Here is a 57,671-nt window from a genome sequence, read left to right on the forward strand (position 1 = left end):
TGGTTAATTGGTGTCGGATCACAATTTGTATCAACTAAAGCCATTACAGGAATGCCGAGTTTGCCAGCTTCTGCTACAGCAATGCGCTCGTATCCTGGATCAATAACAACCAAAAGTCCTGGAAGGGAATTCATATGACGAACACCTTCTAGATTATTAAGCAGTTTGCGATGTCTTTTGGCTAACAAAGCGGTTTCTTTTTTCGTAAGAACAGAATTAGAAGACGCCAGGTCTATTTCAATGTTGTTCAATGTTTTTACAGAATTTCTAATGGTTGCCATGTTTGTTAACATGCCACCCAACCATCTTTCTGATGCAAAGAATTCTCCACATTCGATAGCAGCTTCTTTGATAATCTGTTTTGCTTGTTTTTTTGTTCCAACAAACAAAATAGATTTTCCCTGCTCGACAGTTTTTTGAATGCAAGAAACAGCTTTCTTCAATTGAGCCAAAGTTTTGGCTAAATCAATGATGTAAAGGCCATTCTTTTCTTCAAAAATAAAAGGCTTCATTTTTGGATTCCAGCGACTTGTCTGGTGTCCAAAATGTGCTCCGGATTCTAAAAGTTCTTTTAAAGTTAGTTCGCAAGAAAGCACCAAGCTTTGTCCCTCCTCTTAAGTGTTAACAAGGCATCCGAGCAACATCGCTCAAATTTCAGACTTGGTAGTAGTCACATATTGGGAAGCGCCCGATCAGAATCGAACTGACACCGGTAGCTTGGAAGGCTACAGCTCTACCATTGAGCTACGGGCGCGCTCAAGTAGACCGATATAGTAGTGAAAAGAGGAGTTTTTCTGCAATCTTCTTTTGCAGAATTTTTACATCTTTGTTCAGGAAGAACTTATAAGAGGGCAGTTAAAATGGAATGAATGGCGAAAAAGTTTTTGAAAGAAAAACTGGACTCGATCGAAACCGAGTCCAGAAACACAGGAGTGTTTATTGATGAAAAATAAGCTAGTTCTAATAAATTATATGCCGCTATTAGAAACGGAACTGAGCATTTACGTGAGCTGCTCTTTCATCGATCAAGCGTGTCTCAACAGTAACTGCATATTTATCAGCATCTACAATTGTTGTTCCAATTGCAAGACCGCAAGATTTTCTGGATTTCATCTTGTTGAGCTGCAAGGAAACAATTTGTAATGTATCCGTGATTTTTGTATCAACGTCTATACCAGATCCAGAGATCGTTGGGTTCCAAGTGGTCATTMTTAAGATAGAGGTCTCAAGCTMAGGCTGCGCAATGCGGATAGTGTCGGCATCAAAGCTTGCTCTAGACCACTTAACTCCAATGTAAGGAGTGAACATATTCAGTCTGTAAGACAAAGCCAAGCTTGCTTGCCACTCATGGTAATCGATGGAAGCATCTTTAGTATCTGTAGCGCTAACTGTTCCAGCTTTAATGTTAAGAGGAAACTCTTGTCCAACGTATCCTTTAGGCTTGTTAATAGTGAATTCTGCCGCATTACAGAGAACGTTTAATTCCTCTACTTTTGGCTTAGATTGAGCATATTGGAAGGAAGCTCCTAAAGTTGCACATCCGCACTCCCATAAAGCTGCTCTAGCACCGACGCTCCAAGCGAAAGCTGTGTCTGTGTAGAGTTCGACAACAGCTTGAGACAAGCTGACGTTAGGTATGTCGTCAGCTGCAACTGCAGTTTCATCTCTTCCAAACAGACCAACTAAGTTAAAGGCGGCAGAATTACCTTTAAGATATCCGCTAGTTGCTCCCAATGTACAAAATACATCGAAACGGTCCCAAATGTTTAAAGCCATGTACGCAGCATTAGTGAACATTTCTGCATCTTGCATATGCTTGCCATAAGCGGGATTCTCTCTTGATGCAGGAGTAGGTGCTGTAGTAAGGTCTGCATCTCCTGTAGGAGCTGCTCCCATTTCGAACTGTTTGTTCACGTCTGTTTTCAAAACACGATCAAAAACGAAGTCCCCATAGTAGCCGAGACGTAGGCTGATGGCATCACACCAAGTTGTGCAAGGATCGCAAGGATCTCCACCGAAACCTTCCCAAAGAATCCCGTCAATCATAAGGCTTGGTTCAGCAGGATTCCCCACAGGCAGAGCATGCAAGGAGGAAGCAGAACCCAAAACGGCAAATGCTAATACCGATTTCAAGAGTTTTTTCATTCTTACCTCTAATAAGATTGTATAATTAGCTCTCTTTGTGCCCGCTATCTTTTTCTGGCGGCACTGTGTCCTAGTTAAAGCCAGACAAGATGTCCTGTAGCAATTATGGCTCTGAGGAGTGTCTTGCAAGTAAAAGCAGCCTTAATCGAGAACATGTCGTTCAATGCTCGAGACCATAACAAAATTTTCTTATTCTCGTAAAGTTGATAAGAAAAACGTCTGTCTCAGGAAGAAGCTTTTAAGCGTCTTCTGACCTAGCAATAAAGTAGAGCTCCATTTTTGTATATCTTTTTATGCTTGGTTTTTGCAGACAAAAAAGCCGCGAAATCGAGTGTCGAGCTAAAAATGAAAGTCTGTTAATGCTTAAGAGTTAGAGAGTAGCGCGTTAATTATAAAAGGAAAAACTTAGGACTTCTCTAAATTTCTCAAACCAAAGATTTTTGCTTTTGGAATGGTCCAAAGATGAAAATTTTGGTAAAAGAAGGGACTAAAAACTCAGGATTTTTTTCGGTAGGAAACGATTTTTATTACAAACAAAGAGTTTTTAAACGTCCGTCTAATCAAACAGATTAAACTAACCATATATGAAGAGAAAACGATGTAGATCACTTTCTGTTCCAGAAAAGGCTAACAGGCTACTTGTAGGATTTATTATTGCTTTGTCTATCATTACTTTACGTATATGGCATGTAGCTGTTGTTCAGCACGAGAAAAAAAAAGAAGAGGCTTATCGTCCTCAACGTAGAAGTGTTCCAGAGCATTTTGATCGTGCTGGAGTATGCGATCGATTCGGTAAGCCTTTGGCTGAAAATGTTCTACAGTACAATGTAGGAATTTCTTATCGGGCTATAAGGGATATTCCCACTCGTGTTTGGCATACAGATGAAAACGGGAATAAAAGGCTAGTTCCTGTTCGCAAGGATTATATTAAAAAATTCGCCGATTTTTTGGCTCAAGAGCTTCATATGGATCGTGATTTTGTTGAAGATACGATTCATGCTAAAGCTTCTGTGTTAGGGTCTGTTCCGCATATCATTCAAGCAAACGTATCTGAGCGCACTTTTTTAAAGCTTAAGATGTTGGAAAAAGATTGGCCAGGATTACATGTTGAATCTTCTGTTCGTCGACATTATCCAGAGGGACGTACTGTAGCGGATTTGTTAGGATATGTAGGCCCAATTAGCGCAGAGGAACACAGAAAAATTACTAGGGAACTGGGGAACTTACGAGAATGCATTCGTGCTTATGAAGAGGGAGAAGATCCCAAATTCCCGTTAGGAATATCGAGTATCGATCAAGTTCGTAAGCTTTTGCATGAATTAGAGATGCATGCTTATGGATTGAATTCTTCGATTGGAAAGTTAGGTGTAGAGGCTTTTTGTGACCGGAAATTAAGAGGGTTAATCGGTAAGCGATCTATGCTTGTCGATCGACGGGGGAACTTTATTCAAGAGATGGAAGGTTCTTTAGTTGGAAGCCCTGGGAGGAAAATACAACTAACTATTTCTACAGAATTGCAAGCTTTTGCCCATGAACTTCTTGCGGAGCATGAGCGAGGAGAGGCTTTTCGAGATTATCGACAATGGCGTCATCAACAATATTTACCTCCTTTTTTCCCTTGGATAAAAGGAGGCGCTATTGTTGCTATGGATCCTAAGAATGGCCAAATTCTGGCTATGGCTTCTTCCCCGCGTTACGATAATAATGATTTTATCAATATGAAAGACTCCGCTAATCAAGAGGAGTGTCGTTCTTCCGTTTTACGATGGTTAGAGAATCTTGAATATATAGGAGAGGTATTCGATCGACGTGTTCCTTTGAGAAGAGAGCGATTAGATCCTTTGACAGGGAAATACTTTGATGAGGAACTCTCTTTTTCTTATCGAGCCTTTTTAGACTTTATTCTTCCTGATACTTCGAAAGTAAAGCAGCTATTGTGTGAAAAGGGCTCGGTCGGACTTTCTATCTACTTGCAAAGTAAGGTAGATCAGCTTTTGGAAATATTTGATTCGGAAGCGAAAGATTGTGGACTGGTTTTTGATGTCATTTTCCAAAAAGCAGATGGCCATGAGCCTATAGGAGAGGTCACTTCTCTTAAACGTCAGAAACAGTTTCGGAAAATTTTGGAGGAAAGAAGTGAGGAGATTCAAGAATTTCGAAAACGTTTTGAATCCCTATTTGTTGAGCTTCCAGCCAATTACGATAAAGTACTGTTTTTAGATTTGTTGCGTGCAGCTGTAGATCCAGAAAGAGTTTCGATTTCTTTGCTGTCGGCAATTGGCCATATGTCTGTGTTAGATTTTGTAGATTATCAAGGACATTTCATTGCTCTACGTAAGGCTTTTGCCAAGTTGATGGAGAATATATTTATCGATCAAGACTTTGCTGTTTGGAGGGAAGAACATTTTACGGATTTCCTTAAACAGAAAAGAGAAGAAGAGCTTGCTCGTAAACAAAGATATCCGACGCCTTATGTGGATTACTTAGTTGAAGAGAGAACGCGGCAATATGCTCTTTTTTGCCAAAGGTATATGGACTCATTTATTGCTTTTCTCTTGTCGGATACAGAAATTCCCTCTGATGATCCTTATTATCGAGAACTTGCTTGTTGGCGTCAGGAATTGCGTTCTGGAGCGCATCCAGCCTTAGAATGGCGTGAGCATTACGAGTTTTTACATAAACGTTTATTGCAAACATCCTATGATTTGTGTGAGTTGTTCGCTGCTTTTCGTGAATTCGCAGAACTCAAGCGTCCTTTGTATGGGCAATATCCTCTGACTCTTACACGCAATGTTGAACAAATTGAGCAAGATCTTATCGCCTCTTTTTATCCATTGTATGGTTACGGTTATCTATCCGCGCATGCCTTTGGTCAGGCGGCTACTTTAGGGTCTATTTTTAAATTAGTTTCTGCTTATTCCGTACTTGTGCAACATCTCTCTAGTCCAGAGGACTTATCTAAGCTATTGGTGATCGTTGATAAGCAATCATTAGGGTACCGTTGCGGGAAACCTCATGTCGGATTTTTTAAAGATGGTTCTCCTATAAACTCCTTTTTCAAAGGAGGGATCCTCCCGGGGAATGATTATTCTGGCAGAGGATACATTGATCTTATTTCTGCTTTAGAAATGTCAAGTAACCCTTATTTTTCTCTTCTTGTGAGTGAATACCTTTCTGATCCAGAAGATTTATGTGAAGCTGCTAGGCTTTTCGGATTTGGAGAAAAGACAGGGGTTGGCCTTCCTGGAGAATATGCAGGGAGAGTGCCAGTAGATGTCGCGTATAACCGTTCCGGGTTATACGCGACAGCTATAGGGCAGCATACACTTGTTGTAACTCCTTTACAGACAGCTGTCATGATGTCAACATTAGTTAATGGAGGAAGTGTATATCAACCGAGTTTAATACAGGGAGAGTGGTATGAAGGAAAGTTTTTCCCCGAGACTGTTAAAAAGAAAAGAGATATTTTCTTGCCCGATCCCATCGTGCATCTCTTTAAGAAGGGTATGCATAACGTGATTTGGGGACAGTACGGAACGACAAGATTTATGCGTCAACGATTTGCTCCTGAACAACTGTCTCGTATTATCGGTAAAACGAGTACCGCTGAGGTAATCGCTCGCGTGAGCTTAGATCGTGAACGAGGGCGTATGAAATTGAAAGATGTATGGTTTGGTGCGATTGGGTATGAAGATGAGGCGCTAACGCTCCCTGATATTGTCGTTGTTGTTTATTTGCGACTCGGAGAGTTTGGGAGGGACGCGGCTCCGATGGCGGTGCGCATGATAGAGAAATGGGAAGAAATTCGTAAAAAATCTCTCCATTAATGGAGATTGGCACGCTTTTTGCTCCTGTAGAAGTGAGGTGTTACTTTGACAGGGAACGACTATGGAAGAAGCGGAAAAGCATTTAGCGAAAGAGTTTTTGTGTTCAGGAATTAATTTATTTTTGAGTGGTGAATACGAACAAGCTGAAGAAAGGTTGAAAGAGTCTTTAGAATTAGATCCAGAAGCTGGGTTAGCCTATTGTTATTTGGGAATTATTGCTTTAGAAACAGGACGGACTGCTGAAGCTTTGGTTTGGTGTAAGAAGGGATTGGATGAGGAGCCAGGAGACAGCTATTTACGTTATTGTTATGGTGTTGCCTTAGATAAAGCAGATCGTGTAGAGGAAGCCATTGGCCATTATCAGGCATATGCAGAGCTTCATCCTGAGGACATAGAATGCCTTTTTAGTTTAGGAAGCGCCTATCATCGTGTGTTACGTTATGAAGATGCCATTGCTTGCTTTGATCGTATTGCACAACTCGATCCTTGGAATCCTCAAAGTTTATATAATAAGGCTGTGATTTTATCAGATATGGAAGATGAAGAGGGGGCGATTGATTTATTGGAATCAACTGTGAAGAGAAACCCTCTTTATTGGAAAGCTTGGGTAAAATTGGGGTACTTACTTTCCAGAAATAAGATGTGGGATCGAGCAACGGAAGCTTATGAGCGAGTTGTTCAATTACGACCCGATCTATCTGATGGGCATTATAACCTGGGACTATGCTATTTAACGCTTGATAAAACAAGATTGGCGTTAAAAGCTTTTCAAGAGTCTTTGCAATTGAATTCTGAAGATGCAGATGCACATTTTTATATAGGGTTGGCGCATATGGATCTTAAGCAGAATGAGCTGGCTTATGATGCATTTTATCGGGCATTGGGAATTAATTTAGATCACGAACGATCGCACTATTTATTGGGCTATTTGCACCATATACAAGGAGAATCTGACAAAGCAGAGAAGGAGCTTTCTTTCTTAATGTCTAAGGAATCGGTGTTCGCTCCATTGTTGCAAAAAACTGTGAGTAGTTCAGGATTTATTCGTGAGAAAGAGACGCTATTTTGAAAGTAGCCAACTTTTAATGATGGTGATTTTCTTCTCAACAAAACGACTTGGTTTTTGAATTTTTATTTGTTTGTGTTGTAGAAAAATTCCATTTTTTTTACGATCCGTGGCCAACAAGTTTTTTTCTTAAGGACTGGTTAACAGTCCTTTCCTTGGGTCTAGGGAAAGATCACTTCTTTCCCTAGGCTGTCTTTTTCTCTAAAAAATTTAAAAAAGCTTTTAGAAAGGCGGCGTCTAGAATTGCAGCTAAGGATTTGTTTTGTTTTTTTTAGAATAGAGGCAATAATAGGCTCTTTTCTCGGGAACTTCGCTCAAGCTAGAGTAGCATTCTGATAAAAGAGGAGGATCATGGACGCACCGGTAGATAAATTTCTGCAGCAGCAGGAATATCCTTATGGATTTGTTACTCCTGTAGAATCTGAGGGATTAGCACCAGGTATTAGTGAAGAACATATAGAACGATTGGTGCATTTACGGGGAGAGCCAAAATTTTTGTTAGATTTTCGTTTAAAAGCTTTTCGTCTGTGGCAAAAGATGGAGGAACCGAAATGGGCTCGCCTTCATTATGCTCCGATTTCCTATGATGAAATGGTGTATTTTTCGGCGCCTAAATCTAAAAAACCCTTAGGGAAATTAGAAGATGCCGATCCAGAGCTTCTCGAGACGTTTAAAAGATTAGGCATTCCTATTGATGAGCAAAAAAGATTGCTTAATGTGCAAGATGTCGCGATGGATTTAGTTTTTGATTCCGTGTCCATAGGAACGACCTTCAAAAAAACTTTAGAGGAAGCTGGCGTAATTTTTTGTTCATTGCGTGAGGCTATTCATAACTATCCCGATTTAGTGAAACGTTATTTGGGATCTGTGGTTCCTGCTCGAGACAATTTTTTTGCGGCATTAAATTCTGCGGTCTTCAGCGATGGCTCATTTGTTTATATTCCTAAGGGCGTACGATGCCCAATGGAAATATCTACCTATTTTAGAATCAATGATAAAGAATCTGGCCAATTTGAGAGGACCCTGATCATTGCTGAGGATGATGCTTATGTAAGTTATCTGGAAGGTTGTACTGCTCCTGCTTTTTCTTCTCACCAATTACATGCAGCTGTTGTTGAGTTAATAGCGAATAATCGTTCCACTATCCGCTATTCAACAGTTCAGAATTGGTATCCTGGGGATCGCAACACAGGAGAAGGTGGGATTTATAATTTTGTTACGAAACGAGGGCTTTGTGCAGGAAAGCAATCTAAAATTTCCTGGTCACAAGTTGAAGTGGGTGCAGCGATCACTTGGAAATACCCGAGCTGTATTTTAAGGGGAGAGAATAGTGTAGGGGAATTCTATTCCATAGCCTTGACTAATGGGAAGATGCAAGCAGATACAGGAACAAAAATGTTACATATTGGCAAGGGTTCTTCTTCAACTATAGTTTCGAAGGGAATTTCCGCTGACGAATCGCATAATACTTTTAGAAGTTTAGTTTCTATTTCTCCACAAGCTGTGGGAAGTTGTAACTATACGCAATGCGATTCTATGCTTGTTGGAGAGCTTTGTGGAGCTTACACAGATCCTCAAATTCTAGTTCACAATGGAGAAAGTTGCGTAGAGCATGAAGCAGCAACTTCTAAATTACGGGAAGAACAACTTTTCTATTTGCGTAGTCGGGGATTCGATACAGAAGAGGCTGTGAGTTTAGTCGTACATGGTTTCTGTAAAGAAGTTATAGAGTTATTGCCTTTGGAATTTGCTCGAGAAGCAACAAAGTTATTAATGATTAAATTAGAAAATAGTGTGGGCTAGAAATGCTTCATCTATACGATTTACACGTGTGTTGTGAAGAAAAAAAGATTTTGGAAGGGTTGTCTTTGTCTATTCGCCCAGGAGAACTCCATATCATTATGGGGCCTAATGGAGCAGGGAAATCCACGTTAGCTAAAGTTCTGTCTGGGGATGACAGTGTAGAGGTAGCTTCAGGGAGGATGACTTTATCGGGAAGCGACTTAATTGAGATGTCTCCGGAGAAAAGGGCTCATGCAGGGATGTTCATTAGTTTTCAACATCCTCCAGAAATTCCCGGAGTCAATAATCGTCTTTTTTTAAAAGAGGCTTGTAATGCTTGTAGAAAAGCTCGTAATCAAGAGGTGTTGGAAGATTCTGCTTTCAATGAGTTGCTTGCGAGTTTAGAAGAAACTTATGGATTCCCAGGATTTCATTTTTTCCCTGATAGAAATGTCAATGAAGGGTTTTCAGGGGGAGAGAAAAAAAAGAACGAACTTTGGCAAATGTTGATCTTGGAACCCAAAATGGTTGTGCTAGATGAACCCGACTCAGGGCTTGATGTAGATGCCCTGAAGGGCATTTGCTCTGTTGTACAAACCTATCGACGTAAACATCCTGAAACTGCCTTTTGCATTGTGACTCATAATCCGAGACTCGGGGATCTTCTTCACCCTGATCATGTACACATCCTTTTGAATGGGAGAGTTGTTTTTTCCGGGGATATGCATCTCATGGAGGAGCTAGAAAGAAAGAGTTATCAAGAATTGTTGGATGTTGTTACCCGGGAGTAAGCTATGAGGGGAACTTATCAGCAAAGGCTAATTCATCCTAATGAGCGATTACTAGAAGCGCTCAGTTCTTTATGGGGCAAATATCAACGTGATCATGTATTTCGAGATGCCTGTTCTTGGCTACGCGAGATTCCTCAGGGAACAAACCCATGGATCTATTGTCTAGGAGGGAGTGAGTTTTTTACTCCTTTTTCTGATCAGAAATCAGCCGATTGCGTATTTGTGAATGGGTATTTTGTGCCCTCTTTGTCTAAGCTGCCTTCGGGTATTCTTGTGGCGCCTTTATGTGAGGCACGAGCTTTTTTTCAGAAGAAACAAGATAAAGATCCATTAGAAAAAGCACACTCTTTGCTTCGCGGAGAAGAGGGGACAGTCATTTACATCCCTGAGGGGCAAAAGTTTGAAGCTCCTCTTGTCGTGCATCACCACTACGTAGGTAGTGAAGAAAACGATTATAAAAAAATGAGTGCGCCTTACTTTGTTTTTATTTTAGGGAAAGGAGCGTCTATATCCATAGAAATGGAAACCATGACAATTCCGCAGAATTTCCATCTCTTTGGGCAAACGCTTGGTTTCCTTGGGGAGGAGGCAGAGCTTATTTTGACTGTAAAATCTTTCCCTAAAGGGACTGAGAGAGTGGTTTGGTCTCATCATGTAGAGGTGGAACGCAAAGGAGCTTGTGCTGTTGTCCAAGAAATGCGTTCTATGGGGAAGGGATGGTTTCGAAATGCTTTTTCTCTTAGAGGAGAATCTGCACATGGAGAATCTTTAGTTAAGGTTTTGGGTGGAGATTGTTTGGGAGTGCATAACACGATGTATCATGATGCACGAGCAACTTCTTCTCGCCAAAACATTCGTTCCATATTAGATGAGGGATATTTTGCTTTTGAAGGAGGAATCCATATTAGCCCTCAAGGCACTTTGTCTAATGCTTATCAGAAGCACGATACTTTGTTATTAAGTAATCGTGCTTCTGCAGCAACTTTTCCTCGATTAGAAATTTTAACCGATGATGTGAAAGCCTCTCATGGGGCAACAGTAGGCTCTTTGAATGCGCATCTTCTTACTTATCTTCGCTCTAGAGGTTTTAGCTTGATGGATGCTAAGCAAACTTTGCAGAAAAGTTTTTTAGCATTGGATATAGAGAAAACGTATTTCCCAAAACTGAAAGACTTGGATCTTTAACGATGTACAATGTGAAAGAAGACTTCCCCATTTTTAGGAATCAGAAAGATCCGTATATTTATTTAGATTCTGCAGCCACTACACATAAGCCTCAGTGTGTGATTGATGCTGTGACAGATTATTATAGCTTTTCATATGCGACTGTAAATCGTGCGATTTACAGTGCATCGCACGATATATCTTCTGCATATTGGCGAGTACGTTCAAAAGTAGCTGCTTGGATTGGAGCACGATATGACCAGGAAATTGTTTTTACGAGAGGGACGACCTCTTCACTCAATTTACTAGCTATTGCAGCTAATGATAGTTGGTTGGCCGGAGGGACTGTTGTGGTTTCGGAAGCCGAGCATCATGCTAATATTTTGTCCTGGGAAATCGCTTGCCGACGTTCTGGAGCTACAGTAAAAAAGGTCCGAGTGAATGATGAGGGAATCATAGATCTAAGCCATTTGGAAAAATTATTAAAACAAGGTGTGCAACTTGTTAGTTTAGCTCATGTGAGTAATGTATCGGGAGCAGTTCTACCTGTGCAAGAGGTAGCTTTTTTAGTTCACCGTTACGGAGCTTTACTTGCCATAGATGGGGCCCAAGGAGTTGGAAGTGGACCTTTAAATCTTTCGGGATGGGATGTAGATTTTTATGCTTTTTCTGGACATAAACTTTATGCTCCCACTGGTATTGGAGTATTATACGGGAAGAGGGAACTTTTAGAATCTTTGCCACCAGTGGAAGGCGGAGGAGATATGGTGGTTGTATATGATTCAGAATCTTCTCGCTATCAAGAGCCGCCTTTACGCTTCGAAGCCGGGACCCCTCATATCGCAGGAGTGTTAGGATTAGGTGCGGCTATTGATTATTTACAAGCGTTACCTTTTTCTGTGTCAGACCATTTAACAGCGCTTACCCGCTTTTTATATAACCGGTTGCTTACTATACCTGATATTCAAATTGTGGGACCTCAACAAGGAACTCCCCGCGGCTGCTTATGTAGTATCATTATTCCTGGAGTGCAAGCTTCCGATTTAGGTTTTTTGCTAGATGGGAAAGGTATCGCTGTGCGCTCTGGGCATCAATGCTCGCAACCTGCAATGGCACGTTGGGATTTAGGCCATGTTTTACGTGCATCATTGGGGGTATATAATGACCAGCAAGATGTTATTTCATTTGTGGAAGCTTTAGAAGATATTTTACGTTCGTATCGTTAATGATTCCCATTTTAATCCGAATACACGGCATATGTCTCTAGCTTGATTTGGATTGTAAGATTTTGTATCTTGAGTTTTTGTATTCTTGACGTGTCTGTAGAAGACGACTTATTAGGCTATGAATTAGGAAAATATTGTGAGCAAATTACCTGGCGAAGATACGCTTTTAGAAGTGAATATAGATGATATTCGGGTTAGCCCTTTTCAGCCTAGACGCATATTTTTTGAGGAAGATTTAAAAGAGTTAATCCTTTCGATAAAAGCTGTGGGGCTTATTCATCCTCCGGTAGTTAGGGAGATCCGGAATGGAGATAAGGTTTTGTATTATGAGTTGATAGCGGGAGAGCGCCGTTGGCGCGCTTTGCAGTCAGCGGGATACAAAACGATACCAGTTGTTTTGAAGCAAGTATTGGCTGATGATCTTGCAGCGGAGGCTACCTTAATCGAGAATATTCAACGGGTGAATTTAAATCCTTTGGAAATGGCAGAAGCTTTTAGGCGATTGATCGTTGTTTTTGGCCTTACTCAAGATAAGGTAGCCAAAAAAGTTGGGAAGAAGCGTTCAACGGTTGCTAACTATCTACGGTTGTTTTCGCTTTCTAATGAGATTCAAGAGAAGATCAATTCGGGAGAATTGACTTTAGGGCATGCCAAAGTGATTTTGTCGTTAGAAGATGAAAGTCTTCGACAGATTCTCAGTGAAAAAATTATTTCTTCTAAATTAGCTGTTCGTGAGGCAGAAATAGAAGCCAAACGTTTGCTGAAAGGTAAAGAAGACGCTTCTAAAAAGGAAGCTTCCTTACAAAAGACTTCTTGTTTAGTTTCCTATCAAGAACGGTTAGCAACGACTTTTGGGTATCCTGTAACGGTAAAGCCTCAAGGGAAACGCATATGTGTATCGTTCTTTGTAGAAGGAGAGGAAGCTCTGGAATCCCTGGAAAAGGCCTTAACAGCAGGTTCTTTTGAAGTTACAGTGTAGGATGATCTTTAGGATTCTGGAAAAGCTCTTCAGTTATTAGGGGAGTGCGTAGATCTCGGCGATGCTCGGGGAATTCTGGTAACTGTGAGTGAAGCAGCATTCGTGTGTACGGATGCTGTGGATGGCAAAATATTTGTTCTGTAGGACCGCTTTCTACGAGTTGCCCTTTATACATGATAATCAGTTCTGAGCAAAATGATCGGACGACGGCAAGGTCGTGCGAAATGAACAAATAAGTAAGTTGCGCTTGTTGTTGTAGCGAGGTTAGCGTATTAAGAATCTGAGCTTGCATGGAGAGATCTAAAGCGGAGACAACTTCATCACAAATGATAAGCTGAGGGGCGCCTAATAAAGCTCTAGCGATCGAGATTCGTTGTAACTGTCCTCCAGACAGTTGATGAGGGTAAGCATAGAGATAGTCTGTAGAAATACCAACCAAAGACAAGGCTCTTTCCACTGTAGCTCCCAAATCGGTTTTAGCGACTAAACGATGATAGAGTAGAGAATGGCTTAGGGTGTCAAAAATTGTTTTGCGTGGATTTAAAGACGAACGGGGATTTTGAAACACCATACGTACTTGTGAGCTCAAGTATTGACGGCCTTGCTTACTATGTAGTGGAACTGCTTTATCATTGAGAGTAAGATGTCCAGAGGTCAATGGGATAAGCCCTGCTAACCCTAAAGCTAAAGTGGTTTTCCCTGAACCAGATTCTCCTATAAGACCAACAATCTTATGTTTTGGAATGGTGAAAGAAACATTATTCAAAGGTGTTGTAGCGATCTTTTTTTGCTGAAACCAGAAAGACCTTTTGTAGTAATGCTTCGTTAATCGGCTTGCTTGGATCAAGGGAGGATTACTCATATAACCAACACCTCACGTGATGATGATCGTTTAAAGATATGGCATGTGGTGATTGCTTGTAGCAGATAGGTAAGGCCTTTTGGCAACGAGGAGAATAACAACAGCCTTTTGGAAGGTTCGTATAATGAGGTGGATGCCCTGAAATAGGAACAAAGGTCTGCTTTTTATATTGTGAAGGGCGGGAAGCTAATAAATCTTTTGTATAAGGGTGAGCAGGTGAATGGAAGATATCTTGTACAGAAGAGTACTCTGCCATGCGGCCTGCGTACAAGACGAAAACATCATCAGCCATTTCTGCAACAACTCCCATGTCATGAGTAATGACCAGTAAGCTCATCCCTGTCTTTTTCTGTAAAGTTTTTAGGAGTTGTAAAATTTGATATTGTACTGAGACATCTAAAGCTGTCGTGGGCTCATCTGCTATCAACAAATCTGGTGAAGTGAGCAAGGTCATGGCAATGGCCATGCGCTGAAGCATTCCTCCAGATAGCTCATGGGGATAGAGTTTAATGCAGCGCTCAGGATCTTGGAAGCCAGTTTCTCGCAATACGGTTACAATTTGTTCATGCGCAACTTTTTTTGTTAAATCTAAATGGGTGCGGATGACTTCGTGAAACTGTTGCTCAATTGTGAATACAGGGTCAAAAGATGCAAGTGGATTTTGAAAAATCATAGCCATCTTTGATCCAAATAACGTCTTTGATAAGAGATTTTTACGATCAAGTAAGTTTTCTTTATGGAGAAAAGCTTCTCCGGAAATAGAAAAATACTCTTCTGGAAGAAGCTGCATAAGGGATTGCGCCGTAATAGACTTTCCTGAACCAGATTCTCCAATGATTGCTAACGTTTGCCCAGGGAAAACATTGAAAGAAAGATCCTCTACAACAGGAAACGACACGGTATTTCTATTAAGAGACACAGAAAGATTCTTGACTTGGAGAAGAGGTTGAGCACTCATGGCTATGGATCTCCTGCTGTTTTCTAGAAAGGTCCCTGTAGAGTGAAAGATCGCAGAAAGCCAAAAAGTTTCGGCCCCCTAGAGCATTCTAGATTGCAATTATATATACGGAGGGAATATATTACGAGGGGCATTTTCTCGAGGATAATGAAAAAGGCTCTTATGCAGGTTCTAGCAAGTTTATTTGGTCGATCTCCTTTTTCTCCATTACAAGCGCATGTAGAGCTAGTTTCTGCGAGTATTGAGGTCCTTTTCCCTCTCTTTAGCGCTATTAAAGAGGGTGATTATCAAAGAGTTGAGGCTCTGGCCCAACTAGTTTCTTCAAAAGAACGCCAAGCAGATGGCGTAAAAAATGACATAAGAAGTCATCTAGCTTCAGGAGTATTTATTCCTGTATCGCGATTGGCGATGTTGGAGATTATTTCAACGCAAGATTCCGTGGCGGATTGTGCAGAAGATATCGCAATTTTGTTGACAGTGAAAGAGCTGCGGTTTTATCCAGAATTTGAAGAGATATTCTTCCAGTTTCTGCAAAAAACGGTGCAATCTTTCGAGGTTGTTGCGAAGGCCATACGAGAAATGGATCTTCTTTTGGAATCTTCTTTCGGGGGATGTCGAGCTGAGAAAACTCGCGTTCTAGTGAATGAGGTATCTAATCTTGAACATGAGTGCGATTTATTGCAGCGGGAATTAATGAAGATATTATTCTCTGAAAATTTTTCCATCGAAACAAAAGATTTTGTTCTTTGGACACAAATTATTAAGAGGCTATCGGGAATATCTAATAATTCCGAGAAACTAGCTTATCGAGTGGGTATGACTCTAGAAGAGAAATAGGCATGTGGTGGCTGCTGGTTTGTGTGGTTATAGGCGGATTCTACACTGCTTGGAACATAGGCGCTAATGATGTAGCGAATGCTGTGGGGCCAAGTGTAGGGGCTGGCGTGTTGACTTTGCGACAGGCTGTTCTCATTGCTGCGGTTTTTGAATTCCTTGGAGCTGTGGTATTAGGGGATCGAGTTATCGGTACCATTGAAAGTGGTTTAGTGGCGCCGGCCGATCATGTTCTGTCTTCCCAAGATTATGTCTTTGGAATGACAGCAGCTCTTTTTGCTACTGGTGTTTGGTTACAGATAGCATCTTTTTTTGGGTGGCCAGTATCAACAACCCATGCTATTGTGGGAGGCGTTTTAGGCTTTGGAATCATCCTTAAAGAGGATGCTGTTATCTATTGGGATTCCTGTGCTCGAATATTTGTCAGCTGGTTAGCCTCTCCTATTATTGGGGGATATTTCGCTTTTCTTATTTTCTCTTTTATTCGAAAAGCCATTCTTTATAAAAGAGATCCAGTTTCTGCCATGGTGCGTATAGCTCCGTTTCTATCTGCTATTATTATTTTTGCTTTAGGTTTGATCCTTATCCTTAGTGGAGCAGTGGCTCGTGTAGTGGCTTTTCCTGTAGCTTTCCGCGTTGTTTGTGGATTAGTTGTTTTCGCTTTTGCCTTTACGATTTGGGGAGTGCACTTTTTTAAACTGGCCGTTCTCCCTCAAAAAGTGGGGCCAGGAACATTGTTAGATCGACTGTTATCCAAAAGTACAGATTATGGACGACAGTACCTTGTTGTTGAGCGTATTTTTGCTTACTTACAAATAGTCATTGCGTGCTTTATGTCTTTTGCCCACGGGTCTAATGATGTTGCCAATGCTATAGCTCCTGTTGCTGGTATTTATCGGGCTCTATATCCGCAAAGTTACTCTCCGAAAGTTCTCTTTATATTCATGTCTCTAGGGGGCTTAGGTTTAGTCTTTGGATTGGCAACATGGGGTTGGCGTGTAATTGATACTATTGGGAAAAAAATCACAGAGCTTACGCCATCGAGAGGGTTCTCTGTAGGAATGAGCTCGGCTATCACTATTGCAGCAGCATCTGCTTTTGGATTCCCTATATCAACTACACATGTTGTTGTGGGTGCCGTATTGGGGGTAGGGTTAGCAAGAGGGCTGCAAGCTATCAATCTACGGATTATTAAAGACATTGTACTCTCGTGGTTTGTTACAGTGCCCGCAGGAGCAGCTCTTTCCATCATGTTTTTTTTGTTATTACGCGCAGTATTTTGTTAAGCGCAGATCCTTATATTCAGGATCAAGAAGTTTTTGTCTGAACAATTCTTCTTATTTAGCTTTGATAAAGGCTTGAGTTTTCTGTTGTTTAGGCGCTATAAGAAAATTTAGGTTAAGGATCGGATAAGCATGGATAAACTATCAATAAAAGACCTTTCCCCAGAAGGGAAAAAGGTACTAGTTCGTGTAGATTTTAATGTTCCTATTAAGGACGGAAAAATTTTAGATGATGTCCGTATTCGTAGTGCTATGCCTACGATCAATTACCTATTGAAGAGAGATGCTGCGATCATTTTAGTCAGTCATTTAGGGCGTCCTAAGGGAGATATGTTCGAAGAAGCGTATTCGTTAGCTCCTATTGTGCCTGTATTAGAAGGATATTTGGGGCATCATGTGCCTCTATCTCCAGATTGTGTTGGAGAAGTTGCACGGCAGGCTGTTGCGCAGTTGTCTCCTGGAAGAGTGCTTCTTCTTGAAAATGTACGTTTTCATAGAGGGGAAGAGCATCCTGAGGAGGATCCTAGTTTTGCTGTTGAGCTTGCTGCTTACGCCGATTTTTATGTAAATGATGCCTTCGGAACCTCTCATCGGAAGCATGCTTCTGTGTATCGAGTTCCTCAAATGTTCCCCGATCGTGCTGCTGCGGGATTTCTAATGGAAAAAGAGCTTGAATTTTTGGGACAGCATTTATTAGTGGAGCCTAAGCGTCCCTTTACGGCCATCCTAGGTGGTGCTAAGGTATCTTCAAAAATAGGGGTAATCGAAGCTTTACTCTCGAGAGTTGATAATTTAGTGTTAGCTGGAGGTATGGGGTATACTTTTCTAAAAGCTATGAATCAGCAAGTTGGGAATTCATTGGTGGAAGAGACAGGCATTCCTTTAGCGAAAAGGGTTTTGGAAAAAGCTCGGACACAAGGGGTTAAGATTTATCTTCCGGTAGATGCCAAAGTTGCAAGACGTTGCGAAACTGGGGAAGATTGGCAAGAGTTGTCAATACAGGAGGGGATTCCTGAGGGTTTCTCTGGTTTCGATATTGGGTCTAAGACGATAGCTCTATTTTCTGAGGTGATCCAAGATTCCGCAACGGTATTTTGGAATGGCCCTGTTGGGGTTTATGAAGTTCCTCCTTTCGATCAAGGATCAAAAGCCATCGCTCAGTGTCTTGCAAGTCATTCTTCTGCAGTGACGGTTGTTGGTGGGGGTGATGCCGCTGCCGTAGTTGCTTTAGCAGGATGTACCTCGCAGATTTCCCATGTATCCACAGGAGGAGGAGCTTCTTTGGAATTCTTAGAGAAGGGCTATCTTCCAGGGACAGAAATTCTCTCCCCTGCTCGCAGTTAAATATACTTTATTGATTCTCATCTGGTTAAAAAAAAAGCCCTGTTAGTCAGGGCTTTTTTTTGCTTAGTTATATCCGTTTATTAATAGCCTTATGTAAAAAACACAGTCTTCTTAAGACCTCTTCTTTTAATTAATTAAAAGAAATTTATAAGCTTATTTAATAAAAACAATTGTTTTTCTTAAAAAGAAGTTTTTAAAATTTAATAAAACAGTTGATTAAAAGTTATTGTTGACGGAGGATCTATGGGTATTCGACCTACTGGTGGGAATAACGGATATCAGTCCCTTCCAATTTCTGGAGACAGTGACAGTGATAGCGTGAGTAATGTCAGCAGTGCTGGATCTCTTGGAAGTCATAGTATTTCTTCCCAAGGAAGATCTAAAGGCATATGTGCGCGAATAGCTGATGTATTTAGAAATTGTTTCTCTCGTAATAGTAAAACTGCCTCCCCATCATCTAGTAGGTCTATTACCCAAGCGGATATTCATCACCCAACTCTTTCTGGACAGGGAACCCAAGCAATTCTCTCTACCGGAGATGCAAAAGTGGACAGTGCAGTTATTCATGGAGATTTGCGTGCACAGAATACACGGACAGTAGCTACCCATATTCAGAGTAAATTAAAATCCATGGAGAAACAGTCATCTGGCAACTATAAAGCAGGGGCGTATGATGCAGTAAGATATGCCTTGTTTACCCCAGGTGGGACCTCTGTGAATAGCCAGCAAGCTCACCAGATTTGTACTCGTGGTAGAGACTTGTGGCAACAGTCAGTAGACGATCTTGGGGAGCATGAAAATACTGATGGACTTATGATGCTTTCTTGCCTCTGTTTAGGAGGGAGACAGGTGCCTACAGGTCAGTTAAGAGAGTTTATGGAAGGGGTTAGAGATACCTTTACCGATGAAGGAGAGTCTGTTGATCCGACGACAGATGATATTCTTGACTTAGCAGCCCAAATCGATGCTGCAGAACTTTCTAAACCAGGTAGTAAGAACGATATCTTAGCTTACTTAGGGAATTGTGGGAAAGCCACTTTAGATAATAGCCAAGTGAGTAATCTTGTTTTAGATAGTCAAGAAGAGACCAGTCCTCAACAAGTTCGAGACAATTCCCAAGAGATCCAACGATTATTGGATTATGCGCAACAAACAGATCCCGTTTTGTTTTTACAAACAGTAACAGCGCTAACCTCCGATATATTCTTCGAAGGCGGAGAGAGTGTAGGAGATCCTTTCGATTACTAAGGGGAAGAAGTAGTGAATAGTGTAGGTCCTATTGGGGGCAATTTTAGACCTGAAGAAACGAATGATCCTCAAAACGATGAGCGGATTGATGTGCCTGATGTTGACGAGGGGGAGCTAGAAGAGCGTGTTTCTGATCACGCAGAATCTGTGATTGCAGAAAATTCGGAAACACTGCTTCGTACCACTTCTTCGGAAGGAGCAAGTGAAAGTCTTCAGCAACATATCAGTTTGGAAGAATCTCCACGTCAACGCGGTTTTTTAGGAAGAATTCGTGAGGCTGTTGCTTCTATTTGGAAGCGGCGTATTTCGCGGCGTAGTGGGAGTTATGATCTGAGAAAAGCGGAAGAGCAGCAGGGAATTGAGCAGATGCTGCATCATTCTAAAATGCCTTCTTTAACTAAGCCTTATCACCATTGCCGTGAGTTTAGTGATTCGTGCTTAAATGCAGTCAGGAGATTTTTTGCTAAAATTTTTCATGCTTTACGAGACGCCTATGCTCGTAATTGTACACGTTCTGGCTTAAATTTTTGTGGGGCTAGAGAAGATTCTATAGAAGTGCTTGCTGCGACTGGGCTACTTTTGCGTATGGCAACGCTACATTCTTTTGAACAAGTGGGCGGAGATTATGAAGAGCGATTGGAAAATAATGATGCTCCAGTGATCGATGAAGGAAGAACGCTTATTGATGATACAGAAGAGCACATTGAAGCCATATTGAGTAGCAGAACGCAATGGTCTAGAGAGACTATGCTAGGTTTTTCTCGTGGGCTAGTTAAACTGTGCGCAACTCCGTATTACGCGAATCCTTTTTCATGTTTGAAGTCTATTACAGCTTTGGAGAAAAAGGACCCTTCCGCGGACTACACCCAGGCTTTGGTATTGGCTAGCGAAATTGATCGATTAGCGGAACAGGCTCCTCAAGCAGCAAAGTATGTTTTAGATGCTCTTCGGGTTCGGACTTCAGAATTATTAGGGGAACTCATTACTATTGATCTACTCCCTCCTTTAGGAAGAGTGGGGAGAGGAGGAGTGTTTTTCCCTGTGAACGATCAGCTGGTTGTTCAGATCGTTAATGCGAATATAAGACGTTTGTATTCTACATTTGCACAAGATCATCAGGCTTATCTACGTATGATAGATGGGTTAGTTCAGAATTTCTTCTTCATTCCTAGTGAAGAAGATCCCTCTTCAGTTGGGAACATCTAGGCATTTTCTGATGGGATGGGATAAATAACGTGAAATAATACTTATTATGTGAAGAATAGGCGAAAAGACCTAACCGCGTATGCTATTAGATTCTCGTTTTCCCACAGATTACTATTTACGTATCCTGGAATTAGCCATTCGGGATTCTTCTTGTAAACTAGTGTATAATCGTCGCATTCGAATGTTAGAGACTTTGCCTCTTGATCAAAAGCTTTCAGCTGATCAAGAAGAAGAATCGAGCATTTTACGAGAAGTGATCAGCGAGCTTCTTGTGCATTCAGGGGAGAGCTACGCGATTTCTGCACGACTTCTTGCAGTTATCGATATTTATTTGAAACAAGAGCAACCATCGAACTCCCTTTTTGCGAGGATATTTCGAAAAAAAGAAAGAGTAAGAAAACGACAGATCATTGATAAGTTACTTTTGTTGAAAAGTATCCTATTCTTTGAACGGCAACGCCCTGTGAAAAAAGTTGCGTCCGTTGCTGATTCTATCCTACGCAAGTCTAAAGGCAATTTCTCTTCTTGGGAAGATTTTACCCACGATGTCCAGTCTCAAAAATCTGGTACAGAAGAAGAGGTGCCAGATTCATTACGGGGGAGGGTAGAAGAGGATGCTGCTTCGCAAATGATTGTGGAAGTATTACTCTCTTTCTTAGACAACCAAGATATGTATCTTTCTGTAAGCTTTGAAATTCTTCGAAATTTTTTAGAAGAAAAAGTTTTATCTAAGCGGAGCTTATCACCGCGGAGTCATGATGCGGTTAAGAAGATGAAGGATTTATATTTGGTAAGTCCCGAAGATTTTCAAACTTTTGTAGGGGGAGTGATCACCGAATCTCTTTTTCAAGAGGAAGACCAACTTGTTGTGGGATGTGTCATTTTCTCTCAAGAAGGACAAGAACTCTTTGATTCTTGGAAAGGTATCACGAAGAAATATCCTCATGATATGCTATATACACAAGCATTTTTAGCAGAAGTGGTATTACACGTTGTACAGCACCATATTCATCTAAATGCAAAAGTTAAGCCGACATCACCAGAACAGGTGGGTAGTCTATACAGTATTCGAGACCATAGCCCACGAGCTTGGGCAAGAATGATGCGGGTATTACTGATGCGTTGGTTGCTTGATTATCATTTCGATGTGTATGCACATCTTAAAGAAGAGATTCTTCGCTGTCCCCCTCGACCTCCTTTTTGGCAAATGATTCCTTCAGAATCAGGGGATGGGACTTTCCATAGAGAGGCTCGTTAGTCTGTTTAAGAATTTAAGAAAGAACAAATAGGACAAGCATCTATTTTGTGATGTAGGGCCGGACAATACTCTCTTGCATAGTAGATAAGTTGTAGATGTAATTTCGGTGAATTCGTCTTCCCAAAGAATGCGACTAAATCTTTCTCTGCTGCAGAAGGGCTACGTTTTGTAGAAAGTTTCCAACGATGAGCTAGGCGAAGAATATGCGTATCTACAGGGAAAGTATTCTCTCCATAGTAGATGCTTAAAAAAACTGAGGCGGTTTTTCTTCCTACTCCGGGAAGCTTGGTCAGCTCCGAAAGGGAGCGAGGAGGCTCCTGAGCATAACGCTCTACAAGAATACAAGACAGTTCATGGATGTAAACGGATTTGCGTTCTCCCAATCCACAAGGAGCAATGAGCGAATATATTTCAGAAAGAGGAAGTTTACTCATGGATTGCGCATCAGGAGCTTTAGCAAAGAGAGCCGGTATAACAGTATTGACAACTTTGTCCGTGGAGTTCCCAGATAAAAGAATGGCGATAAGAAGCTGGAAAGGAGAATGCCATCCTTTTAAAGAAGGTTCAGGATTGGGGAACAGTTGGTTCAAGGTGTTTAAGATAAATGCTCGCTTGGATGGTACGCGTAGCTTGTTCATCCGGCTATTTCCCTATACAAAATTTACTGAAAATTTCTCCTAAAACATTTTCAGTGACTTCAGATCCAGATAGATTCCCTATAGAATGTAAAGCTTGTCTGAGATCTAATGCAAGGCATTCATTAGGGAGATGTTCTTGGAATCCTGTTAACGCATCTGTTAAGCATGTATGAACAGCATGCAGCAAGCTGTGATGCCTTGCAGAAACTAAAAAGACTTTAGAAGATTTTCCTAATTGTGTGGTGTGGAGCCATTTGTTTAATGCTTGTCGCAATTCCGAAAACCCTTTTCCAGTTTTAGCAGATACAAAAATTTGCTGAAAAGGGACCTCTAGTTGAGGGGGAGATGCAACATCGCATTTATTCCAAAGTAAAATAGTCGGCTTTTGGTATAGGATGGCAGGAAATTCTGGAACAGGTTGAGAGGCATCCATAACCCAGAGGATGCCCTCTGCTTGACTCATGGCCTGCCGAGCGCGTTCTATTCCTTCTTTTTCAACAATGTTTTCGGTTTCTCGAATACCTGCAGAATCAATCAGACGAAGATTCTTCCCTTGCAAAACCCAGTTTTCTTCTAAAATATCGCGAGTTGTTCCTGGTATGTCGGTAACAATTGCTCGATTTTTTTGAGTAAGAGCATTGAGTATAGAAGATTTCCCTGCATTGGGAAGCCCTGCTAAAACAATGCTTGTCCCTTGAGCAAGACGTTGTCCCTCATCAAAGCTAGAAAGAAGCTCTTGTGTGATAGTGAGAGCTTCTGTGATTTTTTGCACAGGAAGGGAACGTTCCGTTTCTATATCTTCTTCAGGGAAGTCTGCTAAAACTTCTATGTAGGCTAAAGCTTCTATGATTAAGGAGGAAATCGAGGAAATGGCTTGTGAGGTATGCCCTTGAAATTGATTTTGGGCAATATGAAAAGCATCAATATTTTCAGCTGAAATGAGCTGTTGTATAGCCTCTGCTTGAATTAGGTCGATTTTCCCATTCAAAAAAGCTCGTTGTGAAAATTCTCCGGGAAGTGCTGCGCGAGCCCCTTCCGCCAACAAGGCATTCAAAATTTGAGAGCAAGCGAAGTATCCTCCATGGCATTGGAATTCTACAATGTCTTCACCTGTAAAAGAACGGGGGGTTCGCATAATCAACACTAAAGCTTGATCAATACAAACTTCATTATGAACTACAGTGCCAAGGTGGGCTGTATGCGAGGCATAGCCTGCAATATTGCCAGAAAAAATACGATTAGAAATAGAAATAGCGTCAGGGCCAGAGACGCGCACAATGGCGACACTCCCTTCTCCCGGAGGAGTTGCAATGGCAGCGATTGTATCATTTTGAAGCATAAGTAGGCGCCTTTAGGCTAAACAAAGTGCTGAAAAGGAGACTATTATACTTTTGGAGGAACTTTCTAAGCAAGAAAGGTAGATTAGGGAGAGTACGAGGTCTAGTTTGCTCCTTTGTTATTATAAATTTTTGAAATAGAATATTTGGTAAATCGAGCGATGTTAGGCTGAAGGGATTTTTGAGAAAGGGGAACTTCTTTATAGTTCCTTGTGTTTCGCATGTAGCAGACCTTCGCGAGAAGAGCAAAGTATCCCCGCTAGGGTAGGAGAGAAACATGGAATCGCAAGAATTTTTATATGTGAATCGCGAAACAGGTGCTGTGGAAAAAGAGCCAGTCTGTTGTTCTTTTGCGATTAAGTTTTTTCTTGAAACCCGATTAGGGAGGGGGGTGTATTCTTTTTTATGTAAGAATAGCTTGTTTTCTCGAATCGTGGGCAGGTTTCAACGACTGCGAATGACAAGGCGCTTTATTAGGCCTTTTGTTGAAAAATATCGTATTTGCGAAGACGAGGCATTACGTCCCCTTTGTGATTTCACATCTTTTAACGATTTTTTTATACGGAAACTTAAGCCAGAAGCTCGGCCTATTTGTGGAGGGAGTGAAATATGTGTCACTCCTGCGGACGGTGCCTATCTGGTGTTTCCTTCTATAAAGGATGTTTCTTTGTTTTCTGTTAAAAACCAACTTTTTTCTTTGAACTCTTTGTTAGAAGATCAGCAATTAGCTTCCGAATATGCAGAAGGAAGTATGGCTATTGCTAGGTTGGCACCTTTTGATTACCACCGATTTCATTTTCCAGTGGAAGGTATTGCAGGTACCCCCAGACTGATTAATGGGTATCTCTTTTCCGTTCACCCGCTGATGCTTAAAAGGAATTTAAAAGTGTTCGCCGAAAATAAGCGGGAGATAACCGTTATAGAGTCTAAGGAGTTTGGCAAAGTTGTCTATATAGAAATAGGGGCTTTAAATGTCGGCTCCATCCATCAAACTTTTGCTCCTGGTAGCTATGTAGGGAAGGGAGCAGAAAAAGGTTTCTTTGCTTTTGGGGGATCGACAGTTGTGTTGTTGTTTGAGCCTCAGCGTATTATTTTTGATGCGGACTTGGTGCACCATTCTGCCCAAGGCTTAGAAACTCGATGTCGAATGGGACAATCTTTAGGAAAACGTTTCTCTTCATAAAAATAAAGACTTAAAACGTTTTTTTTGATATTGCAAGAGAGAGAAAACTCAGAAGTTGCGCATTATGTGGCTAATCGTAGCGTGGACACTCTTGGCTTGCTTAGCGATGGCTTTAATCTTTAAAGCTTATAGGCATGTCGTCTGCTTTCGCGACTACGTGAACCAGGTGATGCGAGACGTGCGGTTGAGTATGGATTTAAAGGAGTGGGCGGTTGCGGAACAGCGCCTGGTTCCTATTCTGAAAAAGCGTCACTATCGACGTAAATATTTGTTTGAGTATATCCGAATTCTTCGTGAGCAAGAGCGTTTTGAGGAGGCTGAAAAGCTTCTCGGAGAGGCCAAAAAGTTGAAGTTAGTTGGCCCTCAGTTTTTCTTAGAAGTTGCTCATAAGGCTTTTCGTCATGGTGCTTACAAAGAAGCTGCACGTGCTTTTTCGCTTCTTCCTTCAGAATTATTAGAAGAGCGTGAAGTAGCACGTTATACGATTTCTCTTGTATATCTTGGGGAAGTAGATTGTGCTTATCGGATCGTTGAACCTTGGATAGGTCCATTAGCTCACCAAGAAATCTTGATCAGCGTCGGACATATCTACTTCGTTACGAAGCATTATGCGAATGCTATAGATTTTTATCGGCGAGCGCGGGCTTTGGGATCTTGTTCCATTGATGTTTTGTATAACTTAGCACATTCTTTGCGCATTTGTGGACAGTATGTTGACGCGGGGATGCTATTTAGGGAGCTTTTAGGGGATCCTGTTTACAAAGACGAAGCTATGTTCAATGTGGGCTTATGTGAACAGAAGTTAGGGAACTCGAAAAAAGCCTTATTGATCTACCAAAATAGTGAATTATGGGTTCGTGGCGATGCTTTGATGATGCGCTATGCAGCTTTAGCTGCTGCAGATCAGCAGGATTATCAGCTTGCAGAGCATTGCTGGACATTAGCTTTCCGTTGTCAAAGTTACGCTGATGATTGGAATTGCTGTGTGCATTATGGTTTAGCGTTATGCCATTTGAAAAAATATACTGAAGCAGAAAAAGTCTATTTACGGGTAATCCAAAAGACCCCAGACTGTCTTGTTGCTTATAAAGCTCTGGCTTGGTTAGCAGGTGTTGGGCATGCAACAGTGATTACTGCTCGAGAAGGGATAGCCTATGCTAAAAGGGCGCTACAAATTAAACGTTCTCCAGAAGTGCTAGAGTTATTAAGTGCTTGTGAAGCCAGGGAAGGAAATTTCGATGTGGCTTATGATATTCAGGTAATTTTAGCCGAACGGGATAAAACTGTAGAAGAACGTGAGCGCCGATCGCAAATTCTAAAAAATTTACGCCAGAAACTTCCTATTGATCAGCAACATATAGTAGAGGTTTCTTTACTGTTGGCAGCATAGTAATTTTCTCTCTTATAAGTGAGCCCGGCATAAGGGTTTAGCTCTCGTATTGTACGAGTGCTTTTTGTTTTCTTTTTCTCGAGGAAAGTCTAGAATGTGCCTGAATGCACGGATTTCTTTTCTCTCGAGTAGGCTTTCCTAAAGAGATTTTGTGTATAAAAAGATAATTATCAAAAAGAAATAAAAGAGCTCCGTTCTTGTTGTACAGGCGCACCTAAGTAAGAATTCGAGTTTTTCAAAAGCATGTGTTGAACATATGATGGATTTCCTTAAGCGTTTTTTCGGATCTTCCCAAGAGAGAATATTAAAACGATTCCAGAAGTTGGTTGAAGAGGTTAATGCTTGCGATGAGAAATTTTCGTCTTTATCTGACGATGAGCTCCGCGAAAAAACTCCTCAATTGAAGAGAAGGTATCAAGAAGGGGAGTCTTTGGATAAACTCCTTCCCGAAGCATATGGTATTGTAAAGAATGTGTGTCGTCGCTTGGCAGGAACCCCAGTGGAGGTTTCTGGATACCACCAGCAGTGGGATATGGTTCCCTATGACGTGCAAATTCTTGGTGGTATTGCCATGCATAAAGGCTTTATTACCGAGATGCAAACAGGAGAAGGAAAAACCTTAACTGCGGTTATGCCGCTTTATTTAAACGCGTTAACAGGGAAACCGGTTCATCTCGTCACGGTAAATGATTATTTAGCTCAGCGGGATTGTGAATGGGTAGGTTCGGTTTTGCGTTGGCTGGGCTTAACAACAGGCGTTTTAGTCTCGGGGATTCCTCCAGAAAGACGTAAAGCGATCTATCAGTGTGACGTAGTTTATGGAACTGCTTCGGAATTTGGATTTGATTATCTCCGGGATAATTCGATCGCGACAAGAAAAGAAGAGCAGGTTGGTCGTGGGTTCTATTTCGCTATCATTGACGAAGTAGATTCTGTACTAATTGACGAGGCAAGAACACCGCTGATTATTTCTGGTCCGGGAGAAAAACATAATCCTGTTTATTTTGAATTAAAAGACAAGGTTGCTGAGTTAGTACATTTCCAAAGAGAGATGTGTAACCATATTGCTGCTGAAGCAAGAAAAACCTTAGATCCATTTTTAGGGATGGATGTGCTTCCTAAAGATAGAAAAATTATGGAAGGCATCTCGGAGGCTTGTCGGGCTTTATGGTTGGTAAGTAAGGGGATGCCTCTTAACAGAGTTTTACGGCGTGTGCGGGAGCACCCTGACCTTCGTGCTATGGTTGATAAATGGGATGTTTTTTATCATGCAGAACAAAACAAAGAGGAATGTTTAGAGAGACTTTCCTCCCTATATATCGTTGTTGATGAACATAATAATGATTTCGAGTTAACAGACAAAGGAATGCAGCAGTGGATCGAGAAGATCGGTGGAGCTGCAGAAGACTTTGTTATGATGGATATGGGGCATGAATATGCCTTGATCGAAGAGGATACTACTCTTTCCCCTGAAGATAAGTTGAATCGCAAAATCGCTGTTTCTGAAAAAGATACGCAAAGAAAAGCAAGAGCTCATGGATTGCGTCAGCTGTTGCGCGCCCATTTATTAATGGAAAGGGATATTGATTATATCGTTCGTGATGATCAGATTGTGATCATTGATGAGCATACAGGCCGTCCTCAAGCAGGCCGTCGTTTTTCAGAAGGTTTACATCAGGCTATTGAAGCAAAAGAACATGTAACGATTCGTAAGGAATCGCAAACTTTTGCTACAGTGACATTGCAAAACTTCTTCAGATTGTATGAGAAACTCGCAGGAATGACTGGGACTGCTATTACAGAGTCTCGGGAATTTAAAGAAATCTATAATCTGTATGTTTTACAAGTCCCGACATTTAAGCCTTGCTTGCGTATCGACCATAACGATGCCTTTTATATGACGGAACGAGAGAAATACCAGGCTATTGTTGCTGAAATCATTTCCGCACATCGTTCAGGAAAACCGATTCTGATCGGGACGGAGTCAGTAGAAGTTTCAGAGAAGCTTTCGCGTATTTTGCGACAAAATCGTATTCATCACACTGTACTCAATGCCAAAAATCATGCTCAAGAAGCTGAAATTATTGCTGGAGCTGGAAAGGTAGGAGCTGTAACGGTTGCTACAAACATGGCTGGTCGAGGAACAGATATTAAGCTGGATAAAGAAGCTGTTGCTGCTGGGGGGCTTTACGTCATAGGCACATCGCGGCATCAGTCTCGGCGTATTGATAGACAGCTACGTGGTCGTTGTGCACGGCTTGGAGATCCAGGTGCGGCTAAGTTCTTCCTTTCTTTTGAAGATCGACTTATGCGGCTTTTTGCATCTCCTAAGCTCAATACATTGATTCGACATTTTCGCCCTCCTGAGGGAGAGGCCATGTCGGATCCTATGTTTGACCGATTGATTGAAACTGCACAAAAAAGGGTAGAAGGCCGCAACTATACGATACGTAAACATACTTTAGAGTATGACGATGTGATGAATAAACAGCGGCAAACGATTTATGCGTTTCGGAATGATGTTCTGCATGCAGATGATTTGTTCATTGTTGCACGAGAACAAATCGAGCATGTATCGCTGGCTTTGGCGTTTCTAATTTTAAAAGATGCTCGTGCGGACCACTGCTCTTTACCCAAGGTTGAAGAGTGGCTGAGTTATTCATTCCCTGTAAAGCTCGATGATCAGGAAATTCGTCGTCTAGGAAATGTGGATGCCGTTGCTGATTATATAGGGGGCTTATTGATAGAGGCTTTTGATGCTAAATTCTCCTCTATGCTCACTGAGTTTACGGAAATTATTGGATCAGCGTCTGGTGCTCAGGGGGTTTGCAATGATATTCTTCGTTCAGTGATCATTTCGCATATTGATGAAGAGTGGAAAGTGCATCTCATGGATATGGATTTGCTGCGTTCCGAAGTAGGGTTGCGTTCTGTTGGACAAAAAGATCCTTTGATCGAGTTTAAGAACGAGTCCTTCCTTTTATTTGAAGGGTTAATTCGGGATATTCGTATTGCGATAGTGAAACATTTATTCGCTCTGGAGTTATCCTTAACACGAAGCGACAGACCTGATAATGCTATTCCAACTGTTGCGACGGCTTTTCATAATCACGATAATTTTCGCCCTATGGAGCTAACAATTATCGGAGAAGAGGAAAATTAGCCTTTTAGGCAATCTCTCTTATTGGGAGATTGCCTTTTCTGTATTGGAGAGAATGCTAAAATTAGAAAGCATTAAGGTTTTGTGGTTATATAAAAGTAGCCCATTCAGACCAGGCTTCTCCGTCATGGTGGCGAATCCAGAAAGAGCGATGATTGTCACTGATTAAAAATTGTACCCGATGCGCCCTGTTCAAGGTAGTCATGCAAATGATGATATTGTCTAAATTGGCGTTTTGTGCAGGAAAGTCTTTAGGAGCATTGAGCAGTTTCTCCACATTTGTAGTAATTAGCAAATCTGGATGAAGAAGTGTATTACAGTCGTATTCGGCTGTAGTAATTTTTTTGGGAGGAATATTAAACCAGCCTTCCCAACAGCCTCGATAATAGCTACGAGTATAGGCATAGTTACAATCACTAATGTAGAATTGACGAGTAACGCCATTCAATACTGATTCCCCTAGTACAATGAGCAAGTCGCCATTTTCTCGATCATCTTCCTCTATATATACCCCCGTTTCATGATAGGCATCTAAAGGTTTTGTTTTATCTGACTCACAGATGAGACAATCTAGCTCTTGTTTATCATCAGATTGGGATTCATCGTATAGTTCGTAGTGCATAGGGATTAAAATCTCCAAGAAATAACTATTTTATTTTTTATTATTTCTAATAAAAGATTTTTATTTTTTTACAAATTAATTTGATTTTCTCGCAGGTTTTGCTTTGTATTCTAAATCAAAAGGTATTCCATATAAATTAAAAGCTGCTTTTAGAGTATTTTTTAAATACAGTTCGTAAGGCTTGGTGAGCAGCGTATTGGAATTAATAAAGAGCAAGAAGGAGAATGGCGTTACCGTTTTGTGAATCGCATAGTAAATGCGTAGACGTTTACCATTAATCACTTGAGGGTGATGTCTTTGCATAGCACCCGCTAGCACCTTATTAACTAGGGAAGTCGATAGTTTTGTCGTTGCAATGGTGTAGACATCATCTACAGCAGAGAAGATTTGTGAAAGGTTACGGCGCTGTTTTGCTGAAATACAAAGTATTCGAGCTTGGCCTATATAGGGATCCATTTTTCGCAAATCCTGGACGTAGTGTTCCATCCGAACCCCAAACATTAGGTCCCATTTATTAACGAGAATAACATGAGGTTTTTTATATCTCGCAATCAGGGATAAAATGCGTTTATCTTGATAAGAGAGTTGCTGCGTAGCATCTATCACTAATAGGCAAATATCTGCTCGGGAAATCGCCTTCTCTGTTCGTGAGGAGGACATCCATTCTACAGAATTTTTAATGCTCTTGGCTTTTCGTAGTCCCGCAGTATCTATGAAGACGTATTCTTTATCGTTATACGTATAGGAGACATCTACATTGTCTCGTGTAGTTCCAGGAGAGTTATCTGTTATACAGCGCTCTTCTTTAAGAAGCGCATTAACAATGGAGGATTTTCCAACATTGGGATGTCCAATGAGAGCCACTTTCAGTGGACGATTTGAGATAGATGGTGTTGTTGTTTGTGCAACAAGTTCTTCCAAGAAAGAAGCTTCTTCTTGAGATAAAGATTCATTTTCAAAAAGAGTTTCATCTGCGAAAGTATGTAGGGCTACAGAAGATTCCTTAGAGGAGAACTCTTCTTCTTGTGTATTTTCTTGTTCTTCTGCAGATGGAAGAGGAATTTCCGCTACCTGACGAATGCGTTCTAACAGCACATCAATATGCTTGTCGTGGCTAGCGGATGTAGCAATCATATTAGAGATGCCCAATCCATAGAATTCATGAATGCGCTGGAGGTCCTGTTGAGAATCCGCTTTATTCATGACGAGAATTAATGGTTTTTTTAGAGGAAGAAGACGTTTTGCAAGCTCTTCATCTTGTTTAGTGATCCCACATCGGATATCTACAACAAGCAAAAGAACAGAAGCCTCTTCTGCGGCAGCTAACGCTTGTTTATGAATCTGCTTCTGGAATCGGTCTGTAGACTCTTGGTCTACCCCTCCTGTGTCGATAACATGGACAATAGAATCCCAAGCTCGAATTTCTCCATACAAACGATCTCGCGTAGTTCCTTCTTGAGCATTGACAATCGCTAAAGAACGTTTGCATAAGCGGTTAAAAATAGAAGACTTCCCTACATTTGGTCTTCCTAAAATAGCAATACGCATAAACAGGCTCTATTAATCCAGAATTGAATAATTAGGAAGAAATGATAAGGAGTAAAAAATTAAATCTAAAGAAATAAAATTAACTATTTAAGAGAGCCTTATCGAAAGGAGAGGTTATTTCCAAAAACCTTTATCTTTTAACAGAGATAAAATTTTTTCTTTGTCAGAGCACTCATGTTCTATGGATAAGGCTTCAGCCTCTTTGAGGAGCTCTCCTAGTAACCGACCAGGAGCAATTCCTCTTGCCATTAAGTCTGGTGCAGAAACTAGAGGAGAGCCGGTTTGAATCCTTTCTATGAATGAGGCAAGACGAGTTTTCAAGTGGTGTACTCGAGAAATAAACAACTCCTGCTCATGAGGTGTACGCTGTAGTGACAAGAAGAGCGAAAGGAGTAGGGGGGAGGTTTGTGAAGCAAAAAAATGTGCCCAAAAGATTTTATTATTCTGCTTAGCTCGAAACTGAGGCAAAGCTTCATACCAATCTTCTAGTAACCCAAGCTCTTTGTTGGAGACTTTTAAGCGAGAGAAGGCTGCTATAGCCTCTTCCTGTTTTACTTCCTGGAAGAGAGGGAGTAAAAAAGCGATCTCTGGAATGTGCGGATCCCGAATTCTTTGAGCAAAAGCAATAGTAGAACGTAAAAATCCACTAGGGGAGGCCTTTAACTCTGGGAAGATGATTGGGAGAACCTTAAGCTTAATAAGTAATTGAAGAGACTCATAAGGTGCTTTGCGAAGCATTTTTTTGAGCTCTTGCCAGATTCTTTCTGGGGAGACCGAGGTCGGTAAAGATGGAGCCTCTTTGATAATAGCGATCTCTGTTTTCGGGTCTAAAGAAAAGCCCAATGTCGCGGCAAAGCGAATAGCTCTAAGGATACGGAGCTTATCTTCTAAAAATCTTTGTTTAGGATGTCCAATTGCTCGAACAACTTTTCTTTCTAGGTCAGCCCTTCCCTCTACTAAATCAAAAAGTTTTTCTTCAAAGGGGTCATAGTACATGCCATTGATTGTGAAATCCCTTCGAATGGCATCGTCCTTCATAGAAGCAAAAATCACGCGATTGGGGTGACGACCATCTGCGTAATCTTCATCACTGCGAAAGGTTGCCACTTCGAACAGTTGTCCATTTTCTTTTACAGCAATAATACCGAAAGCAGCTCCAATGGAAAGAGTATCGGGGAAGATAGTAGTCACGATTGTCGGGGAGGCGTTAGTTGCTATATCCACCTCTTCAATGGGGCGGTCCAAGAGCATATCTCGGACACTCCCACCAACAAAATACGCCTGATACCCAGCATTGCGTAATTTTTGAACAATTTTTTTCGCAGTTTCCAAAGTGGACTGGGTCATGCAATTCCTAAAAGTTAAGCAATAGCCTCTGGAGATCTTTGAATAATTACAGGAGATTTGTTTTGCGTAATAGTGTCTTCCTCTATGCGAATAGATTCCACCGTAGGATCAGATGGTATTTCGAACATAAGATCTCGAAGAAGATTCTCTAGAATCATTCCTAAAGCACGGGCTCCTGTCTTTGCTTGCTTCGCTTTTTGCGCTATAGCATAAAGAGCTTCTTTTTCGAAAATTAACTTTACGTTTTCTTCTGCGAATAACTCTGTATATTGCTTAACAATAGCGTTAGCTGGCTCAGTAAGAATTTCAACGAGCTCATCTAGGGTAAGCTCCTCGCAATTGACAATACAGTTAAATCGGCCAATAAATTCTGGGATCATTCCAAATGCGATTAAATCTTCTGTTTCTACTTTTGCGAGAAGACGATCGCGATCAGTGACAGCAAGATCTGTTTCTTCGGAAAATCCTATGGTCGTTCTGCCTAGTCTTTTAGCAATAATTTTATCCAAATTAACGAAAGCTCCTCCCACAATGAAAAGAATATTTTCCGTATTTACACGAATATATTCCTGGTTAGGGTGCTTTCTTCCCCCTTTAGGCGGGATGTTAGCAACGGTGCCTTCTATGATTTTCAAAAGAGCCTGTTGGACTCCTTCTCCAGAAACATCTCGAGTGATAGAAACATTAGCTGTTGTGCGACCAATTTTATCGATCTCATCGATGTAAATAATTCCACGCTCTGCGCGGGCTACATCATAATCCGCTGCTTGCAGGAGGCGTAAGACAATATTTTCTACGTCTTCTCCTACATAACCAGCTTCTGTTAAGGTTGTTGCATCCGCGATCGTAAATGGGACATCCAAAATTTTTGCTAACGTTTTGGCAATCAGAGTCTTCCCTGATCCCGTTGGGCCTAGCAACAATACATTGGATTTCCCATAACTGACCTGCTTATCCTGCATGAGGGCTCGGATCCGCTTATAGTGATTATAGACAGCGACCGAAATCGTTTTTTTGGCACGTTCTTGCCCAACAACATAGGAGTCTATGTGGCGTTTGATCTCTTTAGGAGTTAACACTTTCAGACTTGTCTGAGGTGCTGTTTGAGATGTTGAGACCTCTTGTGCTGCGGGAGTTGGAGTTTTATCCAAAATCCCGGAGCACAGTTTAATACAATAGTCACAAATGTAGACCGATGGACCAGCGATGAGTTTCTCAACATCCTTCTCAGATCGCCCACAAAAAGAACAGATCGCAAGATTTTTTTTTGTCATAATACTTCTCTAAGACACAATGTTCTTATCTTTTGTCTCTTTTGCTGAAGAGACAACCTTGTCGATTAGCCCGTAAGCAATAGCCTCTTCCGCTCCCATAAAGAAGTCTCGCTCTGAGTCTTCAATAATTTTTTCTACTGGCTGACCAGTACATTCAGCTAGAATATTAGAAAGGTGTTTTTTCAATGTTAAAATCTCAGCAGCTTGTAGCTGAATATCTGCAGAGGTTCCAATGATTCCCCCAGAAGGCTGGTGGATCATCATGCGGCTGTGAGGTAAGGCATAACGTTTCCCTTTCGTCCCTGCAGAAAGCAGAAGAGCTCCCATGGAAGCTGCTTGACCGATACAGTAGGTATTTACATCACAACCCAGAAAACGAATGGTATCGTAGATCGCTAACCCTGCTGTGATATACCCTCCTGGGGAATTGATGAAAATTTGGATGTCTTTTGTAGGGTCCTCGGACATCAGAAATAGAAGCTGGGCTATGACCGTATTTGCCAAAGGCTCGGTAATTTCTTGCCCAATCATGACTATACGGTCCTTTAGCAGCCGAGAATAAATATCCATAGCTCGTTCGCCGCGACCCGTGTCTTCAACAACGTATGGTACCAACGTCATATGTGTGCTTCCTCTCAAATCATTTGGTTACAGGTGTGCGTACGTCATATCTACTCTTGACCCATAGAAGGGAGGGATCCCATCTAATTAAAAATACACCTACGCATTAAAATGATGAATTCTATGTTTAAGTGTTTCTTGGGTCAAGCGTTTTCCTGCGATCAAAACTAAGAGGGGACAACCTCTAGATCTTTTTTCTCAGCTGAAATAGCTTCAATTGCTTTATGATAAGTTAATCGATCGCGAGCAGCAAGGACTAACTCTTGGAGCATTTCATTAGAAATATCTTTAGGAGGATGAGCTCCAAAGCGTTCTCTCGAACAAACGTCCATCATACGTTGAAGTTCTTCTCTAGAGATGGATAATTCTTTCTCTGAGAAAACTTTTTGCGTTAAGAACAAAAGCTTCACAGCTTTTCTAGCATCTGCTTTTGCTTCTTCTAGTAAGGTTTGTTTTTGTTCTTCTAGTTCAGAGTCTGAGCAATACTTAACCAACCGGGCATTTAAAAGTTTTTCTCTAGAGAGAATTTCTTCGCGTTCCTGTAACAAACTTTGCGGCAGGTCAAAATCGATGAGCTGAGCTAAAGCATCTTCTGCAGCAGAAAAGCGTTTTTGATGATGCTCTTCCTTAGCCTGGTTTTCTAGCTGTATACGAAGTTTTTTCTTCAAATCTTCTAGAGATTCTGCTTGCAACTGCCGAGCTTTTTCATCATCCATTTCTGGGGACGAAATTTCAATAACAGCGTTGACTGTGAAAGTAAGAAGATCTCCGTTTAAAAAGGATTGAATATCCTCAGAAGCAATCTCTTCTTCCACACGATGGCCTGTGGACACATTTAAAAATCTAGCTTTAAAAGCGTCTGTCATATCCTCTTCGCTAATTTTGAAATATTTGTTTTCAAAAATAGCAACTGGATTTGAGTTAAGATCTCCCTTTTTAGACACATGTAGAGATAAGGAGATGAAGTCGCCTTCTTGAGAAGGTCTTGTAACAGGGGTTTTTGTTGCAAAAAAGTAAGCAACATTTTTTAAGCCATTCTCTAAATCTTCGTCGGAGATTTCTTTTACAGGCTCTGGGTCTGAAAGATTCAATTGTTCCCATGGAAGAGATGGAATAACTGGGAACGCTTCGTATAGGAAAGAAACAACGCCCCCGTCCGCAGCATTACAAGAGTCAACTGTAGAAGAACGAACTGCTTTTGGAGATAACGGCTTTCGATCACACATTTGTGAAAGAGCTTCGAAAGAAGCGCGAAGCAAAAAACGTCGAAGTTCTTGCTCAACTTGAGTCGCGTAGCGAGCTTCAATAATATTATCAGGAGCTTTCCCTTTACGAAAACCGGGCAATACTACATTCTTTTTAACAGTCTTGAGAGCTTCTTTATGACATTTTTGAGTGACCAAGGGATTGGCCTGGACTTTTGCTGATACAACGCAGCCTGCGGTTTCTTCGATATTTATAGAAAACAAATCGTTAGAAAAATCTCGTGAAGACACAGAATACCCTTTTGGTAAGTTATCCGGGAAAGAGAAGCGGGTGATGAGGCTTGAACTCACGACCTTCACGTTGGCAACGTGGCGCTCTACCACTGAGCTACACCCGCGAGAAGAAAAACATTCTAGATAATCAGAGGAGTTTTTCGCAATCCTTTGCTTTGAGGTTTTGTAAAAAAATTGGTGTGAAAATTTTTGAAGGGGAGTGGAAGGGGGTAAAAAAGAAAAAAATTGACTGTAGGCTACCATAAAAAGGGGGAAAAGCGAGAGAAGGTGAGAGCGTCAAAATTTTCATTGATTTAGCAGATGCAAACAGGTACAAGTAACAGGTCTGTGAACCCCCTATGCTTTAGAGGAGAAATGCTTAATTTTCGTAAATTAAGAAGAGATTTTACAGCTAACATATTGCAAGACGGAAAAGAGTTATTTACTCAAGGCGCTGTGGTTAGTGCAAAAATCTTGTCCATGAATAGCGAGACAGTGTGTATTAGTGCACAAATTCGAGGTTCATACGACAATGTTTACGAGTGCGAAATTGAAGTAGATCGAGCGGAATCTGATACTATAGATTCTAACTGCGATTGTTCTTACAATTATGACTGTCAGCATATCGTAGCCTTACTATTTTATTTGGAGCAGTACTTTAATGAAATGGTGGTTACCTACTCCAAGGAGGCAGGTCTTTCTTCTAATGAGGAAGTGAGCAAGGAGTTGCAAGAAACTTTTGTTGTAGCGGCGACGCGGGAAGAGGAGCGTAGAGATCGCGAACATCAAAAAGAGATCCTTCGAGAATATAATCACGCTGCTAATGTATTAAGTGAAAATCCTTTCTTCTTACCTCTAGAATATTCTGAGAAAGATAGCGCAGAGCTCGCAGTTTTGTTCGTTCCTCAAAAAAATGAAAAAGAAGTTTTTTCTCCCAATCAGCCTATAGAATTTCAGCTCGTTTTGCGTCTTCCAGGGCGTTCCAAACCTTTTTACATTTCTAATATCAAGACTTTTCTAGAAGGGGTGTTGTATCAAGAGCCCATAGTTTTCAGTGGAAGACGCTTCTTCTTTACTCTGCAATCTTTCAGTGCATCGGATAGGAAGCTCATTGATTTACTGATTCGTTATGCACGTTATGCTACGGGGAATGCAGAAGAAAAATTATTGAAATCGGCCTTTTTGACTCCAGCATCTTTAGGAATGATTTTATCTAAAATGTTGGAACATCAAATGGCGGAAAGTGGAGGGGTTAAGTTAGGAGAGCGAGAGTGTTTTCAGGGGATTTTTTGTGGTAATTTAGAAGAACCTCTGTTTTGGTCTGTATCTCCAGCTAAGATGAAGTTTCATTTGGATTATTTTGATACTCCTTACAAAGCTTTATTAATGAAACCTCTAGTTGTAGTGGATGAGGAAGAGATCCAGCCAGAGCACGCGGTGCTTTTGGAGTCGAATTGTCCCGGCATCATTCACAAGAATGTGTATCATCATTTCTTGCCCCAGATCAAGCGTGCGCACATAAGAACTTTTGCAGGATTACGTGATGTAGCCATTCCGGAAGCTCTTTTTGGTTCTTTTTGTGAAAATGCCTTGCCGGTGTTCCGAGATTACGCGGAATTGTCCAATATCGAAGCTTTAAATGTTTTCAGTACGTTACCCTACACAGAAGAATTACGAGGAGTCTGTGATATCAGCTATCTGGATGGAGAGCTCGAGGCGAAGCTCTTTTTCCTATACGATGGGCAAAGGGTGCCTGCTACCTCGTTTTCTTTGCAGTACCAAGACGTGCGTGCTTTTGTCCGACCTGATGGGATTTTAGCTCGAAACTTAGTTGAAGAGAGAAAAATTTTAGAAGAGGTGTTTGCGGGATTTATTTACGACGAACGCGATGGGGCATTCCATGTAAAAAGTGAGAAGAAGATCGTTGAATTCATGACAGAAACGATCCCTAATAATCAGCATCGAATTACGTTTAATTGCCCAGAAACTCTTTCGGATCAATTTATCTATGATGAAACCGTATTTGATCTTACTTTCAGAGCGGGAGCAGATATTAACTATTACGAAGCAGAGTTAAAAGTTCATGGGTTATTGAAAGGAATCAGCTTGGACTTGCTGTGGGATTGCATCAGTGCGAAAAAACGATTCTTAGAGTTGCCTAAGAAGGGCTGTCAGTTGAAGAAGGCTCGTCGAGGAAAAGCCCAAGCTTCGAAGCTCCCTTGTATTCTTGTCCTGGATTTAGAGAAGATTGCTCCTGTTATTCAAATTTTCAATGAAATCGGTTTCCAGGTTTTAGATGATTTTGTAGAAAAATGTCCTTTATGGAGTTTATCTGGTATTTCCTCTGCATCTTTCAAAAATCTTCCAGTTAACTTTTCTATGACGGAAGATCTTGCTGAGATACAGAAGCAGATTCGTGGGGAAGTTGATTTTGAATTCCAAGAGGTCCCTTCTCAAATTCAAGCAACTTTACGATCCTATCAGAAAGATGGGGTGCATTGGTTAGAGCGTTTGCGTAAAATGCACCTTAACGGCATCCTCGCGGATGACATGGGATTAGGGAAAACATTACAAACGATTATTGCTGTTACGCAAAGTCGATTGGAAAAAGGCGGTGGGTGTTCTTTAATCATTTGCCCAACGTCTTTGGTATATAACTGGAAAGAAGAGTTTCGAAAATTTAATCCAGAATTTAAAACGTTGGTAATTGATGGTATTCCATCACAACGACGCAAACAGTTATCTTCTTTAGAAGAATATGATGTTGCTATTACTTCTTACAATTTACTACAAAAAGATATCGATATTTATAAAGACTTCCTCTTTGATTACGTTGTACTCGATGAAGCGCATCATATTAAGAATCGCACCACGCGTAATGCTAAATCAGTAAAAATGATTCGAGCTTGTCACCGCTTGATTCTTACAGGAACTCCAATCGAAAATTCGCTAGAAGAACTATGGAGTCTGTTTGACTTCCTCATGCCAGGACTTCTTAGTAGTTATGATCGCTTTGTTGGTAAGTACATCCGTATTGGCAACTACATGGGGAACAAGGCGGACAATGTGGAGGCTTTAAGAAGAAAAGTCGCTCCATTTATTCTTCGTAGAATGAAAGAGGATGTCTTAGAAGATCTGCCTCCAGTTTCTGAAATTCTGTATCATTGTCATCTCACCGAATCTCAAAGGGAATTGTATCAGTCTTACGCGGCCTCAGCTCGGCAAGAGTTGTCTCGTTTAGTGAAACAAGAAGGATTTGAGAGAATTCATATTCATGTGTTGGCTACGCTTACACGCTTAAAACAGATTTGTTGTCATCCAGCAATTTTTGCGAAAGATACTCCAGAACCAGGAGATTCTGCAAAATACGATATGTTAATGGATCTATTAGGTTCGCTAGTAGATTCTGGACACAAGACTGTTGTGTTTAGTCAGTACACTAAGATGCTAGGGATCATAAAACAAGATTTAGAAGCAAAAGGGGTGCCTTTTGTGTATCTTGATGGTTCCACCAAGAACAGATTAGAGATAGTTCAACAGTTTAATGAAGATCCTAGTTTACTCGTTTTCTTAGTTTCTTTAAAAGCTGGTGGAACAGGATTGAACTTGGTTGGAGCTGATACAGTGATCCATTATGATATGTGGTGGAATCCAGCTGTTGAGAATCAAGCAACCGATAGGGTACATCGTATTGGCCAGAGTCGCTCGGTCTCTTCCTATAAGCTAGTTACGTTAAATACAATCGAAGAAAAGATCTTGAGTTTGCAGAACAGGAAAAAGGGTCTTGTAAAGAAAGTGATCAATTCTGATGATGAAGTCGTTTCTAAGTTAACTTGGGAAGAAGTGCTCGAACTTCTACAGATATAGTTTTATGAGCCCACACCGCAGCTTATACAAATTTAAAAACTTTTCTAATCGCCTATATAACAAGGCTTTAGGTCGTTTTGATCGTGTATTTAATTTTTTTTCCGGGAATGTTGGCATTGATCTAGGTACTGCAAATACCTTGGTTTATGTACGTGGACGAGGGATTGTTCTTAGTGAGCCTTCGGTGGTAGCGGTTGATGCTCAGACTCATGCGGTGTTGGCTGTAGGTCATAAAGCAAAGGCTATGTTAGGGAAAACTCCCCGGAAAATTGTTGCTGTTCGTCCCATGAAGGACGGAGTCATAGCTGATTTCGAAATAGCAGAAGGGATGCTCAAAGCGTTAATTAAACGGGTTACCCCTGCTCGTAGTATGTTTCGTCCAAAAATTCTGATCGCAGTGCCATCAGGTATTACCGGTGTTGAAAAACGAGCTGTTGAGGATTCTGCGTTACACGCAGGGGCGCAGGAAGTAATTTTGATTGAAGAGCCTATGGCAGCTGCTATCGGAGTCGATCTTCCGGTGCATGAACCTGCTGCCAGTATGATTATTGATATTGGTGGAGGAACAACAGAAATTGCCATCATTTCTCTAGGAGGAATTGTTGAATCTCGTTCTTTGCGTATAGCTGGGGATGAGTTCGATGAGTGCATTATTAATTATATGCGGCGCACATATAATTTGATGATAGGTCCTCGAACTGCGGAAGAAATTAAAATTACCATAGGTTCTGCGTATCCATTGGGTGATCAAGAGTTGGAAATGGAAGTGCGTGGTCGAGATCAGGTGGCTGGGCTTCCCATTACGAAGAGAATCAATTCTGTAGAGATCAGAGAGTGCTTAGCAGAACCCATTCAGCAAATTATAGAGTGTGTACGATTAACTCTAGAAAAATGTCCTCCAGAACTTTCTGCAGATTTAGTAGAGCGGGGAATGGTGCTGGCTGGAGGTGGAGCTCTTATTAAAGGGCTGGACAAAGCTTTAAGTAAAAATACAGGGCTTTCTGTTATTACTGCTCCGCATCCGCTTCTAGCGGTTTGCTTAGGCACAGGGAAAGCTTTGGAACATCTAGATCAATTGAAGAAACGTAAAGAGAGTTTGGTATGACCGGCGATTGGATGTCTAAGATAACCCATTCAGGATTAAAATCCTGGATAGAGGAGGTGATAGCTTTAGTGTCGCCTAAGGACGTGAGGTTATGCGATGGTTCGGAAGCCGAATACCAACAACTTTGCCAGCAGATGCAAGAAGCTGGGGTAATGACCCTATTGAATCCTGAGTTACATCCTAACTGTTTCTTAGTTCGCTCTTCTCCTGATGATGTTGCTCGTGTTGAACAATTTACTTTTATTTGTACTAAGACAAAGGAAGAAGCTGGTCCTACGAATAACTGGCGAGATCCTCAAGAGATGCGTGCGGAGCTACATGAACTGTTTCAAGGGTGCATGCAAGGGCGTACTCTCTATATCGTTCCATTTTGTATGGGACCTTTACATTCTCCTTTTTCTTTAGTTGGGATAGAAATAACAGATTCTCCTTATGTTGTGTGTTCTATGAAGATCATGACACGGATGGGGGCTTCTGTTTTAGAGATGTTGGGATCATCCGGGACCTTTTATAAGTGTTTGCATAGCGTTGGAAAACCCCTAGCTCCCGGAGAAAAAGATGTAGCATGGCCTTGTAATCCTGGTCACATGCGCATCGTCCATTTTCAAGATGATAGTAGCGTGATGTCTTTTGGTAGCGGATACGGGGGTAATGCGCTACTTGGTAAGAAATGCGTAGCTTTGCGCTTGGCCTCCTATTTGGGACATAAGCAAGGTTGGTTAGCTGAGCACATGCTGGTTATTGGAGTGACTAACCCTGAGGGAAGAAAGAAATATTTTGCAGCGGCTTTCCCGAGTGCTTGTGGGAAGACGAATCTTGCTATGCTGATGCCAAAACTTCCGGGATGGAAGGTAGAGTGTATTGGAGATGATATAGCATGGATTCGTCCTGGGGATGATGGAAGATTATATGCAGTGAATCCAGAGTTTGGTTTTTTTGGGGTAGCTATAGGCACTTCAGAGAAAACAAATCCCAATGCATTGGCTACGTGCCACTCTGATTCGATATTTACGAATGTTGCTTTAACATCGGATGGAGACGTGTGGTGGGAAGGAAAGACTGCTACACCTCCGCAAGGGATGATTGACTGGAAAGGAAGGAACTGGACTCCTGGGGGAGAACCTGCTGCTCATCCTAATGCGCGTTTTACAGCTCCTTTGGATCACTGTCCTTCTTTAGATCCGCAGTGGGATAGTCCTCAAGGGGTTCCGCTAGAGGCTATTATTTTTGGAGGGAGACGCACAGAAACGATTCCTTTGGTTTATGAATCATTAAGTTGGGAGCATGGGGTTATGATGGGGGCAGGGATGTCCTCAACGACTACTGCTGCGATTGCTGGGGAATTGGGAAAACTGCGGCATGATCCTTTTGCCATGCTTCCGTTTTGTGGATACAATATGGCGGCTTATTTTGAGCATTGGTTGTCTTTTGCTGGGAAAGGGTTACAGTTGCCTAGGATTTTCAGTGTGAATTGGTTCCGTAAGGATGAGAATGGCCAATTTATTTGGCCGGGATTTTCTGAAAATCTTCGTGTATTAGAGTGGATTTTCCGTCGCACGGATGGAGAGGACTCTATTGCGCGCCGTACACCAATAGGATATCTTCCTACTGAAGAGGGACTTAATACGACAGGGCTTAATTTATCTCGAGATGCTTTGCAGTCTTTGCTTGCGGTGGACACGCAAGGCTGGCGAGCAGAGGTAAATAACATTCGGGAGTATTGTTCTATTTTTGGATCGGATATGCCACGGCAAATTCTTGAAGAATTATCTAGAATAGAAAATGAATTGAAATAATTAAAACGAAACGAGTTTTAATTATTTCAATTTAGAAATTATTGTTTTTCTGTTTTAAAAAACAATTTTTATTTTTAAAATTAGAAAAATAATAGTTTCTGGATAGTCTCGTGTCAATACAACCAAAGTCCGTTTCTTTTACTAAGAATTTAGTAGCACCTTGGGCCGGAGAGCAGGTTGATTCTGCCGCGATGTATACATCGCAGGCTGTTTTTTTCTTTCAGCAATTGGACGAAAAAAGCAAAGCCCTAAAGCGGGCTTTAGGATTGCTTGAAGAACTTGATGTCGAAAAGTTTACTCCATCGCTAGAAGAAACTCCCACGATAATACAGCCGGAAATAACGGGAAGAATTTCCTATGATGATATCGAGATTATAGAGTCTCTTACCCCTGATATAATTTTAGCGGATCCTGATAGGGCTTCTGCTCAGGTTTTTGGGGAAGGGCTTGCGGATAGTTTTGATGACTGGCTAACATTATCGGAAAATGGAGGGCTTCAGGATCCTACTCCAGTAGAACAGGAAATAGTGACTAGGTATCAAACGGAGCTGAATGCTTTACGTAATAAACTCAAACAATCTGTATTAACGCCCGATGAATATGCGAGACTGTATGCAATCCCTCAAACTTTTGTAAAAGAGATAGAAAGCATAAAGGATGAAAATAATGTTAGGCTGATTCCCAAGAGTAAGGTAACGAACTTTTGGCAAAATATTATGCTGACCTACACGTCAGTGACATCGTTATCGGAGCCTGTTTCCGATGCAATGAATACCTCCATAGCAGACTATTCTCTTTATATCGAAAGAGCTACGCAAGCTGCTAGTTTAATTCGAGAGATTACTAACCTTATCAAAGATATCTTCAATCCTATTTGGGATTTAAGCACCCAAATAATAACGAATGCCTTCTCTTTAAATGGAGCAGAGTTTAACTCATTAGAAGGAGGGATCATTCAAAGCTTATTAAGCTTTGCGGGGCTTTTTCGACAGTTAATGAGCCGTACTTCAACTGTTGATGAGATTGGTGATCTCTATCCTCAAAACGTCCAAAACCAAGATGTTATTCATACAGCTATCGATGAGTATGTAAATTCTCTTACTAATTTAAAAGTTAACGATCATGTGCAACTCAATGGGCTTCTAAGCTTGGTTTATGCGTATGGAGCAAGTACTTTAGTTTTTACTCAAAAGTCTATATCCAATAGTAATCAGATCTCTTTAACAGAGTATAGCGCTGCTTTAGAAAAAGAAATTCAGTATTGGGTTCCTAGAGAAACTGCGAATTTCAAAATTTCTGATCAAGCATTAACAACTTTTAAAGACAAACCTTCAGGGACTTATAACGGGGTTGCCCTTTTCGATTTTAATGGTTCAGCGGTCAACATTTTCAATCCTACATTCTTCTTCGACGTAGTTAGTCTTATGACTACAGATCCTAAGAAAGCAATGACAAGAGAAGACTACAATAGGGTGATTGCTGCTTCAGAATCGAGTATTAGGAAAATCAATGAATCCATTGCTGCATGGGAAGCTGCTATTGCAGAATGTAATGCAAAAAAAGTACAGATGGATCCTGCAGGGCGCAACTATTTTGATGCTATGGTTTTAGCGAAGCAGACTTTCGTGAACACTTCTCCAATACAGATGGTGTATGCGTCATTGATGTTGGATAAGTATCTTCCCAATCAGCAGTACATACTGGAAACATTGGGAAGTCAGATGACTTTCTCCAATAAAGCCGCTCGGTATTTAAATGATATTATTGCTCACTCAGTAAGTTTTCAAACAGCAGACGTGTATTATGCTTTGGGGATGTATCTTCGGCAGATGAACGTTCAAGCATTTCCTGAGTCAATTTCTCGAGCTAAAAATCTTTTAAACAAAGAGATAGAGCGATGTCGTGCGGATCTATTTCACTGTCAAAGAGCTATAGAAGAGATCAACAAGCTATCTGCAAGTGTAAAAGCAGATACTGAATTGACTTCATCCCAACGATCAGAGTTATTAGAAACTTTAGCTAGTTATGCTTTTGAATTTAACAACCTTTATCACAATCTCTCTAATGTTTATGCCATGGCTTCCGTCATACAGATTTCGGGTGTAGATAAACCTGATGAAGTGGATAAAGCCTTCACTACGACTATTGGAACAAAAGATTTAGATACCTGGATTCAACAATTCACTATTTTTGAAAGTGCAGTTATTGAAGGAGGGCGTGGTGGAGTGATGCCTGGAGGAGAGCGACAGGTATTGCAAAGTCTAGAGAGTAAGCAGCAAGATTACACTTCTTTTAACCAGAATCAACAATTGGCTTTACAAATGGAGTCTGCTGCTATTCAGCAGGAGTGGACGATGGTAGCAGCAGCTTTAGCGTTGATGAATCAAATCTTCGCGAAGTTAATCCGTAGATTTAAATAAAATCGTTTTGGGGGGCAAAAAAACGATTATGAAAAACCAACCGATTCAAGCAAGACAGAAATATTTTGTTCCAATGACAGAAACTGCCGCTCCTAGAGAACGCAGAGTATCTCCTGCAGAAGTGGCTGCGGACTACACACAGTTGCATGAAGCGGCAACATATCTTCAGGTATTTCAAGATTTATTGAACGATACGCACGAGTTGGGATTCCAAGAAGAGTTTATAGAAAATTTGCGTCAAGATTTGTTAAAAATAGATTCAGAGATGTCTTTGATGCAAGTTTTGTGTGCTGAAGATAGTCAAAGAGAAGCACGTAGAAAAGAGCGGCAAGAACTTCAGCGGCAGCTAGAAGCTCGAGTATTAGGCCCTCAGGCATTGACAACTGCTGAAGAGTTGCACCCCGTAGACGGAAGCATCATTAACAAAATGCCATTTCAGGCTGCCTTTGCTTACATCCTGCTAGATAAGTATATTCCTGCTCAGGAAGAAGCTTTGTACGCATTAGCTAGAGAGCTCAACTTCTCTGGATATGCGCAGACACTATTTAGTCCTATTTTAGAATTAGTCAAAAGCTTTAATAACGCTCCGATCGTGTATAACTTAGGATCGTATATTGGGCAAACAAATGGAACGGCTAACTTTAGATATGGCTATCAGATGGTTATGGATCGTTACGAAATGGAGAATAGCCAGTTAAGAAAAGATATGAAAAATGCAGAGAATGCAAAGCTGCAATTTGCGCAGGTTATCAAAAATGTAGACGCTAATAGTTCTTTAACAACAACCCAAAAGACTAAGCTAAAAGAGATGTCAAACGGGTATATTCAGACCTTGGATGCCTGTCTTACACAGATGCAAGCGTTATCTGCGGGCTTGCGAGGGTTGGCTTTCATCCCTGGAAGGGATGAATTTAGCCCAGCTTATGAGATTATGGGTTCTTCATTTTCTGTAGTTACTTTACAAAATTTAGAAGGAAATGTGGTTGATGGAGAGCTTGATATTATTTCAGGAGAAGTAAAAGGTGGGCTGTTAAACTTTTTCACCTATTTTCTTGCTGATGTGCAAAATTTTGGAGACTTAGCTCAAACGAATCAGTTAATGCTGGAGTTACAAATGCGCGCTATGCATCAGCAGTGGAGTATAGTCTCAGCTTCTTTGAAGTTAATGCATAATGTTTATAGAACGTTAGGATCCGCTTAAAATAAAAAACTTCTCTTAATCCTTAACAATAAAGGGTTAAGAGAAGTGGGATTAGGGTTAGAATTGGAATCCTCCAGAGATATTGACGGCTCTCTGGCTGCCCCATCTTCCTTCTACATTGTAGAAAAAGTTGTCGGCAATATAGTTCGTAGCTCCGATGCAGATATTCCCACGGTGAGAGCTGGTAATTTTACGAACCTTGAACTTGAGGTTAGTGAATCGCTCTTCGAGTTTTTTGAAGCTATTGTCTGGAGCTTCACGAGAAACATTCCCTACGGAGAAAGCAACATAGGGGAGGATATAATCGTTCACATAGGTAGTAAGACCTAGGCATACGCTCCATTCTTTGAGACTCAGTTTTCCGTCAGAGTCTGCAATGAATACCTCAGGGTTGGCTTGGCTATTTGCAATGATATAGTCAATAGGACAGGACGCATGGCGATAGTCTACGCCTACACCAACGAATGAAACCCCATCTTTCCAAAGAACTTTTTTCAAGCTAACATCCCAAACAAATCCATAGTTGGACTGCACTTCAATAAGCCCATCCGTTACTTCTGATTCGGAATTCAAGGGATCGGAAGTAAAATCTCTATAAGCATTCATAGGAAGACGGTAGTATTGTTTTAGACCACCGATTTTTACTTCAAAGCTGGCATCAAAGAGAGGAATCGCACTCATTGTTCGATCAGGAAGCGAGAACGCAGCAGCTACACAGTTAGCGCTAAGAGAACAGTCAACAAGATCAAAATTGCGATTCTTAGTAGTTGAAGTAATAGTCGGAGAAGGCCCTACTCCACTTGTGGTTACAGAGGTAACAACCGGAACATCTTTTACTTGAGCTTCTTCTGAGAAGATATAATCCCCACAGAAGCAGAGTTTCAAGTTCCCGGAAAGAGCAGATAACACATCATAGGAATTACATAGATCAAAAGCACAGGCGCTTTTCTGTTCAACGTTGATTCCTGGAATGACGGGGAACGCCGGATTCCCTGCAGGCATAGCGTCTAATGATGTAGATACGATCCCTAAAAAAGATAGGAAAGTTAAACGGAGAGAGTTCACTAGCTTGCTGCTCATTTAGTCAAGGGCCTTTCTGTATGGTCTGGGACTGAATCCGTATCTTTAGCAAATGCCAAAAAATTGTACAAAGGAAAAACTTCGTCCACCAACGGGACAAAGCTTTTCAGAGATTTTTTCTTTGAAGGAAAAGCCTTATAAATATTCTTCTTTTGTATTCCGTTGAAGAAGCTGGGCAATTCCCTTTTGAATATCTAGATTTTCATAAAGAACACGATAGACACCAGTAGTGATGGGCATGTCTATCTTGTGATGTGTGGCAATTTGATGAGCGGATAGAGCTGTGTAAACTCCTTCAACCACCATGCCAATTTTTGTTTTTGCCTGTTCAGGGGTTAAGCCTTCAGCAAGCATTTTTCCAAAAAGGGTGTTTCTGCTGAAAGCGGAAAAGCAAGTGGTACAGAGATCTCCTAGACCTGCAAGTCCATTCAAGGTATCTGGACGACATCCCATAATCGTGGCAAATTTGCGGATCTCATGTAGCCCGCGAGTCACGAGTCCAGATTTAGCATTGTCTCCGAACCGGAATCCATCAGAAATTCCACAGGCAATAGCAATGACATTTTTTAATGCTCCGCCTAAAGCAACCCCTTTAAGGTCACTATTGGGATAGACCCGGAACGTAGGAGTAAGAAAAGCTTGGTGGATTTGTTTTAGGGTAGCAGGATCATACGCACTAATGACAACAGAGCATGGACAACCACGAAGAACTTCGCTAGCAATAGATGGACCGCTGAGATATCCCAAATATTTCGCGGCTGGTTTCCCAAAAATTTCTAAAGCAATTTCGCTTAGAAGCAATCCTGTATTTTGCTCAATGCCTTTTGATGTAATGACTAAAGGAATCTGCAAATCTGTGATAGATTTGAGCTGATTGAGAACTGGTCTCATTCCTGCAGAAGTGACTCCTTCAACGATCATGGTCGCCCCATCTAAAGCTTCTTCCATACTGGATGTGAAAGAAAGGTTTGAAGGGATAGTAACATGAGGAGCTGCGGGGTGCTGGCGTTGAGTAGATAGCTGTTCAATCAAAGAAGGATTCCTTGCCCATCCCACTACGCGATGTCCATTGTTAGCCAAAAGGTTGGCTAAAGAAAATCCCCACATGCCCATTCCAAGGTAGGCTATAGTCTCTTTCATGAGGCCTCAATAATTGGTTCCTGGAAAAATATTTTGTTTTCCCACTCTAAGGAAGTATGGGAGGAAGGGTAATAAAAGTCCGCTTCTAATTCAAATATTGTATTTGGGGAAAGCTTTCTTTCTGTAACTGCAGTAAATAGAGCTTGCTCTCGTTTGCGCATTGCTTCACGAACGGTCGCGGGGCTGTGGTTCCCTTCATAGTTTTTAAGGGGGGCAAAGCACTCGTACCGGGGGTACACAATGGCTTGACTTCGATTACTGTAACGAAATAGATCAAAAATAAATTCTTCAAACTTCCAAGCATTTTTTTCAATTAGAGAGGGGTATAATTGCTTGGCATGCTTATTCGCTTTATAGATAGGTAGAGGTTTCTGTGCCGTCTGGGCTAAAAAGTCCATGGATAAACAGTACAGACCAATGTTAGCGAGTTTATAAGTGAGGTCTCCAGTCGAAGTGACGGCAAAGCGTTCTTTATCTGGAAGAGCTGAATACTCAACGACTGAGATTTTTTTTTCTGCTAACTCAACAAGAACGCCAACATCTTCTTTTGCATTTTGGCGTAAGGTGGTTTTAATTGTTACATCATTATGTTCTGCTGCATGAAACCCAAATAATTCTCTATCAAATGGTAAGGCTAAAGGATTATCTATAGGGATCACGCTAACCATATCAATTCCCGCTTGATGCCATTTATCCCAAATGCCTGAAGATTTGAGTAGAGAAGCTACACAACCATTACCGGTAGGACCCAGTGCTAAGCTATCTACTGATTCTAGGAAAAGGTCTCCGGATAGGGATAAAAGAGGCCAAAGGGGTTGGCAAAAGAAATCCACTTGAGAGGGATCCAAATTAAAATAGCGATTAGCAGTAAAGTAGGACAGGGTTTGTTGATGGTTGAGTGGGGAAGTCATGAATGCTACAGGTAAAGGCCTTCCTACTAGTTTACTAGCTGCCACTACTTTCTCTGCAACAAGTTGGTACAAAGGTTTTTTCTTTACGGAAGAGACGGGATAGAGACCTTTTGGTCCATCAAATTTTAAGCGAGATCCTTGTCCTCCAGCTAATACGATACAGCCTACTTTCCCTGCTTGAGAAAGTTGTAATCCTAGTTGAGCATAATCCGGAGTCTCCCCCGCATAGTATGTAGGCGATAGGGGGGTGTATGAGGGATGGGAATAGGGCGATGCTTGTAATAATTCCTGCTGGCGAAAGAAAAAGGGAATATTGATTTGAGATATTTGTCTCCCTAAGCATCGCTTTTGTTGAAGGGAGAGAGAGGGCCAGTAGTCTAGTAAATGCTCTTGTCGAATCGGAAGAAGCTTATCCAATAAACATGATAAGTCTACATAGGAAGAATCGGTCATTATAGGCGGCCTTAAGTTATTCGCGCTCTTTGTTAGAATATTTATTAGTGTGGATCTTTTCGATAATTTTTCTCTGATCTATTTGTTTTTGTATAGCGGCATAAGAATCTTGCAAACGGGTTTTGAGTAACATACGTTGTTTATATAGAGAAGTTTGTTCTCTTTGTAAATGTTCTAAATGCTTGTCGTACTCTTTGGTATACGAACGACAAAGGAAACGCTGATGTCTTGTTAAGGAAATTTGAGTAATTTGTTCTTGGATTTGTTGTATGCGATTATCGATATTCGAGAGCTCCTTTTTTAACGTGTCCAGAAGAACGCGCTTTTTGAACAGAGAGATTTTAAGGAGGGTAGATAAATCTTGGAGTTTTTTATTCATGTTTTAACAACAAGCAGAGTTGTTCGATTGTGTCGTGAATATCAGAGTAGTTAGAAAGAGGTTGGGATAAAAATTCTCGTAATGATGGAAGAAGGCGAATCGCTCGATCAAGTTTAGCATCCTGTCCGGAGACATATGCTCCTAACTGAATGATATCAATAGCTTCATGGTAAGCTTTTAGCAGAGAAAGGAGTTCTTGAGCAGCGGCATAGTGGTGAGGAAGCGCTAGTTGACAAGCTGATCTAGAAAGACTCGTTAACAGATTAATAGGAGGAGAAAAGAAGCTTTTTTCCACAGGGGAGAGGAAGAAATGTCCATCTAGAAGAGATTTAACATAATCATTAAAAATGTCGGGGTGGTTTGCATAATGCAACATAGCATAAAAAGATGTGATAGATCCTTTATCATTGTTCCCTGCTCGCTCTAAGAATTCTGAAACATGGTGAAAAACTGATGCTGCGTAATGATGTGTAGAAAGTGTTTCTCCTCTAGCAAGAGCTACCTCTTGAAGAGACTCTATCCACCTAGATAAAGAATCCATAATAAATAATACCCGGGCTCCTTGATCCCGGAAATATTCTGCAATGGTTATAGCAGCCCGACCTGCAATGACTTTGCTAGCGGCTGTTTCATGGGCAGTGGAAACAACAATAATTGTACGTTGAGCTGCTAGGCCTTCTTTGTGTTGGTTGACATAATCTCGGACTTCTCTGCCACGTTCTCCTATAAGAGCAATCACATTAATGGTTTGTTGAGAACCCTTTGCTATCGTAGATAAGAGAGAGGATTTACCTCCGCCAGGTTCTGAAAAGATTCCTACGCGTTGTCCTTCCCCTATGGTGAGTAGAGCGTCAATCGCTCGGATTCCTGTAGGGAATATTTCTTGTATAGGGGTGCGCGACATAGGAGAAGGAGGGGGGGAGAATAGCGGAGAGAGATGAGATTTAGGTAGGGGAGGATTCCCATCCAGAGGGTTACCGAATCCATCAATGACTCTTCCAAGAAGGTGGTGGGAAAGAGGGAGCGAAGCTGGTCTACGTAAGGGAACAACTTCTGCTCCAAGAGAGAGAGAGTAAATCGGAGTAAGTGCTAGTAATAGTGTTGTTTGATTATGAATGCCAATAACTTCTGCAAGAATAGGGGAAGAGCGGGGGAGAGAAATTTGACAGAGCTCTCCCAAGCATGCAGATAGTCCTTGAGCTTCCAGAAGATCCCCTGATATGCGTGATAAAATCCCACACTCTCGATAAGGACGCCATTGATGGATCAATAAAGTTTCTTGTTGAAGATGAATCATACAATGTGTTGGTTAAGCTTTCTTCTTAGTATAGAGCGCTTGTATAAGGTATCTGTTTGTTATGGAGTGAGAACGCTCAAAAGATGCGAAAGTTCTTCCCCAATATCTTGTCTCAAAATTCCTGAGGGAAGTTCTATCTTATAACTAGCCCTTTTACATAGAGGATCTGCAATAAACTCTACGTTTTTTAATAGGGGGACGTCATTAAGGATTAACCATTTGGAAAGGTTAGAAAAATCTTCGGGATGAAGACCAATTTTTATAGGAGAAACAGCATAAGTTGCTAAATGATGTTGGAGAGCAGCAGAGATCAGCAGGGCAAGCTCTTCCGTACAGGCCAATTTTCTATATAAAAACTTTTCGCAAACGAGCACAGCAATTTCAAGAAGCTCTGGCTTAAGTTTCTGCGATAGTTTTTCGACTTCAGAGAGTAAATGAACGGATAGTTTGCGAAAAACTTGAATTAACGAATGCAGATCATGAGAAAGCGCTTCCTGCTCCAAAAGAGGAGTTTCTTTGGAGAATTGCGGGGTTTCAGAAGAGGTTTGGGAATGAAGATGAGGAGAAACCACGCAATCCTCCAAATTTTTAGGCTTTTAACTTTAGCACAGCGCTTCTCATTTCTTCAGGAAGTTTATTAAGAAGTTCTTCTGCTTTTGTTGAGTCTAGATACGAGAGAATCAAAGCGACTTTCTCTGGAGACTCTCTGTTCATCATCTCTATCAGCTTTGGTATATTTATGCTTTGTATTTTTTCTTTCTGTTGGGAGACATGATCATAAGTATGGAAAGCAAGATAGAAGGTTGCTGCTCCTAAAATGCTGAGACCAAGTAAAACAATCCCGATACTTAGAACAATAGAAGGGATGGGGGAATGCTTTTGTACTGTGGGTTTCAGGAAAGGAACAATATCTACGGAAGTATGCTTTTCAGGAAATACGGAGAGGATCTCTTGCATATGAGAAAGCAATTTGGTGCGAGAGCTTTTAGAAAGTGTATTGAGATAGTCTTCGTCAATAAGAAGTTGTAGATGCCCTTCATTAGCTAGAGGGAGATAGTTAATGGTGAAATGTTTCTGAGGAAGAATCGTTTGCAACGAGCGCTCTAGGGAGGTTACAAGTAGGGTGTCACTTTGCTCAAGAAGGGGAGAGTAAAGATTGCCTTGCTGGTCGGATAAGGTGATATGTTCTTTAGTTAATCCGGGAACACTGCGCATAAGGTAATCAGTAATAGAATGGACAAGCGATGGGGATAAGGTTAGCGCATGAGGAAGAGAGAGTATAACAGATATTTCTGCTGGAGCGTCTTCTTCTTGGGATAAAGCGACGGTAGCTTGGAGAATAGGATCGAACATAGTTAGATCGTTTTCCAGCTGCTCCTTTTTTGCTTGTATTTCCATTGACTGGAGATTCCCTAGATGGGTGAGTTTAAGCCAGTTTGAAGGCTGTTTCTCAGTAGATACTGTGGTAGGAGTAGATTGTGGAGAGGAAGGTTTATACAAGACGATGAACCCAATCAGGATAGCTGCAAGAAGGGACCCCAAAGACTTAGTGGAGGTGATCTTATTTTTCAGAAAGTGAGGTAGCACCAGTGTTCTCCATGAAGCAAATTCTTACAAAAGCTCTACGCATAATTCGGGGAATAGAGCAAAGGTAGAGCCTGTTAAGTATTCTGCAGAGAAAATGGAAAAGAAGAAATCTTCTCCTTATTGCCAAGAAGAAGATTTTGCAGCCGGAATGACCAAGAGGCTCAAAAGGGCTTTTATGTTAAAAGAGCCCTTTTGTCTTCTGTAACAAAAGGGCGTCATTAAAAACAATATATTGTCTAAAAATTGTTTTTTAGGGGGTTAAAGGGATTAAAATAAAAGAGACTGTTCATCTACTTTTATTTCTAATAAAGGGTAAACGTGTGCTCGGAAGAGCTGCCCTATTGAATTTAGGGTGGATCCTACAGCAGATAAGCAGGAGGAGCAATTTCCAGAGTAGGCAATAGTTACAGTAAGTCCTTCGAAATGAACGATACGTACAGAGCCTTCATCCATAGCAACCAGGGGAGCTATCTTTTCTTTCATCATGATGTTTAATGTAGAAAGTTGTTCATCGTAGGAAAGATTCTCCCACTCTTCTTTAGAATAGGGATCCCCATCGTTTAATTGTAGGAGGGCATCTTTGAAGGGGAAAGGGCTGTCATTTACGGGAATATCGACACATTGTTCAATCGCAATATCAAGAGCATCCATCACCAAGTGGTAAAGGGGGGATAGGTCTTCACGGAAAATAGAGGGCTGGGTACGTCCGTGGACTTCCTGCTCAAGGTCATTTATAGTCATTTTGTAGGCTTCGGCAAAAGTCTTTCCAATCACTAATGAACAGGTGGCTTCAGCAAGAACAAGTAGATAGGGATGGCCGAAGAATTGAAATTTAGCTTCTTGAATGATCCCATTTGTTTTGTTGACAAGCCAGTAAAAAATCAGGGTATTCCCCATAAGTAAGTGACCCTGCTTGCCTATGATAAGTTGGGAGTGTTCATCTTCTTGCTCCTGAGATAAGAGTCCCCCGTGTTTAGGCTGAAAGAATAAGCGCAATGATTTTGCGGGGAAGCTGCTCCATAAAGAGAAAGGATAAAATGGAATGATCATAGGGATTTGGTGATGAGAGGTTGTAAATGCGAGATGCCTTCTTGTAAGGCTGAGGCTAAAGCAGAGAAGTGTGTAGCGGGAGTACGTTCTGTAAAAGACACATGCAGGGCGCTATGACAAAAGAAGGGTGAAATTCCAGAGCTTTGTAGGATTTGGGATAAAGGTTGGAATCGTTCGTACCCCAGTCCTACAAAAATGTTTTTCTGGGAAAGAAAAAAACCTAAAGATTCTGCAGGAATGCCGGGAATAGCAAAGACAGCGACATTTGGCAGGCGAGAGTCGATGTCTTCTAAAAGGAATTGCACTTGAGGAATAGCAGTTAAAGCTTGTTTAAGAGCTGATCGAGCAGAAATTGCGGAAAGGACTAAGGAAGGGAAAGAAGCCGCACGTTCTTGGCAAGCTAGAGAAAAAGCTGCAAGAGAGCTTAGACAAGTTGGGATTGGAGGGGTCTCTGGAAGCCATAAAGAAAAATATTTTGTTAAAGAGGGCTTCATAAACATAGCTCCTGAAGAGCCAATGCCTCCAAGGGATTGTGATGAGAAGGTAAGAATATCCGTCTGATAAAGCTCTGTAGGGAGAGCGCATCTGCCAAGAATATCGCTAATGTCCACATGGAGAATGATGCTTCGTTCTTTACATAAGGTAACGAGCTCTGGGATGGCTTCGAGTAGGCCTGTCATGCCATTAGCAGCTGATATCGAGAACAGTAGGGTGCGAGGGGAGACTGCTTCTGCTAAATCTGTTTCTTTTACGCACCCTGTTTTGCTTGTTACCCAATCATATGTTGTTCCTAAATTTTGCCGGCGACAGAGAGCATTTATGATCCATTGTTGTTCACAAGAAGGAATCAGGAGGTGATTCCTTCCTTGGAAGGCATGTTGGTTTTCAAGAAGGGCAGCCACAATTATGGCTGCTATATGGGGGTAATAGGGAACAAAATGAAAGGTAAAGTCTTTTTCTTGACATCCAGTTAGCTTGCGAGCAGAAACTTCTGCTTCTGCCTGTAAAGCAAGAGCAGAAGTATTAACTTCGCAGGAGAACACATTTGCATAACGCTGAAAAGCTTCCTTAACCATCTCAGAAGGCGGGATGGTTTGTTGATTATTTAACCAAACGAAAGTGCGCTCTTCGTGAATTTTTGTTCCGTCCATTCGTATACAATAGGTTTCCCTGTTGGCAACTCTAAAGAGAGTACTTCTTCTTCAGTTAATTTTTCTAGGTCCATGATCAAAGAGCGTAAAGAGTTCCCATGAGCAGAAATAAAAATATTTTTTCCCTGTTGGATAAGAGGAAAAATGCGCTTTTGAAAGTAAGGGAGAGTTCTTTGCGCCGTATCAAAGAGACTTTCTCCTTGTGGCGGAGCAATTTTGTAGCTTCTACGCCAGAGTCTAACCTGCTCTTCTCCAAATTGCTCTGCAACTTCTTGTTTATTTTTCCCCTGAAGTTCTCCATACATACGCTCATTAAGCGCGCTCGATTGAAAAAGGGGGATCATTTGTTCCAACTCTTTTTCACTATGAATCCTACTCATATCGGGGCGTTCTTCATGAATAATATAAGGAATTTTTTTAGAGCTGTGGTTAGTCATTGCTAGAAGAGCTGTCATCAAGCTTCTGACTAGAGTAGAGGTAAAAATACAATCAATAGGAAGATTTTTAATCGCTTCCCCAGCAGTAAGTGCTTCTTGAATTCCTTGTTGACTAAGAGGGATATCTACCCATCCAGTAAATAGATTTTTTTGATTCCATACGGATTGACCGTGGCGTAGCAGAATAAGAAGAGTCATAAAAAGCAGGACGATTGTTGTGAAAGCCCTATCTTCCTCGTTTAAGGATTATCTTTGCAAAGATTTTTTTACCTTGTAGGTCTATAGGTAGGGATGCGCAATTTGCTGATTTTTTGAAAAGGAACTTCTTCTGGACTCTCTAGCGAAATCTTGATATGATAATGGGTCGTTTTTATTTTTATCTCTGAATCTAAGAGGTCCTCGTTGTTGAAAGGGGGGAGGGTTTCTTAGATAGTCGCTTATCAGTGGAATTCAAAAAATTAAGTGGTCGAAAGACAAGAGGACTGGAATGGCAAAGGTTCGCCTCAATAAGTTTTTAGCGTCAGCAGGAGTCGCTTCGCGAAGAAAATGCGATGAAATCATTTTTGCCGGCTCCGTTACTATTAATGGTAAGGTGGCTGCAGGACCTTTTGTGACTGTTGATGAAGAGTTTGATTATATAGAAGTTGGTGGGCAGCGCATAGGGGCTGAAAAGAAGGTCTACTTCATGGTTCATAAACCCCTTGGCTATCTTTGTTCTTCTGAGCGTAAATTTCCACAATCTAAGTTAGTGATCGATTTGTTGTCCCACTGCCCTTATCGTTTGTTCACTGTGGGGCGTTTGGATAAAGAAACGTCGGGCTTGATTTTAGTAACTAATGACGGAGAATTTGCTAATCGGGTGATTCACCCCTCTTTTGGGATCACGAAGGAGTATTTATTAAAGGTAAGTCGTGATGTTACCGCAAAAGATCTTGAAAGCTTGATGTCTGGGACTATGATTGATGGGCGGATTGTGCGGCCAGTTTCTGTCAAAAAAGTGCGTCGTGGAACCATTAAAATCATTGTAAATGAAGGAAAGAAACACGAAATTCGTCTTTTTGCAGAGGCTGCAGGGTTGCAGTTGCTAGAACTGAAAAGGATTCGTATAGGAAGCTTAGTGTTGGGTGGGCTTCCTTATGGAAAATATCGAGAACTGACCGATGCGGAGTTAGATAGCTGTTTATCAGGGAAATCAACAGCTTTAGTTGCCTAAACTAGAGAGCATT

The 57,671-nt window shown here is 41.2% G+C and carries 43 protein-coding genes, 2 tRNA genes and 1 pseudogene (1 of these 46 only partly in view); 22 read left to right on the top strand and 24 right to left on the bottom strand.

All coding sequences use genetic code 11. The features are described from left to right. The 3 genes from rpsB to TC_RS00285 form a co-directional block, all read right to left on the bottom strand. Positions 1-599 carry the 5' portion of a 30S ribosomal protein S2 gene (gene rpsB, locus TC_RS00275; protein ID WP_010904264.1) on the bottom strand. The gene continues 247 nt to the left of window position 1, outside the view, so the window shows 599 of its 846 coding nt (coding positions 1-599); the start codon lies at positions 597-599; the stop codon falls past the left edge of the window. An 84-nt stretch (positions 600-683) separates the two neighbouring features. Beyond that, positions 684-754 (bottom strand) — tRNA-Gly (locus TC_RS00280). A gap of 227 nt (positions 755-981) precedes the next feature. Further along, entirely contained in the window at positions 982-2,145 is a 1,164-nt protein-coding gene (locus TC_RS00285) for a porin (protein WP_010904265.1), read from the bottom strand. A gap of 584 nt (positions 2,146-2,729) precedes the next feature. Here TC_RS00285 and TC_RS00290 point away from each other — a divergent pair. From TC_RS00290 to TC_RS00320, 7 genes are all read left to right on the top strand, one after another. Beyond that, positions 2,730-5,972 carry a penicillin-binding transpeptidase domain-containing protein gene (locus tag TC_RS00290; RefSeq protein WP_010229238.1) on the top strand — a complete coding sequence of 1,081 codons (3,243 nt, stop codon included), beginning with the start codon at positions 2,730-2,732 and terminating at the stop codon, positions 5,970-5,972. A gap of 61 nt (positions 5,973-6,033) precedes the next feature. Continuing rightward, complete coding sequence (locus TC_RS00295; protein ID WP_010229239.1) at positions 6,034-7,041, top strand: tetratricopeptide repeat protein; 1,008 nt, start codon at positions 6,034-6,036, stop codon at positions 7,039-7,041. Between the two features lie 348 nt (positions 7,042-7,389). Further along, entirely contained in the window at positions 7,390-8,841 is a 1,452-nt protein-coding gene (gene sufB / locus TC_RS00300) for a Fe-S cluster assembly protein SufB (protein WP_010229241.1), read from the top strand. 2 nt (positions 8,842-8,843) lie between these two features. After that, positions 8,844-9,611: a Fe-S cluster assembly ATPase SufC gene (gene sufC / locus TC_RS00305; protein ID WP_010229242.1), complete on the top strand. Its 768-nt coding sequence runs from the start codon at positions 8,844-8,846 to the stop codon at positions 9,609-9,611. A gap of 3 nt (positions 9,612-9,614) precedes the next feature. Further along, positions 9,615-10,796: a Fe-S cluster assembly protein SufD gene (sufD, locus tag TC_RS00310; RefSeq protein ID WP_010229244.1), complete on the top strand. Its 1,182-nt coding sequence runs from the start codon at positions 9,615-9,617 to the stop codon at positions 10,794-10,796. 2 nt (positions 10,797-10,798) lie between these two features. Next, entirely contained in the window at positions 10,799-12,001 is a 1,203-nt protein-coding gene (locus TC_RS00315; RefSeq protein WP_010229248.1) for a cysteine desulfurase, read from the top strand. A 136-nt stretch (positions 12,002-12,137) separates the two neighbouring features. Continuing rightward, positions 12,138-12,980, top strand: a complete 843-nt coding sequence (locus tag TC_RS00320) for a ParB/RepB/Spo0J family partition protein (protein ID WP_010229253.1) — start codon at positions 12,138-12,140, stop codon at positions 12,978-12,980. Here the strand turns inward: TC_RS00320 and TC_RS00325 are convergent. Then, positions 12,970-13,842 carry an ABC transporter ATP-binding protein gene (locus TC_RS00325; RefSeq protein WP_010229258.1) on the bottom strand — a complete coding sequence of 291 codons (873 nt, stop codon included), beginning with the start codon at positions 13,840-13,842 and terminating at the stop codon, positions 12,970-12,972. The two genes, TC_RS00320 and TC_RS00325, sit on opposite strands and share 11 nt — an antisense overlap. Next, positions 13,835-14,800, bottom strand: coding sequence for an ABC transporter ATP-binding protein (locus TC_RS00330; protein ID WP_010229260.1), 966 nt, complete (start codon positions 14,798-14,800; stop codon positions 13,835-13,837). The genes TC_RS00325 and TC_RS00330 overlap by 8 nt, the downstream gene beginning before the upstream one ends. A gap of 162 nt (positions 14,801-14,962) precedes the next feature. On the opposite strand from TC_RS00330, the gene TC_RS00335 reads away from it, so the two are divergent. The 6 genes from TC_RS00335 (at position 14,963) to TC_RS00360 (ending at position 21,973) form a co-directional block, all read left to right on the top strand. Continuing rightward, the gene (locus tag TC_RS00335; RefSeq protein WP_010229262.1) at positions 14,963-15,637 is read left to right on the top strand and encodes a TIGR00153 family protein; all 675 of its coding nucleotides are present in this window, start codon (positions 14,963-14,965) and stop codon (positions 15,635-15,637) included. Positions 15,638-15,639: 2 nt separating this feature from the next. Continuing rightward, positions 15,640-16,920 (top strand): inorganic phosphate transporter, encoded by a 1,281-nt coding sequence (locus TC_RS00340; protein ID WP_010229264.1) that lies wholly within the window; start codon positions 15,640-15,642, stop codon positions 16,918-16,920. A 129-nt stretch (positions 16,921-17,049) separates the two neighbouring features. Beyond that, a complete protein-coding gene (locus tag TC_RS00345; protein ID WP_010229269.1) occupies positions 17,050-18,261 on the top strand; it encodes a phosphoglycerate kinase in 1,212 nt (403 codons plus the stop codon). Positions 18,262-18,504: 243 nt separating this feature from the next. Beyond that, positions 18,505-19,509: a SemD/SinC family type III secretion system effector gene (gene semD / locus TC_RS00350; RefSeq protein ID WP_010229272.1), complete on the top strand. Its 1,005-nt coding sequence runs from the start codon at positions 18,505-18,507 to the stop codon at positions 19,507-19,509. A 12-nt stretch (positions 19,510-19,521) separates the two neighbouring features. Then, the gene (locus TC_RS00355) at positions 19,522-20,715 is read left to right on the top strand and encodes a TmeB family type III secretion system effector (protein ID WP_010229274.1); all 1,194 of its coding nucleotides are present in this window, start codon (positions 19,522-19,524) and stop codon (positions 20,713-20,715) included. 79 nt (positions 20,716-20,794) lie between these two features. Continuing rightward, positions 20,795-21,973, top strand: coding sequence for a hypothetical protein (locus TC_RS00360; protein WP_010229278.1), 1,179 nt, complete (start codon positions 20,795-20,797; stop codon positions 21,971-21,973). Between the two features lie 5 nt (positions 21,974-21,978). Here the strand turns inward: TC_RS00360 and TC_RS00365 are convergent, their stop codons facing one another. Continuing rightward, entirely contained in the window at positions 21,979-22,611 is a 633-nt protein-coding gene (locus TC_RS00365) for an endonuclease III domain-containing protein (RefSeq protein ID WP_010229283.1), read from the bottom strand. Between the two features lie 4 nt (positions 22,612-22,615). Further along, on the bottom strand, positions 22,616-23,950 hold the full coding sequence (mnmE, locus tag TC_RS00370) for a tRNA uridine-5-carboxymethylaminomethyl(34) synthesis GTPase MnmE (protein ID WP_010229287.1): 1,335 nt from the start codon (positions 23,948-23,950) through the stop codon (positions 22,616-22,618). A 275-nt stretch (positions 23,951-24,225) separates the two neighbouring features. On the opposite strand from mnmE, the gene TC_RS00380 reads away from it, so the two are divergent. The 3 genes from TC_RS00380 to secA all read left to right on the top strand — a co-directional run bounded on the left by TC_RS00380 (position 24,226) and on the right by secA (position 29,684). Then, the gene (locus tag TC_RS00380) at positions 24,226-25,131 is read left to right on the top strand and encodes a phosphatidylserine decarboxylase (RefSeq protein ID WP_010229290.1); all 906 of its coding nucleotides are present in this window, start codon (positions 24,226-24,228) and stop codon (positions 25,129-25,131) included. Positions 25,132-25,195: 64 nt separating this feature from the next. Further along, entirely contained in the window at positions 25,196-26,521 is a 1,326-nt protein-coding gene (locus TC_RS00385; RefSeq protein ID WP_010229292.1) for a hypothetical protein, read from the top strand. 256 nt (positions 26,522-26,777) lie between these two features. Continuing rightward, the gene (gene secA / locus TC_RS00390; protein ID WP_010229296.1) at positions 26,778-29,684 is read left to right on the top strand and encodes a preprotein translocase subunit SecA; all 2,907 of its coding nucleotides are present in this window, start codon (positions 26,778-26,780) and stop codon (positions 29,682-29,684) included. 85 nt (positions 29,685-29,769) lie between these two features. Here the strand turns inward: secA and TC_RS00395 are convergent, their stop codons facing one another. The 7 genes from TC_RS00395 to TC_RS00425 all read right to left on the bottom strand — a co-directional run bounded on the left by TC_RS00395 (position 29,770) and on the right by TC_RS00425 (position 36,696). Next, a complete protein-coding gene (locus TC_RS00395; RefSeq protein WP_010229299.1) occupies positions 29,770-30,303 on the bottom strand; it encodes a hypothetical protein in 534 nt (177 codons plus the stop codon). Between the two features lie 75 nt (positions 30,304-30,378). Then, the gene (der, locus tag TC_RS00400) at positions 30,379-31,851 is read right to left on the bottom strand and encodes a ribosome biogenesis GTPase Der (RefSeq protein WP_010229302.1); all 1,473 of its coding nucleotides are present in this window, start codon (positions 31,849-31,851) and stop codon (positions 30,379-30,381) included. Positions 31,852-31,965: 114 nt separating this feature from the next. Beyond that, positions 31,966-33,198, bottom strand: coding sequence for a CCA tRNA nucleotidyltransferase (locus TC_RS00405; protein WP_010229305.1), 1,233 nt, complete (start codon positions 33,196-33,198; stop codon positions 31,966-31,968). 14 nt (positions 33,199-33,212) lie between these two features. Further along, the gene (gene clpX, locus TC_RS00410; protein ID WP_010229310.1) at positions 33,213-34,472 is read right to left on the bottom strand and encodes an ATP-dependent Clp protease ATP-binding subunit ClpX; all 1,260 of its coding nucleotides are present in this window, start codon (positions 34,470-34,472) and stop codon (positions 33,213-33,215) included. A 9-nt stretch (positions 34,473-34,481) separates the two neighbouring features. Next, entirely contained in the window at positions 34,482-35,093 is a 612-nt protein-coding gene (locus TC_RS00415) for an ATP-dependent Clp protease proteolytic subunit (RefSeq protein ID WP_010229313.1), read from the bottom strand. 167 nt (positions 35,094-35,260) lie between these two features. After that, complete coding sequence (tig, locus tag TC_RS00420; protein WP_010229315.1) at positions 35,261-36,589, bottom strand: trigger factor; 1,329 nt, start codon at positions 36,587-36,589, stop codon at positions 35,261-35,263. Between the two features lie 35 nt (positions 36,590-36,624). After that, a tRNA-Gly gene (locus tag TC_RS00425) sits at positions 36,625-36,696 on the bottom strand. Between the two features lie 250 nt (positions 36,697-36,946). Between TC_RS00425 and TC_RS00430 the strand changes: the two genes are divergently transcribed. The 5 genes from TC_RS00430 to TC_RS00450 all read left to right on the top strand — a co-directional run bounded on the left by TC_RS00430 (position 36,947) and on the right by TC_RS00450 (position 46,960). Continuing rightward, positions 36,947-40,438, top strand: coding sequence for a DEAD/DEAH box helicase (locus tag TC_RS00430; RefSeq protein WP_010229318.1), 3,492 nt, complete (start codon positions 36,947-36,949; stop codon positions 40,436-40,438). A gap of 4 nt (positions 40,439-40,442) precedes the next feature. Beyond that, positions 40,443-41,543, top strand: a complete 1,101-nt coding sequence (locus TC_RS00435) for a rod shape-determining protein (protein WP_010229321.1) — start codon at positions 40,443-40,445, stop codon at positions 41,541-41,543. Beyond that, the gene (locus tag TC_RS00440) at positions 41,540-43,339 is read left to right on the top strand and encodes a phosphoenolpyruvate carboxykinase (GTP) (protein ID WP_010229325.1); all 1,800 of its coding nucleotides are present in this window, start codon (positions 41,540-41,542) and stop codon (positions 43,337-43,339) included. Before TC_RS00435 ends, TC_RS00440 begins: the two co-directional genes overlap by 4 nt. Before the next feature lie 110 nt (positions 43,340-43,449). Beyond that, complete coding sequence (locus TC_RS00445) at positions 43,450-45,759, top strand: CT620/CT621 family type III secretion system effector (protein ID WP_010229326.1); 2,310 nt, start codon at positions 43,450-43,452, stop codon at positions 45,757-45,759. Between the two features lie 28 nt (positions 45,760-45,787). Continuing rightward, positions 45,788-46,960 carry a CT620/CT621 family type III secretion system effector gene (locus TC_RS00450; protein WP_010229328.1) on the top strand — a complete coding sequence of 391 codons (1,173 nt, stop codon included), beginning with the start codon at positions 45,788-45,790 and terminating at the stop codon, positions 46,958-46,960. Between the two features lie 57 nt (positions 46,961-47,017). Here TC_RS00450 and TC_RS00455 read toward each other — a convergent pair whose 3' ends face one another. From TC_RS00455 to TC_RS00500, 10 genes and pseudogenes are all read right to left on the bottom strand, one after another. Further along, positions 47,018-48,040: an outer membrane protein B gene (locus TC_RS00455; RefSeq protein WP_010229331.1), complete on the bottom strand. Its 1,023-nt coding sequence runs from the start codon at positions 48,038-48,040 to the stop codon at positions 47,018-47,020. A gap of 135 nt (positions 48,041-48,175) precedes the next feature. Then, entirely contained in the window at positions 48,176-49,180 is a 1,005-nt protein-coding gene (locus tag TC_RS00460; protein WP_010229335.1) for an NAD(P)H-dependent glycerol-3-phosphate dehydrogenase, read from the bottom strand. Beyond that, complete coding sequence (locus tag TC_RS00465; RefSeq protein ID WP_010229337.1) at positions 49,177-50,544, bottom strand: UTP--glucose-1-phosphate uridylyltransferase; 1,368 nt, start codon at positions 50,542-50,544, stop codon at positions 49,177-49,179. Before TC_RS00465 ends, TC_RS00460 begins: the two co-directional genes overlap by 4 nt. Positions 50,545-50,559: 15 nt before the next feature. Next, positions 50,560-50,923: pseudogene (locus TC_RS00470) on the bottom strand (hypothetical protein); the annotation flags it as partial. Further along, a complete protein-coding gene (locus TC_RS00475) occupies positions 50,916-52,220 on the bottom strand; it encodes a type III secretion system ATPase (protein WP_010229341.1) in 1,305 nt (434 codons plus the stop codon). The pseudogene TC_RS00470 and the gene TC_RS00475, both read right to left, overlap by 8 nt. A gap of 59 nt (positions 52,221-52,279) precedes the next feature. Continuing rightward, positions 52,280-52,804, bottom strand: a complete 525-nt coding sequence (locus TC_RS00480; RefSeq protein ID WP_010229343.1) for a hypothetical protein — start codon at positions 52,802-52,804, stop codon at positions 52,280-52,282. A 4-nt stretch (positions 52,805-52,808) separates the two neighbouring features. Beyond that, complete coding sequence (locus tag TC_RS00485) at positions 52,809-53,807, bottom strand: type III secretion system protein (protein WP_010229344.1); 999 nt, start codon at positions 53,805-53,807, stop codon at positions 52,809-52,811. A gap of 267 nt (positions 53,808-54,074) precedes the next feature. Further along, positions 54,075-54,857, bottom strand: a complete 783-nt coding sequence (locus TC_RS00490; protein WP_010229348.1) for an iron-sulfur cluster assembly scaffold protein — start codon at positions 54,855-54,857, stop codon at positions 54,075-54,077. Further along, a complete protein-coding gene (locus tag TC_RS00495) occupies positions 54,854-56,008 on the bottom strand; it encodes an aminotransferase class V-fold PLP-dependent enzyme (RefSeq protein ID WP_010229350.1) in 1,155 nt (384 codons plus the stop codon). The genes TC_RS00490 and TC_RS00495 overlap by 4 nt, the downstream gene beginning before the upstream one ends. After that, positions 55,963-56,643 (bottom strand): 2,3-bisphosphoglycerate-dependent phosphoglycerate mutase, encoded by a 681-nt coding sequence (locus TC_RS00500; RefSeq protein ID WP_010229353.1) that lies wholly within the window; start codon positions 56,641-56,643, stop codon positions 55,963-55,965. Before TC_RS00500 ends, TC_RS00495 begins: the two co-directional genes overlap by 46 nt. A 289-nt stretch (positions 56,644-56,932) precedes the next feature. Between TC_RS00500 and TC_RS00505 the strand changes: the two genes are divergently transcribed. Then, entirely contained in the window at positions 56,933-57,658 is a 726-nt protein-coding gene (locus TC_RS00505) for a pseudouridine synthase (protein ID WP_010229355.1), read from the top strand. Positions 57,659-57,671: the final 13 nt, after the last annotated feature.

The sequence above is a fragment of the Chlamydia muridarum str. Nigg genome (genome assembly GCF_000006685.1).
Classification (GTDB): Bacteria; Chlamydiota; Chlamydiia; order Chlamydiales; family Chlamydiaceae; genus Chlamydia; species Chlamydia muridarum.

Coding starts and splice junctions, on each gene's coding strand:
- TC_RS00405 (WP_010229305.1), bottom strand. CDS start 33,198: ATGACCCAGTCCACTTTGGAAACTGCGAAAAAAATTGTTCAAAAATTA.
- TC_RS00460 (WP_010229335.1), bottom strand. CDS start 49,180: ATGAAAGAGACTATAGCCTACCTTGGAATGGGCATGTGGGGATTTTCT.
- TC_RS00495 (WP_010229350.1), bottom strand. CDS start 56,008: ATGGACGGAACAAAAATTCACGAAGAGCGCACTTTCGTTTGGTTAAAT.
- TC_RS00380 (WP_010229290.1), top strand. CDS start 24,226: ATGGAATCGCAAGAATTTTTATATGTGAATCGCGAAACAGGTGCTGTG.
- secA (WP_010229296.1), top strand. CDS start 26,778: ATGATGGATTTCCTTAAGCGTTTTTTCGGATCTTCCCAAGAGAGAATA.
- TC_RS00395 (WP_010229299.1), bottom strand. CDS start 30,303: ATGCACTACGAACTATACGATGAATCCCAATCTGATGATAAACAAGAG.
- sufC (WP_010229242.1), top strand. CDS start 8,844: ATGCTTCATCTATACGATTTACACGTGTGTTGTGAAGAAAAAAAGATT.
- TC_RS00440 (WP_010229325.1), top strand. CDS start 41,540: ATGACCGGCGATTGGATGTCTAAGATAACCCATTCAGGATTAAAATCC.
- TC_RS00340 (WP_010229264.1), top strand. CDS start 15,640: ATGTGGTGGCTGCTGGTTTGTGTGGTTATAGGCGGATTCTACACTGCT.
- der (WP_010229302.1), bottom strand. CDS start 31,851: ATGCGTATTGCTATTTTAGGAAGACCAAATGTAGGGAAGTCTTCTATT.
- TC_RS00465 (WP_010229337.1), bottom strand. CDS start 50,544: ATGACCGATTCTTCCTATGTAGACTTATCATGTTTATTGGATAAGCTT.
- TC_RS00325 (WP_010229258.1), bottom strand. CDS start 13,842: ATGAGTAATCCTCCCTTGATCCAAGCAAGCCGATTAACGAAGCATTAC.
- TC_RS00290 (WP_010229238.1), top strand. CDS start 2,730: ATGAAGAGAAAACGATGTAGATCACTTTCTGTTCCAGAAAAGGCTAAC.
- TC_RS00295 (WP_010229239.1), top strand. CDS start 6,034: ATGGAAGAAGCGGAAAAGCATTTAGCGAAAGAGTTTTTGTGTTCAGGA.
- TC_RS00430 (WP_010229318.1), top strand. CDS start 36,947: ATGCTTAATTTTCGTAAATTAAGAAGAGATTTTACAGCTAACATATTG.
- TC_RS00360 (WP_010229278.1), top strand. CDS start 20,795: ATGCTATTAGATTCTCGTTTTCCCACAGATTACTATTTACGTATCCTG.
- TC_RS00450 (WP_010229328.1), top strand. CDS start 45,788: ATGAAAAACCAACCGATTCAAGCAAGACAGAAATATTTTGTTCCAATG.
- semD (WP_010229272.1), top strand. CDS start 18,505: ATGGGTATTCGACCTACTGGTGGGAATAACGGATATCAGTCCCTTCCA.
- sufD (WP_010229244.1), top strand. CDS start 9,615: ATGAGGGGAACTTATCAGCAAAGGCTAATTCATCCTAATGAGCGATTA.
- sufB (WP_010229241.1), top strand. CDS start 7,390: ATGGACGCACCGGTAGATAAATTTCTGCAGCAGCAGGAATATCCTTAT.
- TC_RS00365 (WP_010229283.1), bottom strand. CDS start 22,611: ATGAACAAGCTACGCGTACCATCCAAGCGAGCATTTATCTTAAACACC.
- TC_RS00505 (WP_010229355.1), top strand. CDS start 56,933: ATGGCAAAGGTTCGCCTCAATAAGTTTTTAGCGTCAGCAGGAGTCGCT.
- TC_RS00345 (WP_010229269.1), top strand. CDS start 17,050: ATGGATAAACTATCAATAAAAGACCTTTCCCCAGAAGGGAAAAAGGTA.
- TC_RS00335 (WP_010229262.1), top strand. CDS start 14,963: ATGCAGGTTCTAGCAAGTTTATTTGGTCGATCTCCTTTTTCTCCATTA.
- TC_RS00490 (WP_010229348.1), bottom strand. CDS start 54,857: ATGATCATTCCATTTTATCCTTTCTCTTTATGGAGCAGCTTCCCCGCA.
- mnmE (WP_010229287.1), bottom strand. CDS start 23,950: ATGCTTCAAAATGATACAATCGCTGCCATTGCAACTCCTCCGGGAGAA.
- clpX (WP_010229310.1), bottom strand. CDS start 34,472: ATGACAAAAAAAAATCTTGCGATCTGTTCTTTTTGTGGGCGATCTGAG.
- TC_RS00455 (WP_010229331.1), bottom strand. CDS start 48,040: ATGAGCAGCAAGCTAGTGAACTCTCTCCGTTTAACTTTCCTATCTTTT.
- TC_RS00315 (WP_010229248.1), top strand. CDS start 10,799: ATGTACAATGTGAAAGAAGACTTCCCCATTTTTAGGAATCAGAAAGAT.
- TC_RS00385 (WP_010229292.1), top strand. CDS start 25,196: ATGTGGCTAATCGTAGCGTGGACACTCTTGGCTTGCTTAGCGATGGCT.
- TC_RS00415 (WP_010229313.1), bottom strand. CDS start 35,093: ATGACGTTGGTACCATACGTTGTTGAAGACACGGGTCGCGGCGAACGA.
- TC_RS00435 (WP_010229321.1), top strand. CDS start 40,443: ATGAGCCCACACCGCAGCTTATACAAATTTAAAAACTTTTCTAATCGC.
- TC_RS00330 (WP_010229260.1), bottom strand. CDS start 14,800: ATGAGTGCTCAACCTCTTCTCCAAGTCAAGAATCTTTCTGTGTCTCTT.
- TC_RS00500 (WP_010229353.1), bottom strand. CDS start 56,643: ATGACTCTTCTTATTCTGCTACGCCACGGTCAATCCGTATGGAATCAA.
- TC_RS00475 (WP_010229341.1), bottom strand. CDS start 52,220: ATGATTCATCTTCAACAAGAAACTTTATTGATCCATCAATGGCGTCCT.